Origin of the sequence: Pseudodesulfovibrio indicus (assembly GCF_001563225.1) — a bacterium.
Taxonomy (GTDB): domain Bacteria; phylum Desulfobacterota; class Desulfovibrionia; order Desulfovibrionales; family Desulfovibrionaceae; genus Pseudodesulfovibrio; species Pseudodesulfovibrio indicus.
Genome location: NZ_CP014206.1, coordinates 1,648,871 through 1,706,541, shown reverse-complemented (window position 1 = coordinate 1,706,541; position 57,671 = coordinate 1,648,871). Strand labels below are relative to the sequence as shown.

Here is a 57,671-nt window from a genome sequence, read left to right as displayed (position 1 = left end):
TGGTGCGTAGCGCGACAGACATGTACAACAGGATGGCAACCTATGCTGGCGCAGGCGTATCCGAGGGACGTTAGCCCCAACAGTACTTAAGCGAGGGATGATGGAACGGGGATTTCTGCTGGGCGACTGGGTAAACGGTTCGGTATGATTACGTGGACATGGCGCCCTGCGCGCTCCGAGTCTCTTTGGGTCGACACTTCCCTCTTTCCAGACGGGATGAATTTCCAACGACATGGCAGGATAACGACATGAACAAGAAAGGCATCCTGTATGGAGTCGGGGTTGGGCCTGGCGACCCGGAGTTGCTGACTCTCAAAGCGATCCGTATTTTGAACGAAGTGGACGTGATCTTTGCTGCGGCCTCTACCCAAAATGAGTATTCCACCGCCTTGTCCATTGCTCGCCCTCACCTCAAGCCGGAAGCGCGGATAGAGCAGTTGGGCTTCCCTATGACCAAAAACCCAGAAGCCCTGGAAGACGCATGGAGGAAAAACGCCGAAACCGTGGCCCATGAACTGCACCGGGGACTGAGCGGAGCCTTTCTAACCTTGGGGGATCCGCTGACTTACTCCACCTATGGTTATCTTCAGAGGGCCCTCCTCTCGCTAGCCCCAGATACCCAGCTCAAGGTTGTTCCCGGCATCACCTCTTTCAATGCGGCAGCCGCGCACATCGGTTGGGTCCTGGCCGAGTCCAGGCAGTCTCTGCTCATCACCTCGGGCACGGCGGCCCCGGAGAGGCTGGCGAAACAACTTGATGTGGCCGACAATGCCGTTATCCTCAAGACCTACAAAAACTTTGAAAAGATCCGCGCCATGCTGGAACATTCGCGGATGGCGGACAAAACCGTTCTCGTATCCCGCCTGGGCATGGACGGAGAATCCATTCTTACAAACATTGCGGCCGCACCCAAAATTCCGCACTATTTATCGCTGGCTTTGATAAAAAAAGACTGATCTAATTGATAGTTTTGGCCAAACGATCATCATACCTGCGAGTTCCACCCACCACTACGACTTACGGATAAGCTCTCGTCAGCTATTCGCGGTGGAGAGGTGACCAAGACCGGGACACGGCAACAATTTTTATATTTACTTTGCGATACCGTTCAGAAATATCTCCACAGCACTGCGAACAAGCTCTTCCCTTTCTTCCTGCTCGGGCGGTTCGCGAAGCCGCAAAAGCACCTGCATGTAAAGGTTATCGCGCAGCATGCCAACAAAAAGGCTTGCCGCCAACCGGCTATCCAGACTGACTATCTCTCCACTCTCCAGCGCGAGATCAAACAATACGGCCAAGCTTGATGCCGCAGCGCCTGGCCCGGACGCAAAGTACGCTTTGGCGAGTTCCGGAAAACGTACTCCATCGGTTAGCGCAAGCCTGGACAAGTCCAGCGCGGGTGAACTGAAGAGGGCTGCAAGCAGTCTGTTTGCGAAGCAAAGCAAATTCTCTTTCAGGTTCCCATTGTTGTCGGGTTCCCGCCGCAGGGGCGCAAGAATCTGAGCCGCGACTTGCATAACCCAGGCTTGAAAGAGTCCTTCCTTGCCGCCGAATTGAGTGTAGATACTTCGCCGTGAACCGCCTGCCCGACTGATGATGTCGTCAAGATTGGTGGCTTCATAACCCTTTTCCAAGAATTCGTCCGCCGCTGCCTTGAGCAGCAATTCATACCGCTGTTCCGCGGACAGCCTTCCCTTTTTTCTGCTTGTGAAATCTGTCTTGTCCATGGGTCTTCCTGGTCGGTGCATCGCGTTTTTTTCTTGACTTGGTACTGGAGAATACCATATTCGTCAAATGGTACTCACAAATACCAAAGAAGGATAACAACGTGAAACGAATGAAACGTATTCTTACCTATACGCTCGCGCTTACATTGAGTGCCTTCGTCGTTTGGGGGGCCGCAGCATGGAGTTCGGCACATACCGACGTCAGCACCGATAACGCCTATATCCATGCCGACATCACCGCCATCGCTCCCAAAGTGGCCGGGTACATAAAATCCGTCCCGGTAGGCGACAACACGCCGGTCAAAGCAGGAGATTTACTCTTTACCATCGATGAACGCGATTACGCGGCAAAAGCGGCTCAAGCCAAAGCGAATGTCCTGGCGGCCGAATCCTCCGTCTCCAATGCGGAGGCGGCCACGGCCCTGCAACACGCCGTTATTCGACAGGCAAAAGCACAGGTCGCCTCGGCCCTGGCCACCCAGAAACGAGCTCTTCAGGAATATGCCCGGCAAAAGCGGCTTCACGGAGAGAAAGCCACCACGGAGCAACGATATGAGGATTCCCAACGTGACAAAAGCCAGTCCGAAGCGGCTCTTGCCGGGACCCAGGCGAATCTCGACGTCCAGGTCAGGAAGCTTGACGTACTGGCCGCCCAGCTGTCGTCCGCCCGTGCAGGCCTCGCCCTCGCCCAGGCATCCTGTTCCCTTGCCCAGTTGGATCTTGATCATTGTTTGGTCCGTGCTCCGGTTGACGGAGTTGTCGGCAATCGAAAGGCCCTGATCGGGCGGTACGTGACGCCCGGCACCGCTCTTCTCGACCTTGTACCGGTACAGGATGTGTGGATCGTGGCGAATTTCAAGGAAACCCAAATAAAACGAATCCGTGTGGGGCAAGCCGTGCACATTACCGTGGATGGGTATCCGGGCTCGGCCTTGGCAGGGATTGTGGACAGTTTCGCGCCGGGCTCCGGGGCCGCCTTCAGCCTGATCCCCCCGACAGCGCCACCGGCAATTTCGTCCGCGTGGTGCAACGGGTTCCCGTCAAGATCACCCTGAGGGAAAACCCGTTGAAGGGTTTGCTGGTGCCCGGCCTTTCCGCCCGCGTGACCGTTTTGCCGGATCCGGAAAGACAGCCCGGCCAAGGTTAGGATTTCGCCATGGAGCAAACCGCGATGCGTGAACGCGCCGTCTCGCAGCTCCTGCTGATCGCGGGGGTATTCCTGGCGGTGCTGGCGGAGGCCCTGACCGGCACGGCGCTTTCTTTCGGCCGGATCGACATGCTAGGCGACCTGTACACGACGACCGACGAATTCGCCTGGCTGGATATCGGCTACACCGCCGTCAAATTGTGCGGGTTCATGATGGTGCCGGCGCTGTTCGCCCGATTCAAGCCGATACGCGTCATGCAGGCCGCCAGCTTCGTCATGACCGTATTCAGCCTCGCCATGCTCGCCACCGCCGACCTGCCTCCGCTCATCCTCATCCGGCTGATACAGGGAGTGTCCGGCGGCATCCTGATCGTCAGCGGCCAGACCCTGCTTTTCAACGTGTTCGACGGAAAGGGGCAGGCCGGGGCGCAGCTGGTGTTCGCACTGGGGGCGGTCGTGGCGCCGGCCACCTTCGCCTCCACGCTTCAGGGCTGGATGGTCGACGTGCTCAGCTGGCAGGGCATCTTTCTTGCCGCCTCGGCCCTCGGCTTGGCGTCCGCCATCCTGCTGGCCGCCGTTCCTGCATCCATCATGTCCGCCTCTGGTCCCAAACGGGACGACATCGTCGGTTTCCTCCTTTTCGCGGGAGCGGCCGTCTGCCTCACGTACATAGCCGAGGAGGGAAGCCGGTGGAACTGGTTTGAATCCCGGCACATCGCCGTCATGACGATAGGCGGCCTCTCGACCCTGCTGATCTGCACCGCGCGTTGGAGCGTCTTCTCCCGAAGCCGTGCGCTGGTCGACCTTTCCGTGTTCGGGAATCGAGACTTTTGTTTCGGGGTCGTGGTCAGCTTCGTGGCGGGCGTGGCGTTGTTCGGCAGCACCTGGCTCATACCGAATTTCACGCTCAACGTATTGGGGCTCACCCCCCTCGAGGCAGGCACGCTGATCGCGCCGAGCGGCGTGGCCTTCGTGGCCGTCCTGTCATTGACCGCCCTGCTCCTCACTTTTTCGCGGATATCCCCGCTGGCGACGGTCCCATTGGGAATTCTGCTGCTTGCCGTCGGGATGTGGCTCCTTTCCGGCTCAACCAGCGAAAGCGGCAGCGCGGACATGCTTTTCCCGCTGATCGTTCGGGGAACCGGGCTCGGGTTCCTGTTTCTCTCCCTGACCATCTACACGATGGGCGGGCTTCGAGGCAGACGGATAGCGCAGGGGGTGGCCCTTTTCACCACCCTTCGCCAATTCGGTGGCCTTTTCGGCGTGGCCCTGCTCCAGCGCTATCTGGACCATCAGAACGCGCTCAACAGCGCCGTACTTTCCGCCCACCTCGAGACCGGAGGGGTTCTCCTGGCCGAGAGGCTGCAACGCCTGCAGGTCGTTTTGCGGAGCAAGGGCATGGAGGCGGGGGACGCGGCAAAGGCGTCCATCGCATTCCTGAAAAAAAGCCTGCTGTTACAGAGCAACGTGCTGTCCTATAACGAAGCGTTTCTCGCCATAGTGATTGTTTTCATTGTCGCCGTTCCCCTACTGCTCGTCTACAAATTCTGGCTCTCGCAACAGCATCGTTCCGCCTCGGCCGCGGCGCGGAGGGAGGGAATATGACTGTTTTTCCCCGCAACAGGATTTCGGGAATGATCATGCCGCGCTCCCTTTCGGGCGGCCCCGCCTTTGCCGGTCCCGTAATCCGTCCACAGACCAGGCCGCCGAGGAGCATGGCTTCGGACCGTAACAATTCCCCCGGAGAATGAGATGAAAACGGTTCATTGGATTTTAATCGTTCTGTCCGCCACGGCGTGCTTGCAGGCATGCTCGCTTGTTCCCAAATATGAGCAGCCCGGCAACGCGTTGCCGGAATCCATTCCGGAATCCTGGCCCCAAGAGCCCCTGGCCACCGTGTTTTCGGACAACGCCGGCTGGTGGGAAGGGTTCCGGTCCAAGGCGCTGCCGCTCCTGCAGCAGGAAGGCGTCGCCAGAAACCTGAACCTCTCGGCATCGGGCTGGCGGCTCGCCCAGGCCGTGGCCCAGTCCAGGGTGGCCCGTTCTCCCCTCTTCCCCTGGCTTGGCGCGACGGGGTCCGGCTCCCGCAAAGGGGCGCATGTGAAGCCCACGGGACAGCACACCGACACGATCAATGTGGCGGACACCTTCTCGGGCGGATTCCAGGCTTCCTACGAGTTGGACATATGGGGAAGGCTGCGCTCCCAGGCGGACGCCGCCGCGTTCATGGCCGAGGCGACGCTCGACGACTGGCGGTCCGTCGGCCTCAGCCTCGAATCGAATATCGCCGTCACCTATTTCCAACTGCTCGCCCTGAGGGAACGGCTCGCCGTGCAAAGGGATATTCTGTCCACGGCGCAACAGACCCTTGATTATATTGAAAAGCAGCAGCGGGCCGGCGCCGCCTCGGCACTCGATCTCGCCCGGCAGCGCAGCGACGTGGAGTCCATGAAGGCCCGCACGAAGGAGCTGGAGCGGCAAATGTCCGCCGCCAGGAACGCCCTGAACGACCTTCTGGGGACCGCAACCACCCCCGAGGGACTCGACAGCCTGATCGCCGAGGATTCGATCACGAAACTGACGCCTCCGGCGGTCGTTCCGGGGCTGCCTTCCAGCCTGCTCCTCCGAAGACCGGATATTCTCAAGGCCGAAGCCTCTCTCAAGGCGGCGAACGCAAACATCGGGGCGGCCAGAGCCGCATTCCTCCCCGTAGTCAATCTCGTCGCCCAAGGCGGATGGCAAAGCGACGAACTCCACTCCCTATTCAGGCCGACCAGCACCCTCTATTCGGTTGCGGCGTCGTTCGTCACCCCCATCTTTCAGGGAGGGCGGCTAACGGCGCAACACGACGCTGCCGTGGCCCGCAAGGAAGAACTGATCGCCCGATACCAGCAGACCGTTCTTTCCGCCTTCCTTGAAATCGACACCGCCATCGCCGCCAACGGCTTCCTGGCTCAGGAGGAAGCCGACCGGGGCGCATCCGTGCGCGACGCCCGCGAAGCCGACCGCATCGTCCATGTGCAGTACCGGGAAGGCTCGACGGACTTTCTCAGCCTGCTGGACGCCCAGCGGACCCTGCTGACGGTGCAGGATGCGCGGATATCCGCGACGCTGGCGAGACTGAACACCACGGTAGGCCTGTTCAAAGCCCTCGGCGGGGGATGGGGAGAGAGGCTGCCTCCCAACGCTCCCTAGATTGTTTGCGCGGCAAGCCCGCAAAAGGGTTGCGGCGAAAGCGGACGCCGGGGGGGCTGTCATGCGCCGCCTGGTTGGACCCGCCCCCAGCTCGGCTTGGCAAATGCAGTTCGGACCACAACGCCAACAAAAGGAACCCGGTCATGAAAAGACACCAGTACCGCATAACGGTGGAGCCGATGGAGAGCACGGGAAGCGCTCCGCTTTCGTTCGAGGTGAACAGCTATGACGATATCCTCATGATCATAGACAGGATACGCCTGCGCAAGGACATTGCTCCCGGCTCTGCGGAGGCTTTGGGACTCGGCCTGAAACTCTTCGGCAACGAGTTGCTGCAGCAAAAAAACAACCCGCTGTTCGCTCCCTTGTTCCCCTGCTTTCACGAGTTCATGAAGCTACTTAAGGAAAGCCAGCCGTAATAATGTGAAGGGGTGAGAGAACAACCTGCTGGAACACTACGTCCAGTTATCAACATGTGAGGGACCATCACTGCCGACAGCCGTTTTTTTGGTGAGCTCACTTTAAACCGTCATGTGGAGCAGGTTCGCAAGAGGCTTGCGATAGAGGCGAACCTCCTCCTGAAATAAACGAGCGACAATAAGAAAATCGAAAAAAGGCTCAATAAAATGACTCAAATTTCTCATAGTATCAGCAACATAGCCCGAGATACGCTGACAGAGAAGCGAGAGAGAAAGACCTCCCAGGTCCATCTGGCCGGTCTGGATGTTGGCAGTACGACAGCGAAGTTGGTCATCCTGGATGCCAACGGAGAGCTGTGCGCACAGCACTACCGTCGGCATGGTTCCGATATCATTGGTGCCCTTTTGAAAATTTTCGAAGAGGTTACGGCAAAAACAGGCAACGTCCCCGCCCGGATTGCCGTCACGGGCTCCGCAGGCATGGGCATTGCTGAATCGTGTGGCATCCCCTTTGTCCAGGAAGTCAATGCTTCCATAGATGTCGTCCGCAGATTCTTTCCCCAAGCCTCGACACTGATCGACATCGGTGGAGAAGACAGCAAAATGGTGTTCTTCTCGAAAGGACGGCCTCCTGACATTCGCATGAACGGCAGTTGCGCTGGCGGCACCGGGGCTTTCATCGACCAGATGGCCGAGTTGCTCGGTATCTCCCCGGAGCGTTTGGACATCCTGGCTGGGGAGGCCCGCCGCATCCACCCCATAGCATCCCGCTGCGGCGTGTTCGCCAAAACGGATATCCAGAACCTGTTGAGCCGGAAGGTCGATCTGCCTGACATTTGCGCCTCCATCCTGCATGCCGTCATATTGCAGAACCTGGCGACTCTGGCCCGTGGAGTGTCTGTTCGACCGCCGATTCTCCTCAGTGGCGGACCATTCTCATTCCTCATAAATCTACGCAAGGCCCTGCTCCGCATCCTGAAGTTGACTGAGTCCGAAATCCTGGTGCCTGAATCCAGCCAGTTTCCGCCGGCATGGGGAGCGGCCTTGGCGAGCGGTAAATCCGATGGCGTCGAGACGTTGCAAAGATGGTGCGAAAAAATGTGCAGCCCCGCTGCCCTCAACATCGCCCCGCCACAACGCAAACGCCTCCCGGCCCTCTTCAATGACGAAAGGGAGTTCCTTGCCTGGGAATCGCAACGCTCCATCGCCGACATCCCGTCGGCCTCTTTGCGGGAGGCGATCCCGCCGTTGTTTCTTGGAATCGATTCCGGCTCCACCACGACCAAGCTTCTGGCGCTCGACACTGCTGGGAGAATGGTGTTTGGGGCATACCGCCCGAATCGCGGCAACCCGGTCGATGCCGCCGGCGTGGTTTTGCGGGAGTTGCGCTCGGCATGCGCGGAAATTCCCCTGCCGCGGATCGGAGCTATGGCGGCGACCGGCTACGGAGAGGACCTGATCCGCGCGGCATTCAACCTGCGCCTCGGCATGGTCGAGACGTTCGCCCACTGGCGCGGCGCGATGCTGCTGGATCCCGATGTTTCCTTCATCCTCGACATCGGTGGGCAGGACATGAAAGCCATCTTCGTCAATGAAAGCAGCATCCAGCGCATCGAAATAAACGAGGCATGCTCTTCGGGCTGCGGCTCGTTCATCGAAGGCTTTGCGCAGACGCTTGGTTTGAGCGCCGAAGAATTTTCCAACAGGGCCTGCATGTCACGCGCTCCCTGCGACTTGGGCACCCGTTGCACGGTCTTCATGAACTCCCGAATCAAGCAGGCCCAACGCGAAAAGGCGGCCATCGAAGACATCGCCGCCGGGTTGGCCTATGCGGTAATCAAAAATGCGCTCTACAAGGTCCTGAAGCTTCGGGACCCGAAAGAGCTTGGGGAGCACATCGTCGTCCAGGGAGGCACGTTCCGCAACCGTGCGGTAGTCCGGGCCCTGGAGTTGTTGACCGGGCAGACCGTTTCCTCGCCCAACCGCCCGGAACTGATGGGGGCCTGCGGCGCGGCGCTGCTGGCCAGGGAACACCATGAGCGGAATAAAAGCGAAATCCCGATGGACCTTGACCAGCTGTGCATGCAGGAGGAGCGGCGGACGCGAACACTCCATTGCAACGGATGCACCAACCAATGCGTGGTCACGGAATTCCGTTTCAATGACGGCCACAAGTATTTTATCGGCAACAAGTGCGAACGCATTTTCACCAACCATGGAGAAAAAGGGGCGGCAGGGGTGAACATCTTCGCACTGAGAAACAGGAGCGTATTCCGATGAGCCGGGAGACAAGATATCCGCAAGAGAGCATCCGAATCGGCGTTCCCCGCATACTGGGAATGTTCGAGACGTTCCCGTTCTGGAAAACCCTGTTGGCGAAATGTGGATTCGAGGTCGTGCTTTCAGCTCCCTCCGACCAGGCCCTCTATGAAAAAGGCATATGTTCGGTCATGTCCGACAACATCTGCTTCCCCGCGAAAATCGCCCACGGCCACGTTGCCACCCTGCTGGAGGAACGGGTCGACAGGATATTTTACCCTCATGTGGTGCACAACGACCTTGAGGACGCCGCAGCCGTCAACAGTTTCAACTGCCCCATCGTCTCCGCCTACGGAGAGGTTTTGAAGGGATCAATGAAACTCGGGCAGCGGGGGGTTCCCCCTCTCGACTCCCCAGCGGTTTCATTCCGCGACGAGGCCCTCCTTCGCAAGGCATGCCAACTCTATACGCGAAGCCTCGGTGTGCCGCGATCCCGGTTCAGGCAAGCCTTCGACGCGGCGCTCGCCGCCCAGTCGAACTGCCGGGAGGGACTCGTCCGCCAGGGACGAAAGGTTCTCGACCGGGAGCATGGCCATCAACGCCCTCTCATCGTCCTCGCAGGCCGCCCCTATCATGCCGACCCGCTGATCGAGCATGGCACCTCGAATATCCTCTCCGAATTGGGAGCCGACGTCATCCCGGCCGACGTCGTGTCGGGGTTGTGCAAACCGTGCTGGAGCGAGTGGGGGGCCCTCTCCCAATGGGCCTACCCCAATCGCGTGATGAAGTCGGCGCAATGGGTGGCGGACCAAGAGTCCCCCTACATCCAACTTGTAATGTTGAGCTCGTTCGGATGCGGCCCCGACGCCTTCATCGCAGACGCCATCAGCGATGTCTTGAATTCGTCCGGGAAAATTTTCACGTTGATCAAGGTCGATGACGTTTCCAACACGGGCTCCATACGTCTGCGGCTCCGGTCCCTCATTGAAACGCTCCGCTGGCACCCGGCCCAAGCCTCTTCACCAACCGGCACGTCCACCAAAAGCTGTCTCGTAAAAATCGAAAAACCAAGCACTCTCATCACGCCTTTTTTCTCCGAGTACTACTCTCCGTTGATTCCTTCGGCGCTCAAGCCGTTGGGGTACAACCTGCATACCCTGCCCCCGCCGGATACCATTTCCGTCGAATACGGCCTCAGGTACACCAACAACGACACCTGCTACCCGGCAATCATAACGGTTGGGGACATCATCAAGGCTTTTGCGCGGGGTGATTATGACCCGGGCAACACGGCCGTGGCCATGACGCAGACCGGGGGGCAATGCCGGGCGTCAAGCTATGTACCGACAATCAGGCGCGCATTGGCCAAGGCAGGATATGACGGAGTCCCGGTTTATGCCATCTCCACGAAAGGCTCCCGGATGAGTGACGAATCCACGATCAAGTTGAACTCTCGCCGATTTTTCCGCCAGGCCCTCCATGGTCTGCTTTATGCGGACGCCATCGCCTGCATGTATCATCGTTGCGCGGTCCGCGAACGCCGCGCTGGCGAAGCGCTAGGGCTCCGCGACAAGTACCTGATGGCCGGAGCAGTCTGCCTTGAAAGCGAGCCGAGTTCCCTGCTGCCGCTGCTCGCCGAAGCCGTTGACGCCTTCAACGGGACCATTGCGAACGAAGCCCCCCGGCCGCGAGTGGGAGTCGTCGGTGAGATCTACCTCAAATACAATTCATTCAGCCAGATGCATATTGTGGACTGGCTTATCGCCCAGGGCGTCGAAGTTTCCATTCCAGCCCTTTCCGATTTTTTCCTGCAATATTTTGTCAACACAAAGATTAACAGAGAGCAGCACTTGGCCCGGTTCCTTCCTCTTGATATTCTAGAAGGGCCATTTGAAATGATGATCGCCCGATGGAACTACAGATACAAAGCGGCCTTGGCCCGGTTTCGTCTAGCTGAACCAGCAATGACGCTTGCTCGAAAAGCGGCTCTTGCTTCGGATATAACCAGTCTCGTCAACCAATATGGCGAAGGCTGGTTGATTCCAGCCGACATTTCGTATTTCGCCACATTAGGCATCTCCAACATTATCAGCGTTCAACCTTTTGGCTGCATAGCGAACCACATAGTAGCCAAGGGAATAGAACGCGCAATCAAGCAACACTATCCTTCCACCAACCTGCTTTTCGTCGATTTTGACCCGGGGAACAGCGAAGTAAACATACTCAACCGGCTGCACTACATCATCGATGCCGCAAACACCCAATGCCATGGTGCAACGCGATGAAATAGGAGTATCCCGGCCATTGCCCTCATGGTGGGCTTCGGCTTTCATTCCGGAAAATCTTGCGTGCCTGCCGGGAACAGAAAAGTGACTACACCAATCGAAAGACATAAGAGCTTGCCGTTGCCCGTCTCCTCACCTTTCGCAAAATCGGAGGCGAGGAGGAACCAAGGCTTAATGGGCTGCGGGTTCCGACGCCGCGACACGGCACTTATGTTGCGATGACAACTAGGAGCAATCATTACGGAAAAAACTGATAAGTCGTCGCCACAAGGGAACTCGCTCGACTTCGGCCACCTTGCTTCTGGATTCCAGCCGAGCAAGGTGCTTGCGTATGTCGAACAGCGGGTCACCCGTTTCTTCAGCAGGGTGGTGAGGACACTTGCGCCCCTTGAGCAATCCCATCTGACCGTGTGGGCGGACAATGCCCTTGTTGCCGTCATATTCCAGATAGACGAATTCTGGAGAGCTCGGAAACCACGGAGTAATGAGTTGGACAACCAGTCCTGCGGCCGTGGACGCGAGCACCCCGTTCGACCATACCACCTGGGGACGCCCCCCTGCCACGCCGTAGGCCTGCGCTTCCATTTCGAGCCTGGCATCGGTCACGAGTCCGCAGCAGCGCAGGCATGGCCCACCGGGCAGGGACGAGATGACCTGGCCGCTGATCAAAAAGCCATTATTGCCGAGATCGGTAACGTCCATCCCCATATCGACATAGGGAATCAGGTGGCGGCGCGCGAACCCTTCGAGTTGGTCCCGCTCCTTGTATGAGTCAACGGCACCAACAATGACATCGCAACGTTTGAGGTCATCCGTCGCTTCGAGCCAGGTATCCGCCACCGAGATGATTCGAGCCTCCGGCTGCACCCCACGGATGACTCGCTCGGCGATCGACACCTTCAGGGCCTGAGCTTCGACGTCGGCCAAAGTCCCGCCCACGAGGCGGTTGGTGTTTGAAAAATCTATTCGATCCGGGTCCACGAGGACATATCCCCCCACCCCCAGATGCGCCAACTGCTGAACGACGTGGGAGCCTCCCCCGCCAAGACCGACGAGACCGACGGTGCATTCGTGGAGCAGGGTATCGCTATCGGGGCCTAAAAAACTCTGGCGATCAAGTCGATTCATGTTGTTCTCCATTTCCTCATCGGAATGCCAACCATCGAAAACTCGTCGATATGGCGGTATTGTTCCCGCCGACCAAGCCAGACCTGGCCTCTGGCGGCGTCGGCGCTGAGCACGACGGCACCGTGTACACATTGCGGGGCGACCTTGAAAAAGTCGGGGACGAACTTGGCGTTTTCACGCACATCGACCCCGCTGAATCCCGGAAGGCCCCGGCCACCATGGGTGTGCACATGAAAAAGCGCGACACGCGAGCACAAAGCCCATTGCAACGCCTTGCGGATAGCCTCGGGTCCCATCATGGCCCCGACGGTGTGATCCCGGAGATAATCCGCATCTTCGACCGGCCGATAATCGCGGGAGAGAATGAGCACATCATCCCCCGCTGCGGTAAGCCCTGCTGCAATGAACCCCACACGCTCATGCGCGAATGCATGCGGACGGCGGAGGTCCATGTGGATACGCCCCAGGAGTTCGGAAGTGCACTTGAAGATTATCTTCATGCCACCCCCCGCAAGTGCGCGCACAAAATGGCGGGCCAGGCTTGCTCGGCCTTCACTCCCTGCCACGAAGGCGCCCACCAATTGCTCCCCAAGACCTGATGCTGCGTCCAGTTCCTTCCCTTCCCGGCGACCTTTTCCCGAAAGAACAGCCGGGTGACGTAACCGGTATGGGCCGACGGATGAAGCAGAAGATCCATGCTCAAGTCTTTACCACCGGACTTGAATCGGAAGCCGGGCAGCAGCACCACCGGCTTGCCACACTCCTGATGGAGTTCCGCAGCGCCGCACAAGGTCTTGATCGACTCGAATTCCTTATTCGCATCCATTAGGAAGACCCTCCGCTCGGGACCTGGCTGATGAAAATCATCCCATCCTTCACCCGCAGCTTTTCATTGGGCTGGAGCGGGATCAGTTCACCGTCCTCCACGACATTGAGAAGATAGCCGGCCTCCACTCCAAGGACCTGGATGAGTTTTTCAGTGGTGTACATTCCGGGGTGAATGCGCTTCTCGTCGCCATCCAACGTAACCGTAATCATCCCATGGCGGGTGCGGAGGTGCTCCACCCCGGTATGCGACAACTCGATGTCCCCGCCTGCGGGCACTTCCGCTTCCTCGCCGTCACGCTCCAAAACAAGGACCTTTTCCTCAGGTACGACTGCCGCATCGCGCAAGTCCGCTTCGTTGATCTTGGAAGCGCCCCACTGGTAGCCCGTGTCGTCCACGGTGAAGAGAAAAATCTCTCCACCGCCGAACACCCGGAAAACGTGTCTCCCCTTGTTCCGGAGATCGACCTTGTCGTTCATGCCGATCAACCTGGAGCCGGGGAGCAGCAGTTGGATGAGAGCATGATCCTCTTCAGGGACAAAGCCGGCTTTGGAGAGAATCTGCCTTCCGGAGGGATCCGGCTCTCCAAAAGTAACGGATATCTCGTCCTGGCTTTCGCCCTTGATCAAGATTTCGAACGAGCCATGCGGATGGTGATGTTTCTCTCCGTCCTTGACACGATCTTCAGCATCTCCGATAATACCATTCAATCGTTTGTCATTACTCATCTTTTACAACCTCATAAGTTTTACATGGCTTGTATCTAGGCTCTTGTCATGCCGCATCCGCCATGCTATTAATGTCGAGTTAACCATTTATTACGAAGTCGTCAAGAGGAGAATGTCGAAATCGCCATGAAAAAGATTACACCTGCCCAAGGCCCAGCGCCTTCGGACATCTTCAAGGACCGCCTGCGTGCCGCCAGAGAGATGCGCGGCCTGAGCCAGGCTGACCTGGCCGCCAAAACCGGTTTGCCACCCAGTTCCATCGCCCATTTTGAGGGGGGCAAGCGCAAGCCCTCCTTCGACAACTTGCGAAAACTCTCGGAGGCGCTTGAGGTCACCACAGACTATCTGCTCGGCCGCGCCGACGACCCCGCAGCTGCCACCGAAGCCGACCCGCTTTTCCGCCACGCGGCCAAACTCACGGATAACGACCGGGCGCTTGCCGCCGAATTTCTTGAAATGCTCGCCAAGCGAGGTGAAAAGAAAGGAGAGTAAATTGAAAAATCGGTATTTCGACCTTGAAATGGCCAAGCAATGGGGAGAGCGTCAGGCTGAGGAAGACGGCATGACGTCTTTGCCCATCGACCTCCATGCCATCGCAACAATGAAGGGAAGAAATATTATCGTAGAGCCCAGCGGGGACACCGGTCCCGGTGTTTCCGCCATGCTCTTACGGTCTGGAAACAACTTTGGCATTTTCTACAGCACGGCCATCGCCAATATCGGATTCCAACGGTTCAGCATTGCCCATGAACTAGGGCACTATTTCTTGGAGGGACACATAGACCAAATCCCCTTTGACGAGGGAGGATTTCACTCTTCAAAAGCCGGTTTTTTCTCCACCGACATCTATGAAAAACAAGCCGACAGCTTTGCCAGCGGACTTCTCATGCCCTCAAGGCTTTTCCTCAGGGCCTTGAATCAGCATGTGGATGGCCTTGCCGGGGTCAAGGCCCTTGCAGGGCTTTGCGAGACATCCCTGACCGCCACGGCCATCCGCTATGCCGAACTCACCGAGGCGGCTTCAGCTGTCATCGTCAGCACTGGGCAAACCGTGGACTTCGCCTGCCTGTCATCGGCCATGAAGGACTACAGTGATATCATCTGGCTTCGTCGGGGCGACCAGCTTCCCCGCAACACGCTCACTGCGAACTTTAATGCCGAGCATGACCGTTTCAACGAGAATGAATTGGTGGACGAGACAGACCTCAGATTATGGCTCACTGGTACCCGTTCCCGTGAAGTAATCGAGGAGGTCATCGGGCTGGGGGCCTACGGAAAGACCCTGACCATCGTCACCTGTATGGACACCGCTGCGGATGGTGAAGACGAGGAGGAAGAAGACGCCCTGATTGATAGCTGGACGCCGCGCTTCAGGTAACTTCATTTGTCGGCTGTGGCACAAGCCCTTGGTGGCCGCTCCAACAGGCAAAAACCAAGCCCGTTCGAGGTATGGTCTCTCTTACAAGCTTCAGGTTTCCGCCGCACCCGGTTCACCCCCTCTCTTCCTCGCCCGTCATACGCCCGCCCCTCTTCCCTTTAACACCCCGAATCAACAGGAAAGAGGTTATCTTCTTTTAATCGCTTATTTTTTCTATTGACGCCCCGGCGTTTCGCGCTATGCTTTTAGGTTCCGCTGACCAATTTAGGTCCAGTAAAACCCAAAGCATGGAGGGGATGGCAATGGCTTCTGAATGCGAACCACTCCGCCGGACCGATGTCCGGCTCGATCCCAAAAAGCTGCATGGATTCGTCACGGCGTGTATCGCGCATGGCGACCGCTTCGCAGACGTCTTTTGGGACACCCGCATCTATCTTGAACGCGACGGGCGGATCGCCCTGGAATTCCTGCCGGACGGCGGGACTTTGCGCTTCGTCATGTTTGACCAAAATGAATGGTCCCCAGCCGAGACCGCTTCCGCTGACGCCCTCCGCCTGTTCAAACGATTCCGCCAAGAACAGGCCAAGAGCTGTGTGTATGACATCTTCACCGGCGACCAACTTGATGACCATCAGCTTCAAGCACGAAGGAGACAACATGACGAAGGGGGACAACGTGAACGTTATAGGGACAGTCGGCTTGCCTTCTGATAGCGACAAGGGGAGGGAAAGGATGAAATGGGCCAAACGGATCGGGTGCCGAGAGAACGGCGAAATCGACACGAGTGACGCCTTTCAGGTCGAAATCATTTGCTCATGGCCAGCCCTGTTCCGGGCTCCTGAAGAAATTGCGGGGCAGATCAATCGGGACGCGGGATTCCTGAGGATCGCTACGCCGGGGATGCCCATGGACGAGTGGGCGCATCGGGTCAACGGCTACAAGGGACTCGGTTTGATCCCCGGCCCGATCCGGCAGCGGGATCTACACTGGGACGGGCAGGATATCACGCGATTGATCGACAAGCTTTGCCGGATACTGGAATTCGGCACGGCTGATCTGACAAACCTCCCGGGGTATGACCCGCGGCTGCCTGGAGTCCTGACGTGCGATGTGGCTGGATTCTGCTTGATCGACCCCAAGGAGTACGGCAGGACTCCACGGGCCTTGATCGGAAATATCGCGCACATCGACAACCTGCGGCTGGCTTCAGAGACGCCTCCCGCTCAACGGCGCCGGAGCCCGATACGAACGCCCGCGACGGTAGCAAGGCTCGGAATCGAGCTTTACGGGACCGAGAACCTGCCCGAAAAAACCGCCCATTCGAAACGAATTCCGAATAACGGGTGCTGCAGGATATCGACTCACTGCCTGTTTTGCGGGACCCCAGTTAAGGTCAGGGGGATGGTCATAGACAACAGGCCCCATTTTGAGCTCGACACGCAGCCGACCTGCAATCACCTCCGACTTCGTATAAAGCCGACGTCCAACGGGGAGCACCACGAGTTGCATGTCATCCACGAACAGCAGTCCGAGTCCCAAACGGGTGGAACCGAGGCTGACCAACGGCATGAGGCCGGCGATTAGCCGCTGGCGAACAACCCCCCAACTGCCTGGAAGCGGCCCCATTGCGGGCCGCTTTTTTCTGATCATAATCACTTTCGGAAACAATCTTCTTGCTGCGGCCCGGTACCGCTCCGGGCATCTGACGGAAGGAACCGCCTGCACCGCAGGCGTTTCCCCCTATTCATTGGAAGACCCAAATACCTAGGGGCTCTTGCGCGGGAAAATACCGACGCGGTATGTTGGGAGGAAAAAGGAGAATATTCATGGCAATACCGCAGTTCCTTTCCAGCCCGGATAAAGATGGTCCTTTGCTCCCGGTAAAAATCAGCACGTTCATCTCGGGGCATGACGCCCGCCCCGAAGCCTATCCCGGCCCGATCAGGAAGACCAAGGAATGGGCCGGTAAAATGGACGGCGTGCTCCATGTGGGGATGCATGACATGGTGTTCAGCGGCCAATACGAAAACTTTGCGCTTGATCAGGCACCGCCGCCTTTCACCATTCCCCGGACAATCGAAACAAGGTTGCCCTTGAATACCATGATTTCTGCTGGTGTGAAGGTGACGTTCGCCAACAAGCAGACATTCTGCACCCAAGCTGCAGGAATAGTCTGGCCGACGGCCACGCCTGTGTCTGTCCTCGACGAATGTTATGGCGTCCAGGCGATGATCGAAATACATGGCGTTCAACTGCTGCCCAACTGCGACATGGTCGGTGTGTCGGTCCTGCGGTTTTTTCAAGATCAGTTCGGCCGGGACAAATTGCGTGATCTCATTTCCAAGGTGAAGTGACGCCACGGGGCATCACAAAAAAACAGCGGCGTGAAGCCGCTGTTTCTCTCGCCCGGTCCGGTCTCATTCCACGGGAAGATCCGTCCATCCCCGGATATGGAAGCTAATTTTGATTTTCCCCGGCCAAAAGCCTTTCATCCCACCCGCATCCACAAGATCGATCAACAATTTGCAGAACTCGGCTACCGTCATGTAGATGTTCTCGACATGCTCTGGAGAGATGCCCATATCCCTGCCGTCGATCCTCGCCTGGGCTAGGTCTTCGATCTGGATTCCATCTTTGATACGGCTCACCGAACCGCCCGGGGCGGAGTATACAAGGAGTGCCCTCACCATGTCGTATTGCGTAGGGCTCTCGATCAGGTTTCCAACTATTTCGTACTTTTCAGAATTGGTCATATCCTTCCCAATTTCCTGCGTCTGCAAGCTTTTTTCATTTGATCCTTTTATTTCCTTTTTCCTTTTCTTCGCCCGACAGGGCGGATCCTTTGCCGCCCCCGCCAGGGGGGCGGCTGATCCTTTCCAAAAGCTAGTCGTCCCACATCGACGAAGAGGACATGTCGTCGCCGAGAGGGGAATCGTCCCAGTCGAAGCTGCTATCATCTCCGATCGAATCGTCATGATAAACATTGTGGATCAAGTACGATCTGGCAGGGTCCGTGACGTCGTTGAAGAGCTCCACAGGCCCCTCCTCATCCCGGAGCCTGATCATCTTGGTTTGGTCGCTACCCCCACCGCCGAAGAAGGCGGCCAAGGCAATGAGGCCTACGCAAAACACTACCCCCAAAGTCACCAAAACTATTTCCATCCGTTCGCTCCTTGTCTGTCTCGTTGAACCAATCTGCATTGTCGCGCGTCTCCGCGAGAGAGCCCAGCGTTTTCTGCAGATTTTCTGGTACAACCTTCTCTTTTTCCTCCTTTTTCATCTTTTTGGCCGCGCACGGCAAATCTGATCGTCCGGAGGTGGGGCGAAATGGTTGGGAGCGATTTTTTCGGCGGGGGAAAAGATTGTCTCGCGTTGTACGCCAACGACTTCCGGTTTTGCCGATACCGATTAGCTCGGGGCGTCCGAACAGTTGATGACAATCTTTGAATCCTTTTCTTGGGCTTTCTGACAACACTTTCAGATCCCTGAATCGGACAATGAAAAAATGGTCGTTTTTGATCAAAAACGACCATTTTTCACGAACTGGATGCGTTTGCCTAAACCGGTCCGAAAGCCGTATTTCGGTCCGGTTTGACCAAATTCGACCGATTTGCGGGGACGGAATGTCCAATGACCCAAAAAAGCCCCGGAGTTCGCGACTCCGGGGCATTGCTTCGGCATGCTTTTTCCCTGACGAGTCAGGGCGTCTCTTTGGGAACAAGAAGTCCTGACGGTTGCGATAACCGATGAACGACCTGGTTCTTCTGAACCGTCATCACATCGAAGGTATCCGCACCATTTGTCATATATCCGGACTCAAGACTCATCGTTTTTCCAGACTCAAGAGTAACCAGAACCTCGTAATGCGAATCTCCGGGGATTTCATAGCGGGCTGCACAAAAATCCCCATCAGGAATTTTCGGAAAAACGAGTTCGATTTCCCGAATCCGTATAGTTGCTTCAACGATGTCCTGCCCACAGTCGTTCTCAAGGATGACCACCCCGATATCCGGCGGGAAAAACGAATGAAGCCAAGAACCAAAAACAATGGCACACACCAAGAGGACTGAACAAGGAATCCATTTTTTCATTATCTGGACCAATACCTTTTTGAGCTATAAGGGTTGACTTGAAACCCTTTTTTGGGTGCCTTTTGGAGCTTGCTTCTATCGACGGGTCGTTTTTCCCGTGCTGCAGCACGCCCCTCAGCGTTGTTGTGCAAATCCATCATGGCTTCACCCCATGGCTGGTCGCTGTTTATCAACCCGTCAATCTCATGACCTACGCCGAACAGCCAACTTGTGCCGCCACCAAGTTCCTCGGCCATACGTTTGCTCCACTCAGCATGCCTCATGGCATCGCCTTCGTTATTGTGATTTCCTACACCCCGCTTGGCGACTTCTTCATCTGCAATCTCATTGGCACGCTTGTAGTTGGAGACTATATCCCACCAATCACGAGCCGCTAACCCTTTGGGATCAGCCATATTGACCGGATCATCCAAACAATAGCCATACCAGTCCGGATCACCGCCCCTGTCCCCAATCGGATCGGGCGCGGTCCACCTGCCGGTGAAAGTGTCGTAGTCCCTCCAGCCGAAGCGGACGAAGCCCAAATCCCGGTCGTGCAGGCCGCCCGCAAAGCCGATGGGGACGCGGAAACCGGGGTTGGTGTCCTCAATGATGCCGCCGAAGGGATCGTACAGGATTTCCTTTATCACGTCGCCATCCATGTCGGCAACCACACGCAGGGAACCGACCTGGTCGTAGAGCAGGGTGAACACGGCCCCGTCCTCGCGCCGCATGGCCGAGGGAAGGCGTTCGCCGTCACCGTAGCCGAACTCGTAGCCCATGCGCCCGTCGTGGAATGCGCCGAGACGGATGAAATCGAGCCACTGGTAGGCCTCGACGAGTTGGCCGTTGAAATACTTGGCGGCCCGTCGGCCCTGCTCGTCGTGGCGAAAGGCGTAGACGCGGTTCTGGTTCTCCACTTCCATTTTGAGCAGTCGGTAGTCCGGCGCGTACTCGTACAGGTGGTAGGTACCGCCGTTCGACCAGATGGACCGGAATCCGTTTTCGTCGTGCGTGAACCCGTTGTTGCCCGCGCTCATCAACCGGTTGTCCAGGTTGTACCGATAGTCGCGGTAGCTGGACCCCACGGTGGCCGGGAAGTAGTCCCGCTGGCGGCGGCCGTCACGGTCGTAGTAACACTGGCAGACAAGCCGGTTGTCCAGGTGCGCCTCGGAAAGCCTCCCGGCCTTGTCGTAGGCATACTTCCAGACAACGGGCCGACCGGCCACGATTTCCGTTTTCTCTACGATTCGACCGCTTGGGTCATGCTTCAACCTCATTTCAAATACGCTCATATTCATCTCCTTCGGGCCACTGAGCGGACGGCCCTGTCGTAATTTGCGAGGAGCGTATCACGGGTTTTTCGGCCATTTCGGCCGAAACACGGCAATGTCGATGGAATGCAACCGAATGTCGGCCGAATGCATGGTACGGTCGGTGGAATGCACCGAAAAAACCGTATTTTCCGCTTGACAGCCCCCGTCCATGGGGGCTGCCCCTTCGGGGCGACGGCAAAGCCGTCCTCCAAATCCGCTGTCCTGCGGATTTGTGACAGGTTTCTCCAGAGGGGCTGGTGGGGCGAAATGGTTGGAAGCACCCTTTTCGGCGGGGGGAAAGATTGTCTCGCGTTGCGCGCCAACGACTTCCGGTTTTGTCGATACCGATTAGCTCGGAGGCGTCCGAACAGTTGATGACAATCCTTGAATCCTTTTCTTGGGCTTGCTGACAACACTTCCAGATCCCCGGATCGGACAATGAAAAAACGGCCGTTTTTCGTAAAACGCATCCTTTTGGCCAGACATGAGCGGAATTGAATTCCCGGCTCGTTTTGATCAATCGGAACCGTTTTGTACAAACTAGGCCCAAAGGCATCCGATTTATTCAGGCTAGGCATTAGGCACAAGGAAAGACGGCCACTGAGAACGGCTGGGAAGTGGTTGGGGAGGACTCTGGGATATCTTTCGGTATATATTCCTCATCTGCTCCCGAGAGACCGCCCCCGGATTGCCGGATCCCTCCCTGACATGCCTCATGGCTTGCTGGCCGCTTTTCCGACTTAGGCCAACCCAACCAGCCAGATTATTCCGGTGGCTACCTCCAGGGGTTTTCCTCCTTTTCAGTCCATTTTCTTTTTTTCAAAAAAAGCATCCGACCCCCCTTCCGGAATTTGACTTTCGTTAGTTCGGCGGTGTCAAACTGGACTGTTGGCCGAGTTTTGATGAGCAACCTCAACCGAAGGGGAAGTGGAAACGGGTACGCTACGGCGGTAGGAGGCTTTACGTTCCGTTCCTATGGAAACCACACCATGTCTGATGCACCGAAGATTTTGACCATCAAGGAAGTCGCCTGTTTCCTGCGGGTACACCGCGCAACCATTTCGCGCTTGGTCGGGGCTGGCGCGTTACCGAGTATCGCGGTAGGATCACGTCGGCTGGTCTTGGAAGCGGACCTGCTGACGTTCATTGAAAACCGAAGAAGCTTGGCGGCGAACAGTCCGAAGGGGAAATAGCCTATGGCTACTGTCACCATCGCGACCCGTTCGCTGAAAAAAGGAAAAGCGTACGTCATCCACTACAAAGACCCGGATACGGGCAAGAAGGAATACCACAAGACGTACAGACGGAAAGACCTGGCCCAAAAAGAAGTCAACCGGGTACGCACCCTGATTGACAGCGGCAGATTGCCGACCAAGGAAACCCGGCAGCCCAAGCAGCAAGCTCTGCCCACCTTTGGACAGGCTGCCCTGCTGTGCCAAGCCGAATGGGACCGGAAGCTGGGGGAAGGAAAGATATCCCAGGCGAGCCATGCCGGGTACGGCTACCTGCTGACCCCCATCTTAAAGGAATGGGCGCACACCCTGCTCCATGATCTCGACGAAGACACCATTCGGGACTACCGCATCGGCATCGCCGAAAAGACCAAGGCGAAGCTGGTGGCCAAGGGCGAAGAAGGCAAAAATTGCAACGTGCTGGCAAATCGGCGCTTGTTCGTAATCAAGCAGGTGTTCGCCATGGCCGCGAAGCACGGCCTGGTCGAAAAGGACATTGCGCGAGACATCCCTAACCTGTCTGAAAAAGCCAGTGAGCGAAAAAACGCCCAGAAGCCTTTCGAAATCGAGAAGCTGCTGGCGGCGGCCCGTCAGCGCAGGGCGAAGCATTACCTTCCCTTGGCGATCTTGCTTGCGGTTGAGCACGGATGCAGCACACAAGAAGTCCTCAGTCTCAAGTGGGCCGATGTGGATCTTGCGGAAAACCACATCACGTTCCACCGAACCAAAAACGGGGTGACCCGAACCCACAGGATCATGCCCCGTACCCATGAAGCTCTCGCGGCTCGGTTGGAGCACCTGACGCGGTACCGGGAAAAACGCGCCGTGAGGGCCAAGGGGGACTTCGTGGTCGGCAACATGGACGGAACGCCATTCAAGTCGCTCAAGACGGCCTGGAAGGGACTGTGCATCGACCACGATTTCGATGACCTTCACTTCCACGATCACCGCCACACCTATTGCACGAATATGCTGAAGGCAGGCTGCACGCTCAAGGAAACCAGCGTAATGATCGGCCACAAGACCCTGCGTATGACGGACCGGTACAGCCACCTTGAAGGCGTGCTGGAAGACGGTCCTCAGGACCGTCTGGCACATCGGTATGCCGCGACTGGCACCGAAAGTAGTACGTCGGAAGCGGCGGACACATAGCGGACATATTCCTGAAATCAGCCATCAGGCACGAAAAAAGGGTTTCAAGTATTTACTTGAAACCCTTAACTTTCTAGTGGTGGAGCTGGAGGGAATTGAACCCACGACCTCTTGAATGCCATTCAAGCGCTCTCCCAACTGAGCTACAGCCCCACGTCGTTGGGAAGGACAACTTGTCCCAAGGGGGCGGTTTTTGTCAACAGGAAAAACACACAAAATTCACCGGGTCACGGATGGCCTTCGGCGGGCGGGTTCTCCTGGCCGGGCTTAGGGATAGCCGACAGAGCGGATGACCGCGCCGGGGCGCTGGACCGTGCGGTGATAGCGCACCGCCGGGAGGCCGAAGGACATGCAGCAGGCCACGAGGTGGTCGTCCGGGATGCCCAGCCGGGCGCGGAACTCCGGCGCGATGACCGTCAGCAGGGCGCGGGCGATGCCGTTCCAGACAGTGCCCAGGCCGTGGCTGTTGGCCAAGAGCTCGAAATAGCTCAAGACGATGTGGCAGTCGGCCATGGGCGCGAGGCCGTTCTCCGGAGCCGACACCACCAGCAGGTGCGGGGCGTTGCGGAACAGGATGTCCTCGCCGGTCTCGCAGCGCCTGATGTAATCGCCTATGCGCTCCCAGCCGGCGGGGATGCGGCCTTCGCGGACGGCGGCCAGGGCGGCCTCGGTCATGCCGGCGCGCAGCCGGGCCATGGCCTCGGGGTCGTCGACCACGGTCAGGGTGGCGGGCCGCATGTTCACGGCCGTGGGCGCGTGGGAAGCGACCTCCAGCAGGCGGCGGATGAGGGCCGGGTCAACGCCCTCCTTCCGGTAGCGCCGGGTGGAGCGGCGACCCATGATCAGGGTCTCCATGTGCGCCGGGTCGGGCAGGTGGCCCTTGAGCGGCAGGCTGTCCGCCGGGTCCTTGCCGAAAATCGAGAGCGCGCCCGGCTTGCACACGGCCAGGCAGTGCTGGCACTCGATGCAGTTGGCCTCGTTCCCGGGCCGGACCACGGGCAGCCCGTCCATCTCGATGACCCCCCAGAGGCAGTCTGCGGCGCATTCGCCGCATTTCGTACACTTGTCCGCATCCACTGTGAAATTCATCATAACCATCTCCCATGGAGCCCGGTTCCGGCGCTCCCGCTTGTTCAGATCAATGGTTTATAGCACGATCGGCGGGAAACGGAAGCAGGCACTTTTCCGTGCGGTGGTTCCATGATGGTAGGAATCACGACATTCCGGGAGGTTGAGAGAGACTCCCAGCGCCCGCACCTTGTTCACAACAGGCTCTTTATAGTATAGAGGATGAAATGGAACGGGTCCCCCGCAACCTCATGGAGGAGAACGATGATGCAACGGACCGTGAACACGGCCCTGTCCGTGCTGGCGCTGCTGGCCGTGGCCGCGACCATGGCCCTGGCCGCCCAGTTGATGAGCGTCCAGGTGCGCACCGGCCAGCTCCGCGACAAACCCGGCTTCCTGAGCCGCGTGGTGGCCGAGCTGCCCTACGGCGACAAGGTGGAGTTCAAGGGCGAGAACGGCGACTGGCGGCAGGTGAAGGCCTCCCGCGACGGCAAGACCGGGTGGATGCACGTCTCCGCCCTGACCGAACAGGAGATCATCCTCAACCCCACGGACAAGGACGTGGAGGCGGCCGCCAACTCCGACGAGCTGGCCCTGGCGGGCAAGGGGTTCAACAAGCAGGTCGAGGAGCAGTACAAGAAGGAGACCAGGCTGGACTACTCGCAGGTGGACAAGATGGAGAAAATCGTGGTCCCGCAGCAGTATGTCCAGGAGTTCATCCAGGTGGGCCGGCTGGCCAAGGGGGGCGAGCAATGAACCGCAGAGCCTTCCTGACCGCGCTGGCAGCCTCGCCCCTGCTGCTCACCCCGTTCGGGACTCGCGCCCTGGCCGGGTTCCTGGACGACCTGACCGACGTCATCCCGGACGAGGTCACCTCGGTGTTCAAGAGCGGCAAGACCCTCATCTCCGGGTTCGAGGACATCACCCCGGAGCAGGAATACTACATCGGCCGCTCCGTGGCCGCCGTGATCCTGTCCCGCTATCCCTACTGCAACCACCGCAACTCCCAGCGCTACATCAACGTCATGGGCACCACCCTGGCCCAGGCCTCGGACCGCCCCGAAACCTTCGGCGGCTATCATTTCCTGGTCCTGGACAGCCCTGAGATCAACGCCCTGTCCGCGCCGGGCGGGTTCATCTTCGTGACCAAGGGGCTGCTCGGCTGCTGCACCTCGGAGGACGCCATGGCCTCGGTCCTGGCCCACGAGATCGGCCACGTCCAGCGCCAGCACGGGTTGCAGGCCATCAAGCAGTCCCGGATCACCGAAGGGGCCACCTCCCTGGCCCTGGTTGGCACCGCCGCCCTGTCCGGCGGCAAGCTCAAGGAGCTGACCAAGACCTTTGACGACTCCATCCACGACATCACCACGACCATGATCGACTCCGGCTACTCGCGCTCCTTCGAGGAGGAAGCGGACCGGGACGCCGTGGCCATCATGCAGCGGCTGGGCTACAACCCCAACGCGATCATCGACATGCTCAACGTCATGCGCACCCGGTTCACGGCCAAGAGCACGGGCTTTGCCAAGACCCACCCCTCGCCCACGGACCGGATCAACAACATCCTGGAGATCATCGGCCGGTACCGGCGGCCCGCACCGGTCAAGCCCCGCGAGGACCGGTTCGCGAGCATGACCAAGGGGCTGTAGGTGAACCGGAACCTCCGGAAAATCCTGGCGGGCGCGGTCATCGGGCTCGTCGGCGGGTGTCTCGCCCTGGCGGCGGGCGGTGTCGGGCTGCTCCGCACGCCGGAGAACCTGACCTACGACTTCCGGGCCAGGGCTCTTGCCCGGCCGGGCGCGGCATCGGACGGTGTCCGGCTGGTGCTGCTGGACCAGAAGTCCCTGGACTGGGCCAAGGAGTCCTTTGGCCTGGGCTGGCCGTGGCCGAGGCAGGCCTACGTGCCGCTGGTGGAATTCTGCAAGCGGGCCGGGGTCGCCTCCCTCTCCTTCGACGTGGTCTTCACCGAACCGTCGGTCTACGGCGTGGGCGACGACGACGCCCTCAGGGGGGCGCTGGCCGACCTGGGGTGCGCGGTGCTGGCCGCGGACTTCGCCCGCGCCGACGGCTCCTCCCCGGACTGGCCGCCCCACGTCCCGAAACCGGCGTTCCCGGTCACGGGCGATGCCCCCCTTGTCGAATCCCGGGTGGCCACCTTTCCCATCCCGGACCTGACCGCCGGCCTGATCCCGGTGGGCAACGTCAACGTCGCACCCGACGCGGACACCGTGTACCGCCGCTTCCCCCTGCTCGTCCGATTCCATGGCCGGGTTGTCCCGTCCCTGCCGCTGGCCGGGCTCATGGCGGCCGGACCGCAGCCCGTAACCCTCGCCCCGGACCAACTCGCCGTGGGCGACGCCGTGGCTCCGCTCACGGAAAACGGGCGGGTGGTCCTCAATTACCGGCCCAAGGGAACCTTCGCCACCTACAGCGCGGCGGCGCTCATGGAGAGCGGCATGCGGCTGGCCGAGGGCGGCGAGCCGGTGGTGGACCCGGCGGACCTGAAGGGCAAACACGTCTTTTTCGGATTTTCGGCCACCGGACTGCTCGACCTGCGGCCCACGCCCATGGGCGGGGTCTCGCCCGGGGTGCTGGTCAACGCCACGGCCCTGGACAACCTGCTGTCCGGGGATTTCCTGCGCATGGCCCCCGGCTGGTTCGACACGGCGATGATCCTGCTCTTCTCCGTCCTGGCCGGGATCAGCGTCACGGCCATTTCCGGGCTGTGGACCACGGTGGCGGCCTCGGGCGCGGTCCTGGCGGGCCCGGCGCTGCTCTCCACCGCGGCCTATGTCCAAGGGATATGGGCGGCCATGGCCGCGCCCCTGGCGGCCTGCCTGGTCTCCCTGTTCCTGGCCGGGGCATGGAAATACGCCACCGAAGGCCGCCAGAAACAGTTCATCAAGTCCGCCTTCAAGCAGTACCTCAGCCCAAAGGTCATCGACCAGCTCCTCCAGCATCCGGACCGCCTGACCCTCGGCGGGGAACGCCGCGAGCTGACCATCTTCTTCTCGGATCTCCAGGGGTTCACCTCCATCTCGGAGAAGCTCACCCCGGAACAATTGACCTCGGTGCTCAACGACTACCTGACCGCCATGACCGACATCATCCACCGGTTCGGCGGAACCGTGGACAAGTACGAGGGCGACGCCATCATCGCCTTCTGGAACGCGCCCGTGGACCAGCCGGACCATGCCCTGCTCGGCGTGTCCGCAGCCTTGGCCTGCCAGGAGAAACTGGCCGAGATGCGGCCGAAGCTGCTCGACCGCACCGGCTCGGAGTTCCACATGCGCATAGGGCTGAACACCGGCCCGGCCGTGGTCGGCAACCTCGGCTCCCGCGAGCGGTTCGACTACACCATGCTCGGCGACGCCGTGAACCTGGCCGCCCGCCTGGAGTCCATCAACAAGCAGTTCGGGACCTACACCATGATCTCCCGGTCCACCCTGGACGAGCTGGACGGGCGCATCCCGGCCCGCGAACTGTCCTGTCTGCGCGTGGTGGGCAAGAAGGAGGCGATCACCGTGTTCGAGCCCATGACGGAGGCGGACCGGGAGCGCCGCAAGGACGCCTTGGCCGCCTTTGGTCTGGGACTCGCGAGCTTCTATGCGGGTGATTTCGCCGCAGCCGCCGAACAATTCTCCGCCCTGGCGGACCAAGATCCCGCCGCCGACCGGTATGCGGCCAAATGCCGCGCGCTCATGGCCGATCCTCCCCAGGAATGGGACGGGGTCTGGACCATGACCAGCAAATAATCCCATAACCAACATCAATAACCGCTATTGACGAAGGCTTTGCGCCAGCCCGCCTCCACCCGGTTCCTTCACAACGGAACTTGCCGGTATTGCAGCGTTTAGCCCTCCTCCCTTGGTAGAGCATTTTTCCTTGCCTCCAGCCGGGCATACTGCCCTTGCAAATTAACCCGGCAAATGGCCGCCCTGATTTGCATCATTTTTTATCACATTATTTCAAGTGGTTATGGCTACAAATCGAAGGAAAGGGCTTGGGGATAACCATTCCCAACAAAACTTTTTTTCAACAGAGTCCTGTTGAAAACACAATTCAAACAGGTGTAATTTTCCCCATTTGGCAAATCAAGGAGTCAAAGAATTTCCTTGCATATGCGGCCCCACGAATGCCTTCTCCACACTTTAACATGCTGGTTTAATAATATTTTGTATGTTTGACTAAAAACCTTGCCACAGATATAAATTGAAGCCTGATAAAGCTTAAACAGGAATCATTTCCAATTTTATACTATCGATTCGGAGGAATCCATGGCTGAACCTACCACCCGCTCCCTGCACGTCTCTCTCCCCGGCACCGGCAAGATCCAGAGCTACACCCTTTCGCCCGACATCCCGGTCCAGTTCGATTTCGACCTCTCTTCAGCTGAATTCGTAGGTAAGGACGGCAGTCTCGAAATCGCCATCGAGGGCGGCGGGACCGTTATCCTGGAAAACTACCAGGAGCTGGCAGACAGCGGTTCGCTGCCGTCCTTCGTGATGCTCGGCGGCGAGGTGGTGGCCGGCGACGTATATCTCTTCGCCTTCGAGGGCGCGGACCAGACCGCCGAGGACCTGGAGACCGCAGCCGGTGCCAACGGCGGCGGCTCGGGCGCCGGCGAGTACAGCGACGACGCGGGCGCCATGTTCGACGGACTGACCGCACTGGGCGGCCAGGGCGACGCCTTCGCCGCCTACACCCCGCTGACCGCTGCGGGCGTCCTCGGCAATGTTCCTCCCATCGCCAATGACGACACCGCCGCCATCGCCGAAGAAGGCGACGCCGACTTCGACCTCGGCCGCAACGTCATGTTCGTGGACGGCGAGCAGGCCTACCTCGACGCCCTGGCCCAGATCGAGGGCGGCGACCTGCCCGGCCACGTGAGCGAATACTTTCCCCTGGCCTCCGGCGGCGGATTCTTCATTTACTATCCCAACCCCCCGCAGACCCCCGGTGTGATCGAGGGCAACGTCATGGACAACGACGTGGACGTCGACGGCACCCAGGCCCTGATGCGTATGGTCACCATCGACCACGTGGGCGAAAACCACGACGGCGTGGACACCCCGCCGGTCGAAGTCCAGGGCGACGACACCGTGATCATGGGCAAGTACGGCGTGCTGATCATCGACTCCGACGGCCACTGGGAATACACCCTGAACCAGGATTGGGCCGACGTCCTCAACGAGGGCGACACCTATGACGAGGTCTTCGAGTACACCATCGTCGACGGCGTGGGCGGCGAGAGCAACTCCGCAACCCTGACCATCACCGTCACCGGCACCAACGACATGCCCGTGGCTCACGACGACATGAACGTCCAGGCCGTCGAGACCGGCGACTCCGAAGGCTACGGCCTCCACGCCTCGGTCTACGACCCGGACCTCGGTGAGGGCGGTTCCCAGGTGGACGTCCATGACGAGGAAGCGCACGACTACCACGACGCCTCCAACACCACGGTCCACGGCAACGTGCTCGCGGGCGACGACGCCGGCGGCGTGGCCGACACCGACGTGGACGGCGGCGACTCCCCCGACGGCCAGTCCATGTTCGTGGTCGGCGTCTACTCCCACGCCACCCAGACCGTGGACTACGACCTGCCCGGCGAGGGCAACTCCGGTTTCGTCCCCGCCGATGGACAGACCTACGACGTGGCTCAGGTGGACCCGAACGGCGAAGTCTCCGTGCACGGCCAGTTCGGCACCCTGACCATCCACACCGACGGCTCCTACGACTACCAGCTCTACACCGCCGATGACGGCGAGGCCTACGACGCCCTCAACGCGTTGAACTACAACAGCGAAGACAACGTCGACCAGTTCACCTACGGCATCATGGACGACTCCGGGGCCTTCAGCTACGCCAACATCTCCTTCACCGTGAACGGCGCCAACGACGCGCCCGTGGCATACGCCGACGAGAACTCCGTGGTCGAGTTCGGTATCAAGAACATGGAGGACCAGGACTACACCGGTCTGGTCTCCGGCAACGTCATCCTCGGCGAAGACAACGGCGCCGGGAAGGACACCGACGTGGACGACACCGAGATGTTCGTCTCCTCCGTTTCCTCCGAAAACACCGAGGAAAACGGCTCCCTGTACACCGACGACAACATGGACCCCGACGCCTCGGTGACCATCAACGGCCAATACGGCACCCTGACCATTCACGCCGACGGCACCTACGACTACCAGCTCCAGAATGAATGGGACTCCGTGCAGAAGCTCAACGAGGATGATCATCCGCAGGACATCTTCACCTACACCGTCACCAACGGCTACGCGGACGGCGTCTACAGCAACACCGCCACGCTGACCATCACCGTCCACGGCTCCAACGACGCCCCCGAAGCGACGAACGACGTCGGCTTCGCCAAGGAAGAAGGTTTCTACACCGACGGATTCGACGCCAACGGCAACGTGATCGACGGTATCCTCGGCGTGGTCGGCCATGACTCCGACGTGGACAGCGACACCCTGACCGTCATCCACGTGGACTCCAACGATGTCCCGGCCAACTCCGAAAACGTGGCCGAAACCGGCGAGACCTCCATCGCGGGCGAGTACGGCGTCCTGTACATCCAGTCCGACGGCACCTACCGCTACGAACTCAACGACAACGCCGAGAACGTCCAGAAGCTCAACGTCAACGACGTCAAGACCGACACCTTTACCTACACCATCTCCGACGAGCAGGGCGGCACCGCTTCGGCGGAGCTGACCATCCACGTCAACGGCAGCGACGACGCGCCGGTGGCCGTGGACGACGTGAAGTACGGCTCCATCGTCGAGGCGGGCGTGGACGAGGCGGGCGACAACGTCGCCGGCGGCAACGTCCTGACCAACGACGCCGACATCGACAACGCCCACTCCTCCCTCTACGTCATTTCCGCCGGAGCGGGCGAGGAAGGGACGCCCGGCAGCTCCCTGGTCATGCCGCTCTTCGGCACCACCATCACCGGCACCTACGGCAAGCTGACCATCTACAACAACGGCACCTACAAGTACGTGCTGAACGACAACGACAGCGACACCCAGGCCCTGGCCCAGGATGAGATCGCCTACGACGAATTCCACTACACCGTGAACGATCCGCTGCTCGCCAACGACACCGCCACCCTGAGCATCCAGATCATCGGCTCCAACGACGCGGCCGTGATCGGCGGCGTGGATACCGGCACCATGACGGAGGACCTCAACGTCTCCCTGGACGGCATGCTCACCGCCGACGGCACCCTGACCGCCACCGACGTGGACAACACCGACAACGTGTTCAGGGCCATCACCGAGCCGGTGACCGACACCCACGGCGGCAAGTTCACCATGGACGCGTCCGGCAACTGGCACTACGAAGTCAGCAACGCCTCCGTGCAGAGCATGGGGAACGATGACTCCTACACCAGCGAATTCACCGTCCAGTCCGAGGACGGCACCTCCCACACCGTGACCGTGACCGTCAACGGCGTGAACGATGCCCCCATCGCCAACGACGACGCCGGTCTCGCCAAGGAAGAGGGCTTCTACACCGACGGATTCGACGCCCACGGCAACGTGATCGACGGCATCCTCGGCGTGGTCGGCCACGACTCCGACGTGGAGGGCGACACCCTGTCCGTGACCCACGTGGATTCCAACGACGTTTCGGGCAACTCCGAAGACGTGGCCGAAACCGGCGAGACCTCCATCGCGGGCGAATACGGCGTCCTGTACATCCAGTCCGACGGCACCTACCGCTACGAACTCAACGACAACGCCGAGAACGTCCAGAAGCTCAACGTCGACGACGTCAAGACCGACACCTTTACCTACACCATCACCGACGACAACGGCGGATACGCTTCCGCCAAGCTGGTCATCCACGTCAACGGCAGCGACGACGCCCCGGTGGCCGTGGACGACGTGAAGTACGGCTCCATCGTCGAGGCGGGCGTGGACGAGGCGGGCGACAACGTCGCCGGCGGCAACGTCCTGACCAACGACGCCGACATCGACAACGCCCACTCCTCCCTTTACGTCATCTCCGCCGGCGCGGGTGCCGAAGGAGCCTCCGGCAACGCCCTGGTCATGCCGCTGTTCGGCACCACCATCAACGGCACCTACGGCAAGCTGACCATCTACAACAACGGCACCTACAAGTACGTGCTGAACGACAACGACAGCGACACCCAGGCCCTGGCCCAGGATGAGATCGCCTACGACGAATTCCACTACACCGTGAACGATCCGCTGCTGGCCAACGACACCGCCACCCTGAGCATCCAGATCATCGGCACCAACGACGCCGCCGAGATCGGCGGCGTGGACACCGGCACCATGACCGAGGACTTCCAGGTCGTGAACAGCATGCTCACCGCCGACGGCACCCTGACCGCCAGCGACGTGGACAACGCCGACAACGTATTCAAGGCCATCACCGAACCCTTGGTCGACTCCCACGGCGGCAAGTTCACCATGGACGCATCCGGAACCTGGCACTACGAGGTGAGCAACGCCTCGGTCCAGGGCATGGGCACCGGCGAGAAGTACACCAGCGACTTCACCGTCCAGTCCGAGGACGGCACCACCCACACCGTGACCGTGACCGTCAACGGCGTGAACGACGCCCCCATCGCCAAGGACGACAATCTCGGCAACGTGGACGAGGGGGCCGGCACCGCCGTGTCTCTCGGCTACGTGGGCGACGACAACGGCAACGGCGCCGACTACGACATCGACGTCAACGACAGCATCACAAGCTACAGCCCCTACGGCGACCTGCCCGCAGGCGTCACCCTGACCCCTGACGGCCAAGTCCTGTTCGACGCCTCCGACCCGGCCTACAACAACCTGGCCGAGGGCCACTCCCTCACGGTCACCTTCCAGTACGTGGCCAACGACGGCGAGGCCGATTCGGCTCCCGCCACCGTGACCTTCACGGTCACCGGCACCAACGACGGCGCGACCATCGACACCAGCACCTTGGGCGACACCGACACCGGTTCCGTCACCGAGATCGACTGGTCCAACGACGACCCGAACAAGACCGACGACTTCCAGGCCAGCGATGAGAACCCGGCCGCGCAGTACGACCAGTTCGGCAACCTCGTGGTCGAGCCCGCGGCCGAGACCCTGCACGCAGAGGGCCACCTGACCGTGTCCGACCCGGACGACCACTCCGTGGGCACCCCGGTGGATACCGTGGACGAGGCCACCCTGGCCCCGACCGTGACCCACAACGGCACCGAATACACCGGCTCCTTCGACGCCAACGGCGACTACTCCATCACCACGGACGAGGGCGGCACCTTCACCATCAAGGCGGACGGCTCCTGGTCCTACGACATCGACAACACCCTGGACGTGGTCCAGCAGCTGGGCGACAACCAGTCCTTCACCGAGACCTTCACCGTGGAGTCCCAGGACGGCACCGCAAACCATGACGTCACCGTGACCGTGAACGGCACCAACGACGCCCCGGTCATCACCAACGTCTCCGCCCCGGTGGAAGACTTCGAGGACGGCGCTTCCGGCTGGACCGACAACACCGTGACCGAGACCTCCGGCGCGTTCACCGACTTCCTCGGCCGGTTCGGCAAGGGCGACGCAACCGAGAAGACCTTCGAGGTCGCGGAGGGCGCCGACAAGGCGACCATCGAGTTCGACGTCTACGAGATCGACTCCTGGACCCTGAGCAACAACACCTCCTGGGGCTACGACGTCCTGACCTTCACCGTGAACGGCAACAACGTGGACATCCCGCTGGAGCGCAGCCTCCGCGACGATAGCACCATCGACAACACGGACCGCTCCGGCACCATCACCGTTGACGGCACGGTCATCCACTGGACCTTCTCCGCAGTGACCGACGGCACCCAGAACCTGGGCTTCGCGGGCTACGAGGACCAGATCCACCACGTGACCATCACCGTGGAGAACCCCGGCGACACCATCACCCTCGGCCTCGGCTCCAACTTGAACGAGCCCCTGAACAACGAGTCCTTCGGCATCGACAACGTTGCCGTGAACTCCATCGACGGCAACGGCGACGTCATCCTGACCATCGACGAGAACGTGCCCGGCTCCGTGGCCGTGGCCCAGCTCGAATCCACCGACGTGGAAGGCCAGGCGGTCCACTACGTCATCGACCAGGTCCTGGACGCGGACGGCAACGACGTCACCGCAGACGGCCTGTTCATCGTGGACGGCGACAAGATCCTGACCGCCGACGGCGTGGCCTTCGACTACGAGGCCAGCAGCAAGTACACCGTGACCGTGTCCCCCGTGGACTCCCAGGGCGCGATCGGCCAGGATGTGGACATTACCATCAATATCGGCGACGTGAACGAGCCGCCCTCCGGCGAGGACTTCACCATGCACGTCGGCCTGGGCGGCGCTCCCGTACCCTTCCTTGGCGAGGACGCGACCGATCCTTCCGACGACCACGTCTCCGACCCCGAGGACGACTACCAGGCCCTCGACGTCTTGATCACCGACCTGCCCGACCACGGCACGCTCTTTGACGGCGACGGCAACCCGGTGGAACTCGACGATCTGAACTCCACCCACTACGACCTCAACGAGCTGACCTACGTGCCCGATTCCGAGGGTATCGACGGCGTGCTCCTCGGCTCGCGCAACTCCGGCGACGCCGAAATCAACAACTGGGGCGAGTGGAGCGACAGCCAGACCCGCATCCTGAAGCTGGACACTGACGGCGACGGCAACGACGACGTGATCATCAAGACCCAGATCAACCAGGATCAGGCGTTGAAGCAGTACGCCGAGCCCAACGCCAGCCACATCGGCCACGGCATCGCCAACGCCGACCACAACGGCCTGGACGCCGGCGAGACCATCACCATCACCTTCGACGGTGCGGACGTGTCCTACGCCGAGGTCGGTTTCTCCGGCCTGGGCAGCTACTTCGACCCGGGCAGCGACCAAAAGGCCTTCGCCACTTGGGAAGCCTACAGCGACGGCGTCCTGGTGGCTTCCGGCGAAGTCAACAACGGCATGATCAACGGCGTGTTCACCGACGGCGGCAGCGGCGGCGACATCTACCAGACCATGGTCATCGATTCGAGCCTGCTCGGCGAGGGCGTGACCTTCGACCAGCTGATCTTCGGCACCGTAGAGCACGGTGACGGCAACTATTCCAACTGGGAATTGTCCTACGTGGACGTGGAGTTCTCCAGCAGCGACTCCTTCAACTACACCCCGGTGGACTCCGAGGGATTGACCGATCCCAATGGCCCCTCCACCGTGACCATCGACATCCTGCCCGACGCTCCGGTCAACCAGGACCCGACCGCCGTGGACGACACCGCCTCGGTCTTCGAGCCCAACGACCTGACCCCGGCCGACACCTACGCCGATTCGGTCAGCGCCAACGTGCTCAGCAACGACATCGACCCGGACAACACCGAAGGCGAGATGTCCCTGACCGCGCTGACCTACAAGGACTCCGACGGCCATGAAACGGTCATCGACTTCGTCAACAACACCATCACCGTGGACGGCGGCGCGGCCGAGCCCTACTCCGGTTCCTTCGCGACCGAGTACGGCGTCCTGACCATCAAGGCCGACGGCAGCTACACCTACCAGGCCACCGACGACACCCTGCGGCCCGGCGATGCGCCCACCGAGACCTTCACCTATACCATGACCGACGGCGACACCGTGGACAACGACGCCACGGCCCAGACCGCCGACCTGGTCATCACCGTGAACGGCCTGAACGACGCCCCGGTGGACGGCAACGAGACCGTGTCCACCGCAGAGGATACCGACAAGTCCGGCAACCTGCTCGAGAATGCGTCCGACGTGGACGGCGACAGCCTGCACATCGACTCCTTCCAGGTGGCCGGAGACTCCGAAACCCATCAGGCGGGCGACAAGGTGACCATCAACGGCGTCGGCACCATCCAGATCGACGCCAACGGCGACTACACCTTCGAGCCGGCCGACGACTTCAACGGCGACATGCCGCAGATCACCTACACGGTCTCCGACGGCAACCTGACCGATACCTCCACCCTTGACATCGAGGTCACCCCGGTGAACGACGCCCCGGTGGACGACAACGAGACCGTGTCCACCGCAGAGGATACCGACAAGTCCGGCAACCTGCTCGACAATGCGTCCGATGTGGACGGCGACAGCCTGCACATCGACTCCTTCCAGGTGGCCGGAGACTCCGAAACCCATGAGGCGGGCGACAAGGTGACCATCAACGGCGTCGGCACCATCCAGATCGACGCCAACGGCGACTACACCTTCGAGCCGGCCGACGGCTTCAACGGCGACGTGCCGCAGATCACCTACACGGTCTCCGACGGCAACCTGACCGATACCTCCACCCTGGACATCGAGGTCACCCCGGTGAACGATGCCCCGGTGGACGACAACGAGACCGTGTCCGTGACCGAGCCCGACGGGGTGCTGAACACCGCCGAGGTCGCGCAAGGCAACGTGCTGGACAACACCGTCGATCCCGACAACAGCGACAACACCCCGAACGACGACACCCCGTCCCTGACCAGCCTGACCTACACGGCTGCGGACGGAACCGTGACCGTCGTGGACTTCACCAACGACACCATCACCGTGGACGGCCAGGAAAGCGCCTACAACGGCTCCTTCGCCACCGACTACGGCACCCTGCAGATCACCTCGAACGGCGACTACACCTTCACCGCGGCCGAAGAAGGATTGGTGCAAGACTACGATCCCAAGGAAGTCATCACCTATACCATGAGCGACGAGGGCGGCCTGACCGACACCTCCACCCTGACCATCACGGTCGAGGGCCTCAATGACGCCCCGGTGGCCGGGGACGACACCTTCGGCTCCATCGCCGAAGGGTCCACCGGCACTGCGGCCAACGGCCTGCACCTGGTGGGCAACGTGGGCACCAACGACGACGATGTGGACACCATCGGCGACGCCGCCCACGCTCCCGACACCCTGACCTACTCCGCAGTGGACGACCTCCCCGCGGGCGTGACCATGGATGCCGACGGCAACGTCTACTTCGACGCCACCGACTCGGCCTACAACCACCTCGCCGCGGGCGAGACCAAGACCGTCTCCTTCGAATACCAGGTGGACGACGGCAAGGGCGGCACCGACACGGCCACGGCCGAATTCACCGTGACCGGAACCAACGACGGCCCGACCCTGGACCTGTCCGCCGGGCAGGTGGTCTACGTGGACCACGAGGCCAGCTACCACAACATGCTCGGCATCTACGAGATGGCCGACGGCGTGCCGGTCAACCCCGAGATCATCATGGAAGACGTCCAGGACGCCACCCCCGGCGAGGTGCTGACCACCTACGGCGACGGCGCGGACCTGCACTACTTCCTGGTGGACGTCCAGAACGGGGCCACCCCGCAGGGCACCCCGTCCTTCCAGTGGAACGACACCACCGGTGAATGGGACGTCGTCTTCACCGACGACCAGGGCCACCAGACCACCTATAACGTCCATTTCGACAACATGGACCTGAACCCCAACGAGACCGAGGCCACCTTCGGCGACGACCCGAACCACGACTATGAAGTGGAGGTCGACGACCAGTTGGTGGACGGCTACAAGACCCCTGGCGATGACGACGACTTCGACGACATCCTGGCCGACGAGCAGCCGGGCGCCGCAGGCCCGGACAGCGGCCCGGTGGTCTTCACCGAGGGCGACGGACCGGTGCACGTCACCGGCGCGGTGGACATCTCGGACGTCGATTCCGACAACATGTCCTCCATCACCATCACCTACACGCCCATGGAAGGCGATATCCTGTCCATGGACACCACGGGCTTCGACGACAAGGGGCAGGTCTACAACGAAGAAGACGGCACCGTCACCTGGACCATTGAAGGCGTCGCGTCCAAGGCCGATTACGAGGCCATGCTCCAGACCCTGACCTTCAGCAACAACTCGGACAACCCGCTGGCCGACAACCCCTCCACCGAGGACATCGAAAACCTGCGCGAGTACACCATCACGGTCTACGACGACCATGGCGAGCCCAGCAACAGCGCCGTGGCTTCCGTCAAGGTCATCGCCGTGAACGACGGCCCCGACGCGGTGGACGACGGCTCCGCAGCCGCCCCGCTGACCGTGGAAGAGGACGGCTCCCTGTTCGTCAACGTCCTGGGCAACGACACCGACCCCGAGGGCGACCAGCTGACCATCACGGACTTCGACCAGAACGTTTACGACGGCAACAACAACCTGATCGGCACCGTGACCATGGAGACCAACGACCTCGGACAGACCGGCCTGGTCTTCACCCCGGTGGGCGACTACAACGGCCCGGCGCAGTTCGAGTACACCGTCTCCGACGGCGAGCTGGAAGACACCGCCACCGTGACCATCCAGGTCACCCCGGTGAACGACGGCCCCGACGCGGTGGACGACGGCTCCGCCGAGAACCCGCTGACCGTGGAAGAAGACGGCTCCCTGTTCGTCAACGTCCTGGGCAACGACACCGACCCCGAGGGCGACCAGCTGACCATCACGGACTTCGACCAGAACGTCTACGACGGCAACAACAACCTGATCGGCACCGTGACCATGGAGACCAACGACCTCGGACAGACCGGCCTGGTCTTCACCCCGGTGGGCGACTACAACGGCCCGGCGCAGTTCGAGTACACCGTCTCCGACGGCGAGCTGGAAGACACCGCCACCGTGACCATCCAGGTCACCCCGGTGAACGACGGCCCCGACGCGGTGGACGACGGCTCCGCAGCCGACCCGCTGACCCTGGACGAAGACGGCTCCCTGTTCGTCAATGTCCTGGGCAACGACACCGACCCCGAAGGCGACCAGCTGACCATCACGGACTTCGACCAGAACGTCTACGACGGCAACAACAACCTGATCGGCACCGTGACCATGGAGACCAACGACCTCGGACAGACCGGCCTGGTCTTCACCCCGGTGGGCGACTACAACGGCCCGGCGCAGTTCGAGTACACCGTCTCCGACGGCGAGCTGGAAGACACCGCCACCGTGACCATCCAGGTCACCCCGGTGAACGACGGCCCCGACGCGGTGGACGACGGCTCCGCAGCCGACCCGCTGACCCTGGACGAAGACGGCTCCCTGTTCGTCAACGTCCTGGGCAACGACACCGACCCCGAGGGCGACCCGCTGACCATCACGGACTACGATCACAACGTCTACGACGGCAACAACAACCTGATCGGCACCGTGACCATGGAGACCAACGACCTCGGGCAGACCGGCCTGGTCTTCACCCCGGAGGACGGCTACACCGGCCCGGCACAGTTCGAATACACCGTCTCCGACGGCAAGTTGACGGATTCCGCCACGGTGACCCTGGATGTCATCTCGACCAACCATGACCCCGTGACGTCGCCCGACCTCTTCCAGGATCTGCCGGGCACCGCCAACGACATCAATGTCGTCACGGAAGGCGGCACCAACTTCGAGTCCAACCCGGTCAACTACCTGTTGATCGTGGACACCTCGGGGTCCATGTCCACTCACGACAGGATCGGCGAAGCCAAGGCGGCTCTCTATCAAATGCTGGATAGTCTCCAGGAGCAGGTCAACATCAGCGGCGGTTCGGTCAAGGTCGGCCTGATCGACTTCGACGGCAACACCGAAGGTAAGACCATCACGCTGACCGGCGACCCGGCGACAACCGGGTACCAGGAAGGGATCAACTTCATCTCCGGCTTCGACGCTTACGGTTCGACCAACTACGAGGCGGCTTTCCAGGCGGCCAACAACTGGGTGACCAACGAGTCTAACGGCATCGATACCGAGGTCATATTCATGTCGGACGGCGCGCCCAACAATACGCACAACTGGCAGGATGATCTGGCGACACTGCACAGCAACACCCATGTCACAGGCGTCGGTATCGAGATGGGTAGCGATTCCATGAAGTACATCAACCAGGTCAACGAAGACGGCAATGGCATCAACCTCGATAACCCGAAGGACCTGAATGGACTGCTGCAGGACATTCTGACCGTGACCAGCACCGAAGGCACGACCGCAACCGGCAACGTACTCGACAACGACACGGATCCGGACGGCGACGACCTGACAGTGGTCGGCATAGCACTCGGCGATGAAGCCAATCACGGCCTCTTCACCGACCTCAGCGATGTCGGCTCCGGCGCGGACGATGCCGATACCGCAGTCGTGACCGGCACGTACGGAACGCTGACCATCAGCGCCAATGGCGTTTACACCTATGTCCCCGATCAGCCCGCGGCCGACGCGCTGTCCACCGGCGAATCAAGGACCGAGTCCTTCACCTATCAGGTATCCGACGGACACGGCGGCACCGCCGAGGAAACCGTCAGCTTCATGATCAACGGCGCCGACGACGCCCCGGTGGCGGTCAACGACGTCTATGCCGGAATGCAGCTCACGCCCGGCTATCACAACACCCCGGTAATCGATGAGACCAACTTCAACGGCACGATCTCCGACGGAGTCTATCACGGCGATGGTTTCACCATCAGCGCGGAGAGCATCCACGACGGTTTCATCTTCAACTACTGGGATGACGCCAACGTGGCCAAGGTCGGCACCGGCGGGCTGGGCGTCAACAACCCCGGCGAGCCTGGCGGTGACGAAACCAACAACATCGACGGCTACTATGACGAAGACATGATCATCACCTTCGAAAGGCCGCAGGCCACGGTGACGATCACCCTCGGAGACATCCAGGGCAAGAGCGACACTCCTTCGTTCCACGTGGAGGGCGGCACCGGCACCTACTCCAAGGGAGTGTTCACCGCCACCGGCAACATCACGAGCATCACCATCGGTGCTAATGACGACAAGCACGATTCCTTCTACCTGGAATCCCTGAACGCCACCGCGGTTGCCTCGAGCGTCGACTGGGTGTCCGCGACCATGACCCCGTCCACCCTCACCGGCAATGTGCTGCTGAACGACTTCGACGCCGAAGACGTCGATCATGTGCAGACCCACGGGACCGGGACCGAACTCACGGTGCTCGGTGCTTCGGGTGCGGACGGATACGTCTCCCTGGCGGACGCCACCACCGACGGCAGCGCCACCAGCGGCGTCATCCATGGCCAATACGGCGACCTGACCCTGCATACGGACGGACACTTCGAGTACCATGTGGACTCGACCCTGATAAACTCGGTCAATGGCCCCGGTGTCGAAACCTTCGAATACCAGATTACCGACTCCGACGGCATGACCAGCATGGCAACGCTGGAATTCCCCATCACGGTTGCCGGAGACAGCTCGGTAGTGGTCGGTACCACCGGTAACGACATCCTGCTCGGCGACGATGGAGACAACATCCTCTTCGGCCTGTCCGGAGACGACAACGTCTTCATCAGCTCCGGCCACGACACCGTGACCCTGGGCGAGGGTGCCGACACCATCACCATCGATCCGAGCTACCTGAACGGCGGAGACGGGACCATGACGGTCACCGACTTCCACCAGGGTGAAGACCTGTTCGCCATCGACCACCTGATCGGAGACGGAAAGGTCTCTGTGGAGGTCTCGACCTCGGGCGTCAACAACTCCGATCTGAACCTGGTGTTCACCGACCTGGACGGCCAGCACGACATGACCGTCATTCTCCAGGGCGTGAACCCCGATATGAACCATATCCCCGATACTCCCGAGCCCATCAGCACCGGCGACGATTTGAATACCCTCATTCAGTCGATCATCAACTCCGGCGGCAACCACTCGAGCTAACCCAAAACGGCCCGGCCCCCCGGCCGGGCCGTTTTCACCGACCACGCAGGGAACCGCGTCCAAAACGCGGTTCCTTTTTTTGTTTTGCTCCCCCTTGCCCTTACCTTTTTTCCGGCGCCCCGCCGGCCGCCAGCCATCGATTTCGCGTCAAGCGAAACCACAACTACCCGCCATTGTTTTGATTATTTTGAAAAGCCGATCTTGACAGTACTTGAGGCATCATCAGCGGGACTTTATGAGGCGTTAAAAAAAGTCACATTTTTTTTCACCTCTGCCATTGCCATTCTTTCATACATGAATTCGATACGTTGCATAGCTCCTTCGATATGCAAAACTCAGGGGAAAACTCTTCAGGCAACATTTTCTTTTTAACAGCCTATTGTGGATAAATATCAAAATCGTCTACAATCGCCTTAAATCACCCCTTCCAGTTCCCCCCGAAGACAGGCCACTTCCGGGCCGTTACCCCCCTTTCTCCACATGCTAACCCACTATTTTACTAATCCTTTCCCCAATTGACGATATTTTCACTTCTATGTATACAATAAGACTACGAGACCGTCTGATTTTTATTGCTCATATACTTTTTTAGGAGGACACCATGGCTGACCCCAAGCAACTGCAAATCTCCCTGCCCGGCGCAGGCAAGACGCAGACCTATCAACTCACGGCAGAGACCCCGGTACATTTCAACTTCGATATTTCCGAAGCTGAATTCACCGGCAAGGACGGAAACCTTCAGATCGCCATCGAAGGCGGCGGGACGATCATCCTCGAGGGCTATCAGGCGCTGGCGGAAGCCGGCACCCTCCCCACTTTCCAGATGATGGACGGCGAAGTCGTTGCAGGTGACGTGTATCTTTTCGCATTCGCGGACCAGGGCGACCAGACCGACCTCGAAACCGCGGCCGACGGCGCGGCCTCCGGTTCGGGCGCGGGCGCCTATAACGACGACCCCGGCGCGATGTTCGCGGGCCTGACCGCCCTCGGCGGCCAGGGCGACGCCTATGACCCGCATCTTTTCCCGACGGGCGTGGACACTCCTGAAAACGATCCGCCCACGGCTATTCCCGACGCCGGCGAAGTGACCGAGCAGGGCGATGTCGACTTCAACCCCGGCATCCACATCATCACCACCACTGATTTCACGATCACCGATCCCGGCACCGAAGGCGATTACAGCGACTTCGCCACCCTGACCGCCCTCGGCGGCACGGGTACGTGGTTCGGACTGGGAAGCGGCAACCTCGGCGTGTCCGGCGGCAACGACCTCCCCGATCAGCCCGAGTACCCCGGTGAAGGCCAGGACGGAAACTACCGCTTCGCTCCCCCCCAGCCCCCGCAGCAAGACAATCCTTATATAGACAACGAAGGCGGCGATGCCGAAGCGATCCTGATCGACTTCACCATGCCGCAGAACGATGTCCAGATCGTGCTCGGCGGCTTCAATGAATGGGGCGACTTCGGTCGCGACGACGCCTCCCTGATCGTCACCACCATGGGTGGCGACACCTACACCATCGGTCTGGGCAGCCACACCCACAACGGCACGCTGTTCGACATGGAAGGCAACCCGGTGGGCACCGTGCAGCTCGATTTCGGCGGCCAGATCACCATCAATCTGACGGTTGACGGCAACGACTTCAACGACTTCATCGACACCGTCACGGTTTCCTCCGAAGCCGCCTGGCGGGATTACAGCTCCAACGATTTTTACATCAAGTCCGTGACCGGCATCATGCCCGAACCTCCCGCGGCCTGGACCAGCGATCCCGACTGGGATCCCACGGACTGGGGCCTGCCCGAAGGGTCGCAGCCGACCTTCGCCAGCTACCTGCAGTACCTCTACCCCGATGCGGACGGCACCGAAGCCCGCTTCGAGGCCTTCCTTGATGATTTCGGCGATGCCTACTTCCCGCTCGCCGGCGACGGAGCCGAAGGCTTCTTCATCACCTACCCCGACGGCGCGCACTCCGACGTCATCACCTCCGGCAACCTGCTGGAGAACGACTACGACGTCGACAACCTGCAAGAATCCCTGCGCATGTTCTCCATCGACTACGTCGGCAAGCTCGACGACGCCGACCCCGACGACGGCGCGGACGACGGTGAAATCGGATTGGGCGTGAACCCCGACGGTTCCCTGATCCTGGGCGGAAACGAAGCCGCCTTCGGGGACTTCGACGAAGATGCCGACCCCACCACCTACCATGAGATCGCGGGCAAGTACGGCACCCTGATGATCAACGCTCTCGGCGATTATCAGTATGTCCTCGATCCCGACCTGGCCGACCACCTCGAAGAAGGCCAGATCGAACTCGAGCAGTTCGAGTACTCGATCGTCGATCCCGGCGGTGCTGTCAGCAACACCGCCACCCTGACCATCACGGTCTACGGCACCAACGACGCCCCTGTGGCGGTTCCCGACTTCAACTCCGCCATCGAGCAGGGCGATTCCCACTCCTACTACGATCCGCTCGGCAACGGCGAAACCGTGCCCGGCGACTTCGACCCGGCCGACGGCAACGGCCTGGTAGAAGCCACCGGCGGCGGCTACGGCGAGCGCATCATCCACTCCTATAGCGAAAACAACGGCTCCTACGACGGCGGAAACGCGTCCTACGAAGCCAGGGATGCCCAGGTCGACTACCTGGATACCTACGACGACGCGCATTCCCTCATCGACATCACCGACGTGTTCACCAACGGCGTGAACATCAACGGCGTCAACTACACCACCGTATCGGTGAACACCAACGGCACCCTCGTCTTCGGTAACGAAGCATCAACCTGGCACCCGGACCCGTCGGCCCTCGAAGACTCCACCTCTCCGATGATCGCCGGAATGTGGGACGACCTCGACCCCGGAGTCGGCGGCGAGATGTACATGGACATCGATGAGGCCAACGGCGTCATCACCTTCACCTGGCTGAACATCGCCCCCAACAGCAGCGGCACCCTGGAGGAAGGCGGCGACTACCAGAACTCCATGCAGATCCGGCTGTACGACCTCGGCAACGGCGACTTCGGCGTGGAAATCCGCTACGCCGACATCTCCTGGGTCAACAGCAACGGCACTACCGACAACAGCGTTCCCATCGGCGGCTGGTCCAACGGCGACGGCGACTTCGACCTGGTTGACGGCTCCCACACCTCCGCCTTCCTCGACGTGGAAGACACCTCCAACGTCGATCATCCCGGCGTGTGGGCCTGGGTCGTTCGCGACGGCGAGTTCGGCGACATGATCGAAGGCTCCGCCCTGATGCACGACTTCACCACCGTCGTCCGGGCCGAAGGCAACGTCCTGACCGACCTGAACCCGGACTTCGACGGTTCCGACGACGGCTCCGCCCTTGACCTGGATCACGACGGCGACGTCGAAGGCGACGCCATCACCGTGATCGGCATCTACGCCCACGGAACCCAGCAGCAGGAGACCTTCGACTACCACCGCGAAGATGCGGACGGCAACATCCTGTCCGGCGACTTCGGCTCCGACGCCGGCGTGAACACCGTGGTCGACGACGACGGCGGCGCACTGCGCATCTGGGGCGAATACGGCGTCCTGGTGATCAGCGCCAACGGCGACTACACCTACACCCCCATGGGTGACGCGGCCGAAGCCCTGAACTACGACGACAGCCCGGTCGAGCGGTTCACCTATATGATCATGGACGAGCACGGCGCCATCGACTACGCCAACCTGTCCATCACGGTCTACGGCGCCAACGACGCGCCCACGGTCGAGTCCGATTCCAACTACATCGTCGAATTCGGTGCCAACCCCGGCTACTTCGACCACCACTATCGGGCGTCCGTCGGCGGCAACGTCCTGCGCAACGACTCCGACGTGGACGACGACTACATCTACGTTGAGAAGATCTCCAACGGCGTGGACCCGGTCGAGGACGTCACCGAAGGCGGCAGCTACACCGAGATCGACGGCCAGTTCGGAACGCTGAAGATCTGGTCCAACGGCCACTACGAGTACACCCTGGATCAGGAGAACGATGCCGTTCAGGCCCTCAACGTGAACGAGTACGGGATTCCCGATACCCTTACGGACACCTTCACCTACACGGCCACCAACTCCTGGGACGACGGCGTCTCCAGCTCCACCGAGCTGAACATCACCATCGTGGGCACCAACGATGCTCCCGAGGCCCATAACGACGTTCCCACCTTCCTCATGGCCAACGACTTCGAGGCCGCGGACGGTCTGGAGTCCTACTCCACCTCCGGCATGACCTTCACCGCCCTGGTGAACAACCACTACGAGCCAGACCCCAACCTGACCTACGTGGAAGGCAAGGGCCTCGGCGTGCGCGACCACGGCGATTCCAGCCCGGCCATCGACAACTCCGGCGACCGCAACGGCGTCAGGATCGATTTCGACGATCCGGTCGACAAGGTCTCCATCAACCTGGCCGACATTGATTTCAAGGACGACATCAAGGTCTACGTCGACCTGGATGGCGCTCGGGACAAGTTCTTCATCCTGGATGCCTCCCAGGGTGACATCGTCTACGACAGGTTCGGCAACGCCACCCTGGAACTGGACTTTGACCACGACATCAACTCCGTGACCCTGTGGACCACGAACGAACAGTTCACGACCGACAGCTTCTACATCAAGTCCGTCGTGGTCACCCCCGACACCGCAGGCGAAACCGGCGTACACGCCGTTGAAGCAGGCAGCCATCACGACTACCTGATCGACATGGACGGCCCGGATGTCGCGGCGACCCTCGTCGGCGGCAACGTGCTCCTCAACGACACCGACGTCGACGACCTCGACTACGGCGACGGCGACCACTCCGCCACCGACCTGTCGGTCATCGGCGTGCGCTACGGCCATCATTACGAAAGCGTGGACCAGGACGGCGACCCCACGGTCATCGTGGGCAAGTTCGGCACCCTGACCATCCACGCGGACGGCAGCTACACCTACGACCCCAACACGCGCGACGCCAACAAGCTGAATGACGGCGAGACCGGTGAAGACACCTTCACCTACGTCATCACCGACAATCACGACGGCGGCGGCACCTACTATGGTCAGCAGGCCTATGACAGCGCCACCCTGACCATCACTGTGGAAGGCACCAACGACGCGCCCATCGCGCGCCCCGACATCAACCACATCGTCGAGTCCGTGGGCGGCGACACGTTCGACGTGGACACCACCGCGCTGGCCGGTCACCTCAACGACAGCGGCGTGTGGGTCGATCCGAACTTCAGCATCACGGCCGGCACCGCCCACAACCACTACGGCAATGTCTCCTTCCAGGATGGCGGCAGAATCTTGACCGATGACGGCAACTCTGCGGGCCTCGGCGTCAACTCCCCGGGCAACAGCGACATCAACGACTCCGAAGTCGACACCCTCAACGGCGACGACCACTGGACCGAAGCTCTGTCCATCGACTTCCAGGAGTCCATGGCCTCGGTGACCATCACCCTGTCCTCCTTCTACAAGAACGGCCCGGACGGCTCTCACACCGAACAGGCCCGCCTCATAGCCTACGACGCGGAAGGCAACCAGATCGGTTTCGTGGACGTTCACGGCACCACCAGCGGCGTGCTTGAAGTCAACCTGGACGGCGCAAGCCTCGGGACCGACTCGCTCATCGCCCAGGTCGTGGTCATGCCTTTGGACGACGGCGCGAACTACAATCCGCACAACAGCGACTTCCTGATCCAGAGCGTGTCCGGCACCACCTCCGACGCCATCGCCCATGTGGACGGTAACGTCATCGACGGCGCCTGGAACGGCTGGTTCCATGCCGGTCGCGATACGGACATCGACAACGCCCACCACGAACTCAGCGTCGTGGACGTCGAACAGGGCACCAGCCACGGCACCTCCGGAGAGCTCGACGGCGTCAACTACGACTTCGTCCTCCAGGGCCAGTACGGCACCCTGTACCTCCAGGCCAACGGCGACTACACCTACGTGGAGAATCCCGACGCCACCGATCCGCTCAACTGGAACGACACCGACACCGACGTCTTCACCTACACCATCTCCGACAACCAGCCCGGCGTGGAGCTGCACGACATGTCCACGCTGACCATCACCGTGCACGGTTCCAACGACGCGCCCGTGGCCAGGAACGACCACAACGCCCTGGACGAGTCCATAGGCGGCAGCGAGTTCGACGTGGACACCACCGCGCTGGCCGGTCATGTCAACGACGCCGGCGTCTGGGTCGACTCGAACTTCAGCATCACGGCCGGGTCCGCCCTCAACATCAACGGCGGCGTCTCCTTCCATGAAGGCGGCAGGGAATTGACCGATGACGGCAACTCTGCGGGCCTCGGCGTCAACTCCCCGGGCAACAGCGACATCAACGACTCCGAAGTCGACACCCTCAACGGCGACGACCACTGGACCGAAGCCCTGTCCATCGACTTCCAGGAGTCCATGGCCTCGGTGACCATCACCCTGTCCTCCTTCTACCAGAACGGCCCGGACGGCTCTCACACCGAAGAAGCCCGTTTGGTGGCCTACAACGCGGAAGGCGAACAGATCGGCTTCGTGGACGTTCAAGGCACTCCCAGCGGCGTGCTTGAAGTCACCCTGGACGGCGCAAGCCTCGGGACCGACTCGCTCATCGCCCAGGTCGTGGTCCTGCCTTTGGACGACGGCGCGAACTACAATCCGCACAACAGCGACTTCCTGATCCAGAGCGTCTCCGGCACCACCTCCGAGGCCATCGCCCAGGTGGACGGCAACGTCATCGACGGCGCCTGGGACGGCCACGCCTTCGCGGGCCGCGATACGGACGTCGACAATGCCCACTACGAACTCAGCGTCGTGGCCGTTGAACAGGGCACCAACCCCGGCACCCCCGGAGAACTCGACGGCGTCGACTACGACTTCGTCCTCCAGGGCCAGTACGGCACCCTGTACCTCCAGGCCAACGGCGACTACACCTACGTGGAGAATCCCGCCGCCACCGATCCGCTCAACTGGGACGACAGCGCCACGGACGTCTTCACCTACACCATCTCCGACAACGAGAGCTGGGGCCATGCCAGGACCGACTCCGCGACCCTGACCATCACGGTCAACGGTTCCAACGACGCGCCCGTGGCCTTCAACAACACCCCGACGACCGAAGTCGCCGAGGTCACCGTGAGCGACTTCGCCGACGCGGCGGGTCTGGTATCGTACTCCGTCAACGGCATGACCTTCACGGCCCAGTCCACCCAAGGCGAGCCCGAGCTGGATCACCCGTACAACCTGACCTCCTGGCTCGGCGTGGACCATGGGGCCGACCAGTCTGCCATCGACGGCAACTACGGCGATGACTCCATACGCATCGACTTCGAGCTCCCGCAGGAGTCCGTGACCATCACCCTCGGAGCGTTCAACGCCTACGGAGAATCCGACGATACCGCCATCGCGAAGATGTACGACGCGGGCGGCAACTTCCTCGGTTCCGTCACCCTGAACTACGACTCCCACACCAACACCTTCGTGTTGAATCCCGGCAACGGCTTCATCGACCACGTGGTGGTCGAGACCAACGGTGCCTGGCACTCCGACTTCTACATTGATTCGGTCACTGCCCTGGCTCCGGTCAACGGCGGCGTGGACGTCCACGCGGCTGAGGAGTCCAGCACCAACGACCTGCCCGGCGACGCCCACGGCGACATGGACGCCATCGCGGTGGCGGGCAACGTGCTGGCCGACCCCGACGCGGAAGGCAACATCGACTCCGACGTGGACAACCTCGACTACACCGACGCCAACACCCCGCCCGTGGAGCTCTCCGTGGTCAACATCGTCTTTGAAGGCGACACCACGGTCCTCGGCTCCGACGGCACCGCCGAGATCGAGGGCAACTACGGCACCCTGGTCATCAAGGCGGACGGCACCTACACCTACACCCCGGACTCCGACAAGACCGATGCCCTCAACGAAGGCGATCAGGTCCAGGAGACCTTCACCTACACCGTGTCCGACAACGAGCCCGGGCACGCGCAGTACGACATGGCCAACCTGGTCATCACCCTGGACGGCTCCAACGACGCGCCGGTGGCCACCGCCGACTCCGTCCACCAGCTGTTCAACGGAATCGTAACCAAGACCTTCGACAACTGGTTCGGCGCCGACGGCGACGCCGTGTTCCATGCCAACGGCATTACCGTGACCGCACTGTCCTCCACCGGCGAAGCCGCCCTGGAGTATCACAACGGCAACCTCGGCGTGCGGACCGGCAACGACAACAACGACGAAATCGACAACTCCGGCCCGGATGAGGGCGTGCGCATCGACTTCGAGCTGCTGCAAGACCATGTGGTTCTCGATCTCGACGGCTTCTACACCGGCGACGACGCCACCATCACGCTGTACGACCTGGAAGGCGACCTCCTCGGCACGCTGAACCTGAGCGACTACAACAACCACGTCACTCTGGACGCCAGCGCCCTGACCGGCGGCGAGAAGTTCGCCTCCATCGTCATCCAGACGCCCAGCGGCTTCAGCTCCGAGTTCACCATCAACTCGATCTCCGCAAAGGTCCTGGCCTACGGCTCCGACGGCGACCCGTCCGAGGACGCCTCCCAGTGGCACTTCAGCTACCCCTATGTGATCGAGGGTGACGACGTCACCGGCAACGTGCTCCTGAACGACTCCGACATCGACAACGGCGACTGGCTGGACAGCCCGGACCAGACCGTCGAACTGTCCGTGTCCGGTATCGCCAGCGACACCGTCCCCGGCAACGCCGCCTCCCATGACGACGGCGTGTTCACCATCGACGGCAAGTACGGCACCCTGACCATTCAGGCCAACGGCCGCTACTTCTACGAAGTGGATCAGGAGAGCCTGGCCACCCAGGAGCTGGACGACGACTTCGACGGCACCGAAGAGTTCACCTACACCATCGTCGATCCGGGCGGACTGCACTCCACCGCCAGCCTGTCCTTCACGGTCCAGGGCGCCAACGACGCCCCGGTGGCCGAGAACGACGAGCTCGACGGAACGGTTTCCGTGTTCACCACCAACTTCGCCGACGCCGACGGGCTGCAAGTCTGGGAGACCGACGGCATGACCTTCACGGCCCTGCGCAACGGCTCGCCCAACGGCTGGCTCGAAGTGCGCGACGACGACAACGGCGCGGAACCCAACGGCATGGTCGGCGTCTCCGGCGACTACGACAACAGCCCCGCCATCGACGGCAACGGCTGGACCGACTCGGTGCTCATCGACTTCGACGATCCCATGTCCTCCGTGACCATCAGCCTGTCCAGCTACGCCCACAGCGGCGGCGACCATGACGACGTCACGTTCGTCCTCAAGGGCATCAACGGCGAGCCTCTGGGCACCGTGAACGTCGAGAACACGGACACCCACGAGTTCACCTTCAGCACGGCCGACACCGGCGGCGCCTTCATAGGCTCCATCGAGGTCCAGTCCACCGACAGCTCGGACGACTTCTACATCGACTGGGTGCGCGGCGAAGGACCGGCCTACGTGGAAGACACCTCCATCACCATCTCCGCGGCCGACATCCTGGCCAACGACACGGATATCGACGACGTGGACATGGGCGATGCCGAGTACAACGGCTCCAACCTGGATCTGTCCATTGCCTCGGTCTTCGGCGAACACAGCGGTCCCTACTCGTCCCACGGCGGCTCCGCCACCTTGAACGAGGACGGCTCCGTGACCTTCTCGCCCGACGACGACTTCAACGGAACCGCCTGGTTCTGGTACGTGGCCAAGGACGACAACGGCGACCTGTCCAACCCGGCCAAGGTGACGCTCAACATCGCCAACGCGAACGACGCGCCCACGGCCAACCCGGACACCGATTCGGTGTACGAATACGACGGCCAGATGGACAACGACGGCCCCCTGTACCCCGTTGCCACCGGCAACATCCTCACGGATGACTCCCCCGGCGACGCGGGCGACTCGGACAACGGTGCGGACACCGATCCCGACAACCAGGACAACAACCCCTGGGATCCGGTTTCCGGCCCGCCCACTCTCGACGATCAGCTGTCCCTGGTGTCCGTGACCTACGGAAACGAGACCAAGGACTTCGAAAACGGCGACGTCTCCTTCGAGACCGCCTACGGCAGGATCACCTTCAGCGTGGATGGCTCGTACACCTACGTGGCCACCGAGAAGAGCGACGTCCTGAACGTCGATAACGACGGCCAGGAAGTATTCTCCTACGTCATGCAGGACGAGGCGGGCGCTCAGTCCGGCTCCACCCTGACCATCGACGTCCTGGGCATCAACGACGCGGCCACCTTCACCGAAAGGAACGTGGTCGAGGCAACCGAAGACTCCGGCGTGGACGAGACCACTGGCATGATCCAGGCTTCGGGCACCGTGGTGGCCGACGACGTGGACAGCCCCGAGACGTTCAACCCCTCGACCCAGCACGACGGCTACGGCGGGACCTTTACCATCCTCGCCAACGGCAACTGGACCTACACCGTTCCCAACGACGCTCCGGCCCGCTACGACGCGGTCCAGTCCCTGGACGACGGTGAGAAGCTGAACCTGCCCGGCTTCACCGTGACCTCGGCGGACGGCACTGAGTATGTCGTCCACCCGGTGGTCAACGGCGTCAACGACGCCCCCGTGGCGCTCGACGACGCCTTCGGCTACATCCCGGCCCAGCAATCGGTCATCACCGACGTGGACCACACCGCGTTCAGCGCGGCGAACAACTGGTCCTTCGGCGGCGTGACCCTGACCGCGAGCGGCATAGGCTCCAACCCGGTCCTCGTTGATTCGGGCGACGGCGTGGGCGTCCAGAGCGGCAACGACTACTCGTCGACCCAGATCGACGGCAAGAACGACGAGTCCGTGACCATCAACTTCGACCAGGGCCAGCACACCGCGACCATCACGCTCAACTGGTACGACACGGACGACGCCCCCACCTTCATCGTCTACGACACCGGAGGCCAGGTCATCGAAAACGCCGACCTGATCATCGCTCCCCCGGTCATCACCGGAACCGCGGCCTACAATCAGGAGACCACCTACGAGTACACCGTGACGGCCAACGGCGACCAGATCGGCTCCATCGAGGTTCAGGCCGACTTCTACCAGCCCAACCCCAGCGGCCAATGGTACGACGCGGCGGACTTCGTGGTTCAGTCGGTGCACGCGGAGACCGAAGGCACCCCGGCGCAGTTCCTCTACTCGGAGGATGGCGGTCCCATCACCCTGGCCGCTGGCGACATCCTCGCCAACGACTACGATGTGGACATCGAGGACTTCGGAATCGGCAAGATCTACGACGATACCGATCCGCTGTACGCCCCTGTGGGCGGCACGGTGAGCATGGTCGGCGACGTGGTGACCTTCTCGCCCGAAGCCGACTTCAACGGCACCGCCTCCTTCTGGTACAGCGCCTATGACGGAACCGACTACTCGGCCCCGGCCAAGGTGACCATCGCGATCGCCCCCACGGACGACCCGGTCACGGCCAGGGACGACACCGGAGACGCAAACGGCCTCTTCGAGGTCACTGAAGACGGCACGGCTGCGGAAGCGGTCGTCACCGGCAACGTGATCCTCAACGACGAGGCGCCCGACGGCTGGCAGACCAACCCCGTGAGCGGAGACGTCAACGCCATCGACTTCGGCGGCTCGACTTCGTCCCACTCCGGTTACGGCCACGAGGTCCAGGGCACCTACGGCACCCTGTACTACAACGAGGACGGCACCTTCCGGTACGAACTCGACAACGACAACCCCGCGCTGGACGACCTCGACGACACGACCACCGAGACCTTCGGCTACACTGCCACTGACTCGGACGGCAGCTTCGGTACGGCCAACCTGGTCATCTCCGTCAACGGCGTGGTGGACAACACCGGCCCGACGGCGGTACCCGACGAATACAACCTCGACACCGGCTTCAACGTCGTCACCGAGGCGGGCGTCAACGTGACCACCAGCAGCTCCAACTACCTGATCATGCTCGACCGCTCGCGGTCCATGTCCGACCAAGACCGCATTGAGCCGGCCGAGGCCGCAATCGTCAACATGCTGCAGAAGCTGCAATCGGAACTGCCGGTCGGCGCAGAAGTCAAGATCGGCATGGTCGACTTCTCCGACACGGCGTCCACGCAGACCTTCACCCTGGTGGGCGGCAACCCGAACGCTCCCACGGGCCTCAACTATGCGATATCGCAGATCGACACAGGCCAGACGGGAGTTTGGACCAACTACGACGCGGCCTTCCAGCATGGGTACGCTTGGGCGCAGGCCCATCCGGGCGCTACCCAGGCCATCTTCATCTCCGATGGAGATCCGACTACGGACATCAACGGCGTGAGCTGGGAGACCCTCAGCGAGAATCTGGGCAACCTGCCCGGCGTGAACCTGACGGCGGTCGCTCTGGGCGAAGCCCTCGACATGGGCAACCTCAACGACATCGATGAGACCGGCCAAGCCACGGTCATCGACGACGACGATCCCACCGGCCTGCAGTCCCTGCTGGTCGATATCGTGGACGAGACCAACACCGACTTGACCACGGCCTCCGGCAACGTGATCGACGGGCACGGCACGGCCCTGCCCGGCAACCTCCTGCCCGGCGAGGACTCCGACCCCGACGGCGACGACCTCGAAGTCGTGTCCATCTCCCACGGCACGGAGACCATCACCCTTGCCGATCCGGACACCTCCGATACCGATACCACCAAGTCGGCGGTCATCAAGGGCGAGTTCGGCACCCTGCATATCGATGAAAACGGCGAATACACCTACACCCCGGACCAGGCCGCAGCCGATGCGCTGAACGACGGAGACCACGGTGTGGACACCTTCACCTACACCATCGTGGATACGAGCGGCGAGCCCGCGCAGGCAGAGGTCACCTTCTGGATCAACGGCGCCAACGACGGCGTGGTCGCAGTCGGCGACATGAACCACGGCGCGTCCCTGACCACCACCACGACCACGCCTCCGGCCGAGTGGGTCCACCACGACGGAGTGGAACAGCTGAACCTGGTAATCACCAACAGCATGCTGAATGGACAGCAGACCTCCATCAACCCCACCGGCAGCGGCATGACGATCACCGGCTCCTCCCCGCAGGACTTCGATCTGGTCTTCCATTCCAGCGGCCTGGGAATCGAAACCGAATACACTAACAACAGCGAATGGTGGAAGACCGACACCTGGACAGATGCGAACAAGGAAATAGGGAATGTCACCCACTACTATGACCACTACTTTGACTCGTATTGGCCGTCCTCGAACTCGGTAGCAGAAGGCCTGACCATCAGCTTCGACAATCCGCAGGGCAAGGTGGTGATCGCGCTCAACGGCATCACCGGCAGCGAGAACGTGACGGCGTACGCCTACTACGGCTCGAACCCCACCCCCGTCGCCACGGCAACGGTCGTGAACGGACAGCTGGTGTTGATCGACGACAATTACAGCCGCACCAACGCCCAGGCGCTGATCACCCGCGTGGAGCTGGTGAGCGAGGCCGGCACCTCCTACACCCTGGATTCCGTGACCACCTACGGTCCGGACACCTGGACACAGCAGAGCCAGCCGCCGGTCACCACCTACTCGGGTGCCGCGGTCACTGGCTTCCTGCAGACCAACGACTACGACGTGGACACCGTAGGTGCCCTGAGCGTGGTCCTGCTCGACTCGACCGGGACCTGGGGCAACCTGACCCTCGACTCGACCACCCTGGAGTACACCTACACTCCGGACGTCGATGCCCTGAACGCCAGCGGCACCCCGCCGACCGGCTCCTTCGTGGAGACCTTCACCTACGAGGTGACCTCTCCCGACGGCACCACCGACGTCGGCACCCTGCTCGTTCCGGTGAACCTCAACCCGTCCGCAACCGTGGAACTCGGCGGCGGCGACAACGCCTACACCGGCGTCGCTACCGACGATGTGATCGACGGCCAGGCCGGTTCCGATTCCATCCACGGCGGCGCGGGCGACGACCTGATCTACGGCGGTGAGGGCAACGACATCCTCAACGGCGGCACAGGCAATGACATCATCTTCGGCGGTGCCGGGGACGACATCATCAACGTCAGCACCGGCAACGACGTCATCGCCCTGGGCGAAGGAAAGGATGTGGTCATGATCGACGTGGACTACCTCGCCGACAACGGCGGGGCCAACGTCACCATCGCGGACTTCAGCGACAAGGACGGCGACGTGCTCGACCTGAACAACGCGAACGGCTACACCCTGAACTTCCAGGAAGTGCTCGACGACGCCTCGGCTACCGGCTCGCACTACCTGCAGCTGACCCTCAGCGACGGGGATGCCGACAGCAGTAACGACATCGTCATCAAGCTCATGGGTGCGCACGTCGCTGCCAACCCGCCGGCCAATGACTTTGTCATCGACAGCAACACCATCGACGACGTGATCCAGCAGATCATCGATTCGCCGGACAACAACTAAACCCCATCCCCGGGCCCGGCCACTTGGCCGGGCCCGGGACAATTTTCGAAGATTCGATTTTTCTCCTTGCAAAGGAGATGGATATGACGGAAACAAGCCACATGAATACGACGACGATGCTCGGCACCTACTCCCTTGAGGATGGAGTGCCGGTCGATCCCGAGATCGTGCTCGCAAACTGTCACGACACGGCCATGCTCGGCCAGCTCGTGAACATGTTCGCGGGCAGCCAGGACGTTCGTTTCTTCCTCCTGCACGAGGTGGACGAACACCGTGTCGATTTCGGTGCCGACTTCCATTTCGTCAAGGATTCCGGGAACTGGGTCCTGGCCAACCACGACCACATGATCGACGTGCTGTTCGACGACGCGAGCTTCAATCCGACCGGTTCGGAGGGGACCTTCTCTCTGGTCAGCCTGGACGACGGCTCGTGGACCATCGATGCGCATGCCGTGGACGCCTACGACCTGCCCTCTCCGGATCAGCTCCTGGTCGACATGCCGGAACACGACCTGTTCGTGCAAAACCACGTGATAGACGCGGACAGCGACTCCGAGACCATCTTCATCGACCCCTCGGTGCTCCACAACGGCGACAGCGAGATCCTGGTCGCCAACTTCAGCGTGGGCCACGACAGCCTGGAGCTGCCCGACGGCATGATCGTCAGGAACGTGGTCGTGGACGACACCCACAACGTGACGGAATTGACCATCGGACAGGAGGACGCCCTGACGGGCAACGACGACATCGTGGTCAAGCTCCTCGGCGTTTCCCAACCCGATCTGCCGTCCACCGATTTCGGCCTGGAGCCGGAACACGCCACGGACGACCTCATAAACCACATCATCAACTCCCACCTCAGCTCGGAGTAGGCACAACAGCTTAAAATAATAGAATAAAGCCGCGCAACGCGCGGCTTTTTCACAACCGGATAACGATTTTCGGATCACCCGTTGAAAATTGGAAAATACAAAAAAAACGGCGGGTCATCCTATGGAAAAAAATTCACGGCAGGACGCCCGATTTCTATAACGAATCTTCAAAAACCTGGTTGACATATATTTATATAAGCGGCTATAAACGCAGCAGTAAGCACCTTTAACCCCAACTGGGATGTTCACCATGAAAAAATTAGTTCTCGCAATTCTTACCCTGTCCATTCTGTTCTCGGTGCCCGCGTTCGCCCAGAACGGGACGATGACCATCAAGGACAGCGTGGTCGCTGCCGTGAAGCAGCATCCGCAAATCAAATCGCTCCTGAACAACAGGGACGCCGTGGACAAGGCGCAGCTTTCCGCCCTGGGCCGCTTCTTCCCGTCTCTTGACCTCGGCGGCTCCTACGGCACTCAGCAGTACAGCAGCGCCAACACCCGCGCCAACCGCACCGAAAAGCACTGGCGCAACGTCACCGAGGCTTCCGCCACGCTGACTCAGAATCTTTTTGACGGCTTCGACCGCTGGCACGACTACAAGCGTGAAGGCTTCCGCCTGACCTCGGCCGAAGGCCGCCTGCTGGACAACGTCGAGACCGTCGGTCTGGACGCCGTCCGCGCCCACATTGACGTGGTCCGCCTTCGCAAGCTG

Annotated in this window: 32 protein-coding genes and 1 tRNA gene (2 of these 33 running past the window's edge); 21 read left to right on the top strand and 12 right to left on the bottom strand. The window is 61.0% G+C overall.

Annotation, left to right across the window (positions count from 1 at the left end):
• Both cobT and cobI read left to right on the top strand, forming a co-directional pair.
• Positions 1–74, top strand: the 3' portion of a protein-coding gene (gene cobT, locus AWY79_RS07770; RefSeq protein WP_066802189.1) for a nicotinate-nucleotide--dimethylbenzimidazole phosphoribosyltransferase. The gene continues 991 nt to the left of window position 1, outside the view; 74 of the gene's 1,065 nt are visible here — the last part of the coding sequence; its start codon lies beyond the left edge, outside the window; it ends in the stop codon at positions 72–74.
• Between the two features lie 174 nt (positions 75–248).
• Entirely contained in the window at positions 249–956 is a 708-nt protein-coding gene (gene cobI, locus AWY79_RS07765; protein WP_066802187.1) for a precorrin-2 C(20)-methyltransferase, read from the top strand.
• A 135-nt stretch (positions 957–1,091) separates the two neighbouring features.
• Here the strand turns inward: cobI and AWY79_RS07760 are convergent, their stop codons facing one another.
• A complete protein-coding gene (locus AWY79_RS07760; protein WP_066802186.1) occupies positions 1,092–1,727 on the bottom strand; it encodes a TetR/AcrR family transcriptional regulator in 636 nt (211 codons plus the stop codon).
• A gap of 110 nt (positions 1,728–1,837) precedes the next feature.
• Between AWY79_RS07760 and AWY79_RS07755 the strand changes: the two genes are divergently transcribed.
• The 6 genes from AWY79_RS07755 to AWY79_RS18265 all read left to right on the top strand — a co-directional run bounded on the left by AWY79_RS07755 (position 1,838) and on the right by AWY79_RS18265 (position 11,032).
• Complete coding sequence (locus AWY79_RS07755) at positions 1,838–2,782, top strand: HlyD family secretion protein (RefSeq protein ID WP_233491046.1); 945 nt, start codon at positions 1,838–1,840, stop codon at positions 2,780–2,782.
• A gap of 101 nt (positions 2,783–2,883) precedes the next feature.
• On the top strand, positions 2,884–4,479 hold the full coding sequence (locus tag AWY79_RS07750) for an MFS transporter (RefSeq protein WP_066802184.1): 1,596 nt from the start codon (positions 2,884–2,886) through the stop codon (positions 4,477–4,479).
• Between the two features lie 147 nt (positions 4,480–4,626).
• The gene (locus tag AWY79_RS07745; RefSeq protein WP_066802181.1) at positions 4,627–6,069 is read left to right on the top strand and encodes an efflux transporter outer membrane subunit; all 1,443 of its coding nucleotides are present in this window, start codon (positions 4,627–4,629) and stop codon (positions 6,067–6,069) included.
• A 143-nt stretch (positions 6,070–6,212) separates the two neighbouring features.
• Positions 6,213–6,488, top strand: a complete 276-nt coding sequence (locus AWY79_RS07740) for a DUF3861 domain-containing protein (protein ID WP_066802179.1) — start codon at positions 6,213–6,215, stop codon at positions 6,486–6,488.
• A gap of 207 nt (positions 6,489–6,695) precedes the next feature.
• Positions 6,696–8,768, top strand: coding sequence for an acyl-CoA dehydratase activase (locus tag AWY79_RS18270; protein ID WP_078063683.1), 2,073 nt, complete (start codon positions 6,696–6,698; stop codon positions 8,766–8,768).
• A complete protein-coding gene (locus tag AWY79_RS18265) occupies positions 8,765–11,032 on the top strand; it encodes an acyl-CoA dehydratase activase-related protein (protein WP_078063682.1) in 2,268 nt (755 codons plus the stop codon). The genes AWY79_RS18270 and AWY79_RS18265 overlap by 4 nt, the downstream gene beginning before the upstream one ends.
• A gap of 225 nt (positions 11,033–11,257) precedes the next feature.
• Here AWY79_RS18265 and AWY79_RS07730 read toward each other — a convergent pair whose 3' ends face one another.
• Genes AWY79_RS07730 through AWY79_RS07715 form a run of 4 tightly spaced genes read right to left on the bottom strand, consistent with a single transcriptional unit; the run spans position 11,258 to position 13,714 of the window.
• Complete coding sequence (locus AWY79_RS07730; RefSeq protein WP_078063681.1) at positions 11,258–12,160, bottom strand: HesA/MoeB/ThiF family protein; 903 nt, start codon at positions 12,158–12,160, stop codon at positions 11,258–11,260.
• A complete protein-coding gene (locus tag AWY79_RS07725; protein ID WP_066802175.1) occupies positions 12,157–12,660 on the bottom strand; it encodes a hypothetical protein in 504 nt (167 codons plus the stop codon). Before AWY79_RS07725 ends, AWY79_RS07730 begins: the two co-directional genes overlap by 4 nt.
• Complete coding sequence (locus AWY79_RS07720) at positions 12,657–12,986, bottom strand: hypothetical protein (RefSeq protein ID WP_066802173.1); 330 nt, start codon at positions 12,984–12,986, stop codon at positions 12,657–12,659. Before AWY79_RS07720 ends, AWY79_RS07725 begins: the two co-directional genes overlap by 4 nt.
• Positions 12,986–13,714 (bottom strand): multiubiquitin domain-containing protein, encoded by a 729-nt coding sequence (locus AWY79_RS07715; protein WP_133987058.1) that lies wholly within the window; start codon positions 13,712–13,714, stop codon positions 12,986–12,988. The genes AWY79_RS07720 and AWY79_RS07715 overlap by 1 nt, the downstream gene beginning before the upstream one ends.
• A 126-nt stretch (positions 13,715–13,840) precedes the next feature.
• Here AWY79_RS07715 and AWY79_RS07710 point away from each other — a divergent pair, with 126 nt between their 5' ends.
• Both AWY79_RS07710 and AWY79_RS07705 read left to right on the top strand, forming a co-directional pair.
• Positions 13,841–14,206, top strand: a complete 366-nt coding sequence (locus AWY79_RS07710; RefSeq protein ID WP_066802169.1) for a helix-turn-helix domain-containing protein — start codon at positions 13,841–13,843, stop codon at positions 14,204–14,206.
• Position 14,207: 1 nt separating this feature from the next.
• Positions 14,208–15,092, top strand: a complete 885-nt coding sequence (locus AWY79_RS07705; RefSeq protein ID WP_199533842.1) for an ImmA/IrrE family metallo-endopeptidase — start codon at positions 14,208–14,210, stop codon at positions 15,090–15,092.
• A gap of 245 nt (positions 15,093–15,337) precedes the next feature.
• On the opposite strand, the gene AWY79_RS07700 is transcribed toward AWY79_RS07705, so the two are convergent.
• Positions 15,338–15,724 carry a hypothetical protein gene (locus AWY79_RS07700; RefSeq protein WP_133987056.1) on the bottom strand — a complete coding sequence of 129 codons (387 nt, stop codon included), beginning with the start codon at positions 15,722–15,724 and terminating at the stop codon, positions 15,338–15,340.
• On the opposite strand from AWY79_RS07700, the gene AWY79_RS07695 reads away from it, so the two are divergent.
• A complete protein-coding gene (locus tag AWY79_RS07695; RefSeq protein ID WP_133987054.1) occupies positions 15,717–16,676 on the top strand; it encodes a hypothetical protein in 960 nt (319 codons plus the stop codon). The two genes, AWY79_RS07700 and AWY79_RS07695, sit on opposite strands and share 8 nt — an antisense overlap.
• A gap of 242 nt (positions 16,677–16,918) precedes the next feature.
• Positions 16,919–17,446: a hypothetical protein gene (locus AWY79_RS07690; protein ID WP_066802161.1), complete on the top strand. Its 528-nt coding sequence runs from the start codon at positions 16,919–16,921 to the stop codon at positions 17,444–17,446.
• Positions 17,447–17,509: 63 nt separating this feature from the next.
• Here AWY79_RS07690 and AWY79_RS07685 read toward each other — a convergent pair whose 3' ends face one another.
• From AWY79_RS07685 to AWY79_RS07675, 4 genes are all read right to left on the bottom strand, one after another.
• Positions 17,510–17,872 carry a hypothetical protein gene (locus AWY79_RS07685; RefSeq protein WP_066802159.1) on the bottom strand — a complete coding sequence of 121 codons (363 nt, stop codon included), beginning with the start codon at positions 17,870–17,872 and terminating at the stop codon, positions 17,510–17,512.
• Between the two features lie 103 nt (positions 17,873–17,975).
• The gene (locus AWY79_RS07680; protein WP_066802156.1) at positions 17,976–18,254 is read right to left on the bottom strand and encodes a hypothetical protein; all 279 of its coding nucleotides are present in this window, start codon (positions 18,252–18,254) and stop codon (positions 17,976–17,978) included.
• Positions 18,255–18,790: 536 nt separating this feature from the next.
• On the bottom strand, positions 18,791–19,183 hold the full coding sequence (locus AWY79_RS18735; RefSeq protein WP_133987050.1) for a hypothetical protein: 393 nt from the start codon (positions 19,181–19,183) through the stop codon (positions 18,791–18,793).
• Positions 19,183–20,457, bottom strand: a complete 1,275-nt coding sequence (locus tag AWY79_RS07675; protein WP_078063680.1) for an RHS repeat domain-containing protein — start codon at positions 20,455–20,457, stop codon at positions 19,183–19,185. The genes AWY79_RS18735 and AWY79_RS07675 overlap by 1 nt, the downstream gene beginning before the upstream one ends.
• Before the next feature lie 923 nt (positions 20,458–21,380).
• Here AWY79_RS07675 and AWY79_RS19610 point away from each other — a divergent pair.
• Together AWY79_RS19610 and AWY79_RS07665 are read left to right on the top strand one after the other, a co-directional pair.
• Positions 21,381–21,671 carry a helix-turn-helix domain-containing protein gene (locus tag AWY79_RS19610; protein ID WP_078063679.1) on the top strand — a complete coding sequence of 97 codons (291 nt, stop codon included), beginning with the start codon at positions 21,381–21,383 and terminating at the stop codon, positions 21,669–21,671.
• A 3-nt stretch (positions 21,672–21,674) separates the two neighbouring features.
• Positions 21,675–22,862 carry an integrase gene (locus tag AWY79_RS07665; RefSeq protein ID WP_066802152.1) on the top strand — a complete coding sequence of 396 codons (1,188 nt, stop codon included), beginning with the start codon at positions 21,675–21,677 and terminating at the stop codon, positions 22,860–22,862.
• Positions 22,863–22,939: 77 nt separating this feature from the next.
• Here the strand turns inward: AWY79_RS07665 and AWY79_RS07660 are convergent.
• A tRNA-Ala gene (locus AWY79_RS07660) sits at positions 22,940–23,015 on the bottom strand.
• A gap of 114 nt (positions 23,016–23,129) precedes the next feature.
• Positions 23,130–23,954: a nitroreductase family protein gene (locus tag AWY79_RS07655; protein ID WP_066802150.1), complete on the bottom strand. Its 825-nt coding sequence runs from the start codon at positions 23,952–23,954 to the stop codon at positions 23,130–23,132.
• A 243-nt stretch (positions 23,955–24,197) separates the two neighbouring features.
• Between AWY79_RS07655 and AWY79_RS07650 the strand changes: the two genes are divergently transcribed.
• The 7 genes from AWY79_RS07650 to AWY79_RS07620 form a co-directional block, all read left to right on the top strand.
• Positions 24,198–24,686 (top strand): SH3 domain-containing protein, encoded by a 489-nt coding sequence (locus tag AWY79_RS07650; RefSeq protein WP_066807094.1) that lies wholly within the window; start codon positions 24,198–24,200, stop codon positions 24,684–24,686.
• Complete coding sequence (locus tag AWY79_RS07645) at positions 24,683–25,579, top strand: M48 family metalloprotease (RefSeq protein ID WP_066802148.1); 897 nt, start codon at positions 24,683–24,685, stop codon at positions 25,577–25,579. The genes AWY79_RS07650 and AWY79_RS07645 overlap by 4 nt, the downstream gene beginning before the upstream one ends.
• On the top strand, positions 25,580–27,685 hold the full coding sequence (locus AWY79_RS07640; protein ID WP_066802146.1) for a CHASE2 domain-containing protein: 2,106 nt from the start codon (positions 25,580–25,582) through the stop codon (positions 27,683–27,685).
• 522 nt (positions 27,686–28,207) lie between these two features.
• Positions 28,208–41,653, top strand: a complete 13,446-nt coding sequence (locus tag AWY79_RS18545; RefSeq protein ID WP_066802144.1) for a VCBS domain-containing protein — start codon at positions 28,208–28,210, stop codon at positions 41,651–41,653.
• Between the two features lie 601 nt (positions 41,654–42,254).
• Positions 42,255–56,087, top strand: a complete 13,833-nt coding sequence (locus AWY79_RS07630; protein ID WP_066802143.1) for a VCBS domain-containing protein — start codon at positions 42,255–42,257, stop codon at positions 56,085–56,087.
• Positions 56,088–56,188: 101 nt separating this feature from the next.
• Entirely contained in the window at positions 56,189–56,959 is a 771-nt protein-coding gene (locus AWY79_RS07625; protein WP_133987048.1) for a hypothetical protein, read from the top strand.
• Positions 56,960–57,209: 250 nt separating this feature from the next.
• On the top strand, positions 57,210–57,671 hold the 5' portion of the coding sequence (locus AWY79_RS07620; protein WP_066807093.1) for a TolC family outer membrane protein. 870 nt of this gene lie beyond the right edge of the window; only the first 462 of its 1,332 coding nucleotides appear in the window; its start codon is at positions 57,210–57,212; the stop codon falls past the right edge of the window.

Coding starts and splice junctions, on each gene's coding strand:
- AWY79_RS07750 (WP_066802184.1), top strand. CDS start 2,884: ATGGAGCAAACCGCGATGCGTGAACGCGCCGTCTCGCAGCTCCTGCTG.
- AWY79_RS07680 (WP_066802156.1), bottom strand. CDS start 18,254: ATGGAAATAGTTTTGGTGACTTTGGGGGTAGTGTTTTGCGTAGGCCTC.
- AWY79_RS18735 (WP_133987050.1), bottom strand. CDS start 19,183: ATGAAAAAATGGATTCCTTGTTCAGTCCTCTTGGTGTGTGCCATTGTT.
- AWY79_RS07695 (WP_133987054.1), top strand. CDS start 15,717: ATGACCATCAGCTTCAAGCACGAAGGAGACAACATGACGAAGGGGGAC.
- AWY79_RS07690 (WP_066802161.1), top strand. CDS start 16,919: ATGGCAATACCGCAGTTCCTTTCCAGCCCGGATAAAGATGGTCCTTTG.
- AWY79_RS07725 (WP_066802175.1), bottom strand. CDS start 12,660: ATGAAGATAATCTTCAAGTGCACTTCCGAACTCCTGGGGCGTATCCAC.
- AWY79_RS07715 (WP_133987058.1), bottom strand. CDS start 13,714: ATGAGTAATGACAAACGATTGAATGGTATTATCGGAGATGCTGAAGAT.
- AWY79_RS07625 (WP_133987048.1), top strand. CDS start 56,189: ATGAATACGACGACGATGCTCGGCACCTACTCCCTTGAGGATGGAGTG.
- AWY79_RS07645 (WP_066802148.1), top strand. CDS start 24,683: ATGAACCGCAGAGCCTTCCTGACCGCGCTGGCAGCCTCGCCCCTGCTG.
- cobI (WP_066802187.1), top strand. CDS start 249: ATGAACAAGAAAGGCATCCTGTATGGAGTCGGGGTTGGGCCTGGCGAC.
- AWY79_RS18545 (WP_066802144.1), top strand. CDS start 28,208: ATGGCTGAACCTACCACCCGCTCCCTGCACGTCTCTCTCCCCGGCACC.
- AWY79_RS07745 (WP_066802181.1), top strand. CDS start 4,627: ATGAAAACGGTTCATTGGATTTTAATCGTTCTGTCCGCCACGGCGTGC.
- AWY79_RS07710 (WP_066802169.1), top strand. CDS start 13,841: ATGAAAAAGATTACACCTGCCCAAGGCCCAGCGCCTTCGGACATCTTC.
- AWY79_RS07630 (WP_066802143.1), top strand. CDS start 42,255: ATGGCTGACCCCAAGCAACTGCAAATCTCCCTGCCCGGCGCAGGCAAG.
- AWY79_RS07720 (WP_066802173.1), bottom strand. CDS start 12,986: ATGGATGCGAATAAGGAATTCGAGTCGATCAAGACCTTGTGCGGCGCT.
- AWY79_RS18270 (WP_078063683.1), top strand. CDS start 6,696: ATGACTCAAATTTCTCATAGTATCAGCAACATAGCCCGAGATACGCTG.
- AWY79_RS07655 (WP_066802150.1), bottom strand. CDS start 23,954: ATGATGAATTTCACAGTGGATGCGGACAAGTGTACGAAATGCGGCGAA.
- AWY79_RS07675 (WP_078063680.1), bottom strand. CDS start 20,457: ATGAGCGTATTTGAAATGAGGTTGAAGCATGACCCAAGCGGTCGAATC.
- AWY79_RS07665 (WP_066802152.1), top strand. CDS start 21,675: ATGGCTACTGTCACCATCGCGACCCGTTCGCTGAAAAAAGGAAAAGCG.
- AWY79_RS07740 (WP_066802179.1), top strand. CDS start 6,213: ATGAAAAGACACCAGTACCGCATAACGGTGGAGCCGATGGAGAGCACG.
- AWY79_RS18265 (WP_078063682.1), top strand. CDS start 8,765: ATGAGCCGGGAGACAAGATATCCGCAAGAGAGCATCCGAATCGGCGTT.
- AWY79_RS19610 (WP_078063679.1), top strand. CDS start 21,381: ATGAGCAACCTCAACCGAAGGGGAAGTGGAAACGGGTACGCTACGGCG.
- AWY79_RS07730 (WP_078063681.1), bottom strand. CDS start 12,160: ATGAATCGACTTGATCGCCAGAGTTTTTTAGGCCCCGATAGCGATACC.
- AWY79_RS07700 (WP_133987056.1), bottom strand. CDS start 15,724: ATGGTCATCAAGTTGGTCGCCGGTGAAGATGTCATACACACAGCTCTT.
- AWY79_RS07650 (WP_066807094.1), top strand. CDS start 24,198: ATGCAACGGACCGTGAACACGGCCCTGTCCGTGCTGGCGCTGCTGGCC.
- AWY79_RS07755 (WP_233491046.1), top strand. CDS start 1,838: ATGAAACGTATTCTTACCTATACGCTCGCGCTTACATTGAGTGCCTTC.
- AWY79_RS07760 (WP_066802186.1), bottom strand. CDS start 1,727: ATGGACAAGACAGATTTCACAAGCAGAAAAAAGGGAAGGCTGTCCGCG.